This window comes from Pedobacter cryoconitis (assembly GCF_003259615.1).
GTDB classification, from domain to species: Bacteria; Bacteroidota; Bacteroidia; order Sphingobacteriales; family Sphingobacteriaceae; genus Pedobacter; species Pedobacter cryoconitis.
The window spans coordinates 1-57,671 of sequence record NZ_QLLR01000017.1; the positions used below are offsets into that span (position 1 = coordinate 1).

The following is a 57,671-nucleotide window of genomic DNA, read 5'->3' on the forward strand; positions in this document are numbered from 1 at the left end:
CCAAACCATAACTAGTTGAAGATTAATGAAATTATAATTTTCCCTTTGACTAACCCATGGACAACTGCGGACAATTGCAGACAGCTGCGGACAATTACGGACATTTTTTACGCATCAGGATAATCTTTAACGCGAATAGCCTACATTGGTGGAAAGGCATTTATTTATTATGGGAAGTTTAACGGGTAAATTTGTAAAGGGAATCCTGGGCGATTTCATTTTTAAAGCAGCAGTTTGGAGTACAGGTTGTTTCAAAAGTTCTGTAAGGGGCATAATGAAACAATCAATGGAAACCCAAAGGCATCAGAGAACTTTCGTAAAAGTAGCAAGCCTGGAAAAATCAGGATCTTTCCTCCCCCTAAGAATTCCGCTGAAGCGTTGGCCGATCTCTTATCAAAGTAATCAGGAGACTTTAATAATGATAAATTGAACTATAAAATCAGGAAGTAATCAGCTTATTAAAGAATCGTAACCATCTGCTTTGAACTAAGAAATATCAAACCCAAAACTTGAAATTTAATCCCTGATCCACAAGTTTATGATTTGATCCTTTTTTTGTTGAATTGATCGTAATTGTTTTACAACTGTTTTACACAGTTTCAATGACGATCCTAATTGTTTTTAAAACACTTAAGTATTTCACAAACAAATAAGAAGGAAAAGCAATGTTTTCATTCGCTTTAATTGTACTGAATCCTCAATAATCCCGAATTCATTTTATACTTCTTCCTGATCTCTTTTTACATGATCTGCAAGCTTAAAGCCTGTAGTCCCTTCACTCTTATCGTCCAAAAACAATAACACTACTAAAGAGATGATCGGGATAAGAAATGAAATGAAAAACCAGAACCAAAAACTTCTTCCCTGACTTTTTGCAAAAATCCCGGCAATAGTTTGTGGTAATATTAAACCCATTAATAGGAGCAGTTCGGCCATAAAGGTTGCTGAATAAACAATTATAAAGTTAGCGATATTTTAAAATCATTTGTAAACTGCTGTATAAAATTAATACTAAGCCCAATCAGAACGGCCCTATCTTTGTTTATAACATAACTAACCAAATTTAAACAGGCTCTCTTAGCAAATAGAAAAATGGAAACCCAATTGGAAAAAAACAAAACAGTAGTTAAACGCTTTAATCTCGAAGTAATTGAACAAGGTAACCTGGAAAGCTTTAAAGAATTGATGGATGACCAGTTTATTAACCATACCGCTCCTGAAGGTACTGACAACGGCCCGGGAGGAATGATTTATACATTTAACCAGGTTTTAAGACCCGCTTTTCCTGATATGAAAGTCACAGTCTATGATCAGATTGCAGAAGGAGAACTGGTGACTACCCGTAAAACGATCACAGGAACACACAACGGTACCTTTATGGGAATGCCGCCAACCGGGAAAAAAGTTGCGATTCAGGTGATAGACATCGTAAGAGTCGTGGACGGTAAATATTACGAACACTGGGGTATAAATACGCTTTCTACAGTGCTCACGCAACTCGCTACCGACTATGTGATTAAACAACCTGTTTTATCTCATCCGGAGACAGAATCGATCATCAGTAACTTATTTGATAAAAATTCCAAAATTTAGAATTTAATCCTAAATTACATACGCCAAATACGAGCTAAAACCATTTAATAATAAAAGCAGGTAGTATGAACGAATTTCAAATTAAAAAGTCAGACGTCGAATATGACGCCATAATAGTTGGATCCGGAGCAGGTGGAGGTATGTCAGGATATGTACTTGCCCATGCCGGTCAAAAAGTGCTGATGCTTGAAGCAGGTGCTTATTTTGATCCACGTCTGGACGCGCAACAACTAAAATGGCCATGGGAATCTCCAAGACGTGGTGCCGGAACTGTACGCCCGTTCGGAGATTTTGATGCTGCTTACGGAGGCTGGGAACTTGATGGAGAACCTTACACCCAAAAGAATAATTCAGAATTTGCCTGGTTCCGTTCCAGGATGCTGGGAGGAAGAACCAATCACTGGGGACGTATTTCTCTGAGAATGGGACCCGAAGATTTTAAGTGTAAAGACGGACTGACAGATAACTGGCCAATAACCTATGAGGAAATTAAGCCATTTTATGATAAAGTAGACCGGTTAATCGGAATCTATGGAACTGTTGAAGGTATAGAAAGTGAACCTGATGGTATCTTTATGGCACCGCCGAAACCCAGGTTAAATGAACTGTTTATAAAAAAAGCAGCTAAAAAGAATGGAGTAACCGTTATTCCGGGCCGCGGGTCAGTATTAACAGAAGCATTGCCAAATAATAAAGACCGTGCCCCTTGTTTCTATTGCGGTCAATGCGGCAGAAGCTGTAAAGTTTACGGTGACTTTTCTTCTTCATCCTGCCTGGTCATACCAGCGGTAAAAACAGGGAATTTAACTGTAATTACCAATGCCATGGTACGTGAGGTACTGACAGATAAAGCTGGTTTAGCTACCGGTGTATCTTATGTAGATAAAACTACGATGGAAGAGCACCAGGTAAGAGGAAAAGTAATTATTCTTGGAGCCAGTGCTTGTGAATCTGCTCGTTTGCTGCTGAACTCTAAATCTGTAGCTCATCCTAATGGTCTGGCGAATAACAGCAATGTAGTCGGTAAATACCTGCATGACTCTACAGGTGCAAGTTTAAGTGGTTTTCTGCCACAGCTCATGGATCGTAAACGCTATAATGAAGATGGAGTAGGCAGCGTTCACATCTATTCTCCATGGTGGCTTGACAATAAAAAATTAGACTTCCCACGTGGTTACCATATAGAATATGGTGGTGGCCTGCACATGCCAGGTTACGGCTTTGGCGGTGGTATAGAAAATATGAATGGTGCTGTGCCCGCAAGAGACGGTAAAATGAAAGAAGCTGGCGGATACGGTATAGGTTTGAAAGATGACTACAGACGCTTCTTTGGAACACAAGTAGGTATGGCCGGACGTGGAACAGCGATTGCCAGAGAATCAAACTACTGTGAAATAGATCCTAAAGTCGTAGACAAATACGGTATTCCTGTATTACGCTTTAACTATAAATGGGCTGTTGAAGAAGTTAAACAGGCCAAACATATGCAGGAAACTTTTCAGGAAATGATGCACACCATGGGCGCTATTGTGACTTCAAAAGTCCATGGAGCGGAAGATAACTACGGACTGGAAGCTCCGGGTAAAATTATCCATGAGGTAGGTACAGTCAGAATGGGAGACGATCCAAAGAAATCAGCTCTAAATAAATGGTGTCAGGCACACGATTGTAAAAATCTGTTTGTGGTGGATGCTGCACCTTTTGTGCAACAAGGTGATAAAAATGCAACCTGGACAATTCTGGCTTTATCGATGCGTACGGCAGAATATATCCTTGCAGAAAAGAAAAAACTAAACCTGAGCTAACCAAAATAGACATGAACAGACGTGAATCACTTAAAGCCTTAGGCTTGACGGCTATAAGTTCAGCAGTATTGCTGGAAGCTTGTAAACCAGGAGCACTTAAAACAGACAAAGCAGCAGATGAAAAAGCTGCCGCTCAACCAGGCAGAGAAGCCTTCGAAGTAGAGAGAGACAACGCTTTAAACGCAGCGAAGTTCTTCAACGCACATGAAATGGCTACCATTGCAATCCTTTCAGATATTATCATTCCCAAAGATGGGAAATCAGGAAGCGCAACGGATGCTAAAGTGCCGGAATTTATTGAGTTTATCGTTAAAGATATTCCCGACCATCAGATACCGATGCGCGGTGGATTAAAATGGCTGGACATCCAGTGCCTTAACCGTTTTCAGCAAACATTTAAAGACGCATCAGAAAAACAGCGTATTGAAATGGTAGAAGACATTGCTTATCCGAAAAAAGTTAAACCAGGAATGCAACAGGGAGCGGCTTTTTTCAGCCTGATGAGAGATCTGACGGCTTCTGGATTTTTCACCACAGAAATGGGTGTAAAAGATTTAGGGTACGTAGGGAATGTACCCAATAAATGGATGGGAGTACCAGCCGATGTATTGAAGCAGTACGGCATGGAGAATGTTTAATTCAACCACTTTATAGCTGAGGCTGTTAACTTCTCTGATGATAAATTCAGGAACGTTAACAGCCTCTTTTTTTATTGGGATTTCCTCTCCTGATACAGTTAAACTTTGTATCTTATCTGATCTAAAAAGAGCCAAATGACCCTGATTATTGTACTGCTTTGTATCCTTTTATTAATTATAATGGTGTCCGCTATGCGGATCAATGCCTTTCTTTCTTTTTTAATTGTATCAATCATTGCCGGCATCGCATTGGGTATCCCGCTGAATAAAATTGCAGGTTCTGTTGAAAAAGGAATAGGTGATGTGCTGGGCTCCTTACTTATCATTATTGCCGTGGGTGCAATGCTGGGAAAACTGGTTGCTGATAGCGGAGCAGCACAGCGGATAGCCGCAGTAATTATGAATATCTGTGGTGAAAAGTACATTCAATGGGGAGTAGTGATTACCGGATTTCTAATCGGTATCCCTCTTTTTTACGGCATAGGCTTTGTCTTAATGATCCCGCTGATCTTCTCCGTGGTTTATAAATACAAGTTACCAGCAATTTATATCGGGCTTCCCATGCTGGCCGCTCTTTCTGTGACCCATGGATTTCTTCCGCCACATCCCTCACCATCTGCTTTAGTTATACAATTTAAAGCGAATATGGGGCTTACTTTATTGTATGGTTTAATCGTTGCCATACCGGCGATTGTGATTGGCGGGCCACTTTTTGCCAGAACACTTAAAAATATTCCTTCCACTCCATTAAAAAGTTTTGTGCCTGTTGATAAACCAGAACACGAACTGCCAGGCACTTTTAACAGTTTCTTTACAGCACTTTTGCCGGTTTTATTACTTGTTATTGCCGCCATATTATCTTTCTCCGCTAACCAGGTACCCGGACTCCACAACCTGATGGGGCTGGTAGGCGAATCAAATGTGGTGATGCTGATTGCTTTAATTACCGCGACACTGACGCTGGGTATTTTCCAGGGAAAGAAAATGACTTATATCATGGATCTTTATGGAGAAGCCATTAAAGATGTAGCCCTTATTCTGTTGATTATTGGAGGCTCAGGTGCATTGAAACAAGTATTAGTAGACAGCGGAGTAAGCGCACAGATCGCGGTTATGCTGAAAGAACTGCATATGCAGCCCTTATTTCTCGGATGGCTCATTACCGCCGTTATCCGGTTTTGTGTCGGTTCAGCTACAGTTGCCGGCTTAACTACTGCAGGCATTATTTTACCGCTGATGTTTGCGACCAATACCAACCCCAATCTGATGGTGCTGGCAGTAGGGGCCGGAAGCTTGATGTTCTCTCACGTAAACGATGCCGGATTCTGGATGTTCAAAGAATATTTCAACCTCAGCCTGAAAAATACGTTTAAATCATGGGCATTGATGGAATCGATAGTTGGTACAATAGGACTGATCGGCGTACTTTTATTAAATCAAATTATCTAAAAAATATATAATGGAAAACTTAAGTGCAGAAGCGCAATTCGCGAAACTAGGATTAATTCTACCACCAGCACCAAAGCCTCTTGGTGTTTATAAACCATATTTGATTGATGGTAAATATCTTTTTCTATCTGGCCACGGCCCTGTCAATGACGATAAAAGCCTGACTATTGGGCGTATAGGTGCTGACCTTGATCAGGAAGAAGGTAAACTGGCCGCAAGACAAGTAGGGCTGACCATGTTGTCTACCATTAAAACTAATCTGGGTACACTAAACCGGGTAAAAAGAGTAATCAAAGTTTTAGGAATGGTGAACTGTACACCGGACTTTGAAAAACACCCCTTCATTATTAACGGCTGCAGTGAATTATTTGCACAAGTATGGGGAGAAGAAAACGGGGTAGGTACACGCAGTGCTGTAGGCTTTGGTTCACTGCCTGATAATATTCCGGTAGAAATTGAAGCGATGTTCGAATTACATGAGTAATATGGCAGCAGACTGGTATTTAATCGATGACGTGGAACTGCTGGATTCCCCGTCCCTGGTATTCTACCAGGAAAGGATAACTGCAAATATTGGGAAATTAAAGGGAAATATTCCTGCAACAGACAGATTGAGGCCGCATGTTAAAACCCATAAAACAGTGGAAATTACCCAGCAGCTGTTAGCGGCCGGGATTACTAAATTTAAATGTGCAACTATTGCTGAAGCAGAAATGCTGGGTCTTTGTAAAGCGCCCGATGTACTGTTAGCCTATCAGCCTGTAGGGCCAAAAATTGATCGGTTTATTCAGCTGATCAAAACCTATCCGGATACTGCATTCTCCTGTCTGATTGATAATGAGTTCTCCCTGAAAGAGATTGCCCATGCAGCAATAGCTTCAGGGGTAATTATAAGTCTTTTTCTGGACCTTAATGTTGGAATGAACAGAACTGGCATACTGCCGGATGAACAAGCATTAGCTCTTTATGAAGCTGCAACAGCTCAAAAAGGTATTAAAATACTGGGACTTCATGCCTATGACGGTCACATCCATGATGCAGATTACAGCCTCAGAGAAGAACAAGCAGCTGTTATCCTGACTGCTATTCACAAACTAGCCGAACAGATCGTCCGCAAAGGGATGTCAGAACCAGTTATCATAGCCGGAGGGACACCCACTTTTCCAATTTATGCAAAGCTGGATTATATAGAATGCAGTCCGGGCACATTCGTGCTGTGGGATAAAGGCTATCAGGATGCTTTTACAGAACAAGACTATCTGACCGCAGCGCTGGTAATCACCCGTGTAATTTCACTGACCTCTGCTACAAAAATCACAGTTGATCTCGGGCATAAATCCGTTGCAGCAGAGAACCCATTAAAAAAGAGGGTACATTTCTTAAATGCACCCACAGCAGAAGCCGTAAGCCAGAGTGAAGAACATCTGGTGCTGGAACTGGGAGCAGACCATGGCTTTCAGATAGGTGATGTTTTGTATGGTTTACCGATACATATCTGTCCTACAGTAGCACTTTACAGCAATGCCAATATCATTAATAAGCATAAACTAACAGGAGGGTGGAAGATAATTTCAAGGGAGAGGAAGATTAATATTTAATTTTTAAACTGATGTTTACTATAGATGCACACCTCGATTTAAGTATGAATGCACTGGAATGGAACCGCGATTTGCGGTTGCCAATTGCTGCAATCAATGCAAGAGAACAAGGACTGACCGATAAACCCGACCGTGCCAAAGCCGTAGTTTCTTTACCGGAGCTCAGAAAAGGTAAGATTGGTTTGGTCGTTGCCACCCAGATTGCACGTTACGTTGCTCCTGGAAATAATTTACCTGGCTGGCATTCGCCAGAGCAGGCCTGGGCACAAACACAAGGGCAACTGGCCTGGTATAAAGCCATGGAAGAAGCAGGGGAAATGGTACAGATCAATAACCTGGAAACCCTTGAAAAACATGTGCAGCTCTGGGAAAATGACCAGCAAGACGAGAAGAAACCTATCGGTTATATTTTAAGTCTGGAAGGTGCAGATTCTATGGTGACTATTCAGCATCTGGAACGTGCTCATGCCAATGGTCTTCGTGCAGTCGGACCAGCACATTATGGCCCCGGACGGTATGCACAAGGTACAGATGCCACAGGTTTTATGGGCCCAAAAGGTCATGAACTGCTCAGAGAAATGGAACGTCTGAATATCATTCTGGATGCTACACATTTGTGTGACGATAGTTTCTGGGAAGCATTAGACCATTTTAACGGGCATATCTGGGCATCGCATAATAACTGCAGAGCCCTTGTTAACCACAACCGTCAATACAGCGATGGACAAATTAAAGCACTAATTACCCGTGGCGCAGTGATCGGCTTAGCCCTTGATGCCTGGATGATGGTTCCAAACTGGGTTCGCGGACAGTCTACACCAAGAGGTATGAACTGTAACCTGGAAGTGATGGTCAACCATTTAGATCATATTTGCCAGATCGCAGGTAATACTTTACATGTGGGCATAGGATCAGATCTGGATGGGGCATTCGGAACAGAACAATGTCCTTATGATGTGGAAAACATTGCAGATTTGCAGAAGATACCCGCACTTTTAACAAAAAGAGGATATACAGCTGAAGATATTAAGAACTTGATGCAGGGAAACTGGCTGCGGTTCCTGAGAAAAGCATGGCATTAAATCAAGCAGGAGCGAAGTTATTAACGTAACCAACAAGTTATCCACATTTTATGTGGATAACTTGTTGGTGTTAAAATCTCATTATCAGACTTTGATATAGATTTTACGTCTGTCGAGTACATAGCCCACAAGCCAACACACTAACATAAAGCTGATTGCAAATAATAAGGAACCTATTGGCCCCGGCGCAATCACCTGGAAGAAATTAACATTTATCCACTTGCTAAAATGAAACTGTGGAAAAAGTAAATCAATAATAATCAGTAATAAGTCTGAAACGATATAAATAAACAAAGGGTTTTTCCCGAACACCACGAAGAATTTCGTCCATCGGGTAGACTGTCTTACCTCAATAATGTAGAGCAGTACACCAATAATCATCAGATCAAGTCCGGTAGTGACCAGTACAAATGAACTCGTCCATAACTTTTTGTTAATCGGCAGTACTGAATTCCAGCAGACCGCAATTAAGACGAATAAACTTCCCACCAGGAAAAGCTTGGCAATACTTTCATACCCTTTTCCTTTTTCCTGAATGAACTTACCCGCAAAGTATCCGATAATCACATTCACAATGGATGGAATTGTGCTTAATATTCCTTCAGGATCAAAAGCAACATGTTTACCATTCATAAAATCGCCATGATACAAATGAGAAGTTCCCATCACGAATTTATCCAGGTAATACCCTGCATTCCCGGTCATGGTTAACTCAGCACCAGGATCACCAAAAACTAATAAGCAGACCCAATAACCTACCAGGAAGAGCACACTCATCCAGATGACAGTTTTTCCTGATAGGTAATGGATCATTAGCGAAGCAATTCCAAAACACAGCGCTATTCTTTGTAAAACACCCAGAATGCGGGTATTTCTTATATCTGCAAATATGATATGCCCCTGGCTGTCATGTTTGAAAAATGGAAACCAGTAGATCAGGAATCCGATAAGGAAAATTAAAAAAGTACGTTTGAAGATTTTCAGCAGTACCTGGGAATTGTCCATTTGACTGAATCTTTTCATAGAAAAGCTCATTGCGTTCCCTACCGCAAAAAGAAACGAAGGGAAAACCAGGTCTGTAGGAGTGAACCCATGCCAGGCAGCATGTTCAAGTATGCCAAAAGGTATTGCGCCTCTTCCGGGAGAATTTACAATGATCATGAAACATAAGGTCATGCCACGGAATACATCCAGGGAAAGAAAACGCTCGGTTAGTGGTTTCATAGGCTTATTAGATTTATTCCTTTTTAAACAGGAACTCCTTTAAAGATAAGGAGTTCCTGAATGAATTCTCTGGTTAGTTATAGCCAGGGTTTTGTGTCAGTATTTTGTTGCCCCCCTGAACACTCAGGTCAATCTGACGCTGAGGTATAGGATAATACTCATTTCTTCCACTGGTGAATTTACCCCTTCTGACATCAGAAGTTATCTTGCCCTGGAAGCTGAAATAGGCATTCAATTCTTTCTCTGCAATACCCCAGCGTACCAGGTCAAAAAAGCGGTGACCTTCCATCGCCAGTTCTATCTTACGTTCATAATAAATCGCGCTTAAAGCATAAGCCTGGCCCTGGCTGGCAAAATCGCCGGCAGGATACTCACTCACCTTATAATTTGCCGCCGGCACATCAGAGAACCCTCCAAGCGGGTTACTGTCATCTATATACTTATAAACCCAGCCCTCTTTATTTGCAGCCCGCGCTCTTACCCTGTTAACATATTGTTGTGCCGTAGCCAGGCTTCCTGCCTGTGCTTCACACTCCGCAGCCTGTAACAAGACATCAGCAAAGCGGATAACCAGGTAATTGATAGCTGATCCAGGGGCCCAGGTCGTTTTGTCTGCATCCGTAGCTGCAGTTTTTTGCCAGTATATATTTTTCTTAGGTCCATAAGGCCCACCATAGCTTTGATCTCTGATCCATGCTGCGCCCGGATAATTTCCCCAGTCCAGATAAGGAATACCGCGTCTGCCAGCTGTCCAGTCAATTCTTGGATCTAATGTTCCCTGATCCGCTATGAATTCTGTACCTCCGCTAATACCCATGTCATTTTTAACCGCATAGTCATTGTAATTGGAAAGATAAGGAAGCCCCGTTGTTTCATTCGTTCTGAACCTGTTTACCAAATCAATAGAAGGCTGAAAGAATCCGCAGCACCCAAAAGGACTGCCCCCGTAAGGGAAATTCAGCATATCCCCGTTATTGCCACTGGTTGGTCCGGAAGGATCTGCATTCGCTGCCATTTGTATCGTGAATACCTCTTCCGGATTATTTTCCTTACTAGGCATGAAATTATCCTCGAAGGAAGCGTTCAGGTCATATTTTTTACCACTACTGGTTACACCCGACGGAATCACCACATCAAATATTGCTTTCGCATCTGCATATTTCTTCTGATATAAATAAGACTTAGCCAGGTAAGCACCAGCCGCCCATTTATTCACTCTGCCTATTTCACCCTGTGTTGCAGGAAGATTTTCGTAAGCAAACTTGAAATCGCTGGTAATTTTAGCCCATAGTTCAGTACTTACCGGTTGATTATAATCAGTGGTGGTTTCATCGATCCATGGCGCATTGTTCCAGAACTTTTTAATCTCAAAATAGTAATGAGCTCTTAAAAATCTGGCCTGTCCGGCGATGGTTTTTCCTTCTTCTGGTGTGATGTCCGTTGCTTTAGCTAAAAACTTTAATACGTTGTTGGTACGGGCAACACCTTCATATAGTGCTTTCCATTTCCCATTGTAATACGCATTGTTCGGATCAGAATAAAAGTTTGCAATAGGATCAATGGCAGGCTGATCAGAACCATCACTGCCTTTAGAAGCATCACCACCAGCAATTGATCCGAAGACCCAGTTGCTTGGTGAACCTTGCCAGGCTTCACCGCCACCTAAACTCTGGTTTGCTCCCTGCATTCCATATAATGCTGCATAAGCGCCAATCAGCAATGCGTTTACGCCGTTTTTATTAGCCACCAGTTCTTCAGATACTGAGCCCAGCGGAGGCTGTTGTAAAGCCTTTTTGCAGGAAGGCAATAATTGTGCTGTAAAGACCAGTACAGTCAACAAAACAAATGTAGATTTCTTCATCTTTATATTTTTTAAACCAAAGGGTGATTAAAAGGATAAATTTAAGCCGACTAAGAAAGTGCGCTGACTAGGATAAGAACCATCATCAACACCATAAGCAGTCTGCTGTCCGGTTTCACTTGATGTGCCTATTTCCGGATCAACACCAGAGTACTTGGTAATCGTAAACAAATTTGCTCCTGACAAGTAAACTCTCAATTTATTGACTCCTATTTTCTGCAGTCTTGCCGAATTAAACGAATAACCGATCTGTGCATTTTTTAACCTCAGGTAAGAACCATTTTCTACGAAATAAGAGTTCGGAACCGCGTTGGTACTGAATGAATTCGAAGTTTCCTGAATCGGTGCACTCGCATTGTGATTTTGCGGAGTCCATGAATCATATAAAGCTGTTTTGCTTTTCGCGCCTCCGAATGAAGGGTTAAAATCAGTCCACCACTTTACCTGGTTCCAGATCGAGTTACCCTGAACACCATAGAAAAATGCACTGAAGTCCCAGTTTTTATAAGTCACACCCAGGTTTAATCCATAACTATAAGATGGATTTGCATTCCCTAAAAAGGTACGGTCATCTGCAGTAATACGACCATCACCATTTACGTCTGCATATTTAAAACGGCCTACACCAATATCAGTCTGGTATACATCATTGGGATTACCGGATGCTGCCTGCGCTTTTTTGTTAGCCTCATCCACTTCCTGCTGAGAATTCCAGAAACCATCTGTTTTATAACCGAAGAACTGGCTGATCGGATGTCCTACCGCATTGCGGATAATATTACTTCCATCAAAACGGCGTGCATCTACATCGTAATAATCAGAACCACCAGAGATCTTCTGGATTTCATTGTGGTAAGTAGTAATCGTAGCCGTTGCATTCAGTTTAACGGAACTGCTTACCTGCGTGTTTCCTGAAACCGAGATATCAAAACCATTGTTTTTCATCTGCGCTATATTGACAAAAGGTACTTTTGCTGCACCGCTTGTTCCAATCATTTCAGGATTATACAACAGATCCTTGATATTCTTGCGGTAATAATCAGCAGAAATATCAATATGTCCACCGAATAAAGTCGCATCAAAACCAAAGTTTGAATTGATGTTTTTCTCCCATTTAGCTCCTGGATTACCAGTTTGATTCTGATAGAATCCGGAAACGATATTATTTCCGCCACCAATGGCATAATAAGACGTGCCGACCTTACTGCCGAAAGTCGTGAACGAGTTACCGCCACTTACATTCAGCTGATTTCCCATGATTCCATAACCACCTCTGATTTTCAGATCAGTGATCCATTTTACATTTTTAAGGAAACCTTCCTGAGAAATTCTCCAGCCCGCACTTACTGCAGGGAACCAGCCATATACATGCTGCAGGAACTTAGAAGAACCATCACGGCGTATTGTTGCACCGATCAGATATTTATCATTATAGCTATAATCTACTCTTCCAATCAGCGAGAATAAAGTATTAGCCGTTCTTTCGCTGGTTGTTTTCATTGGGCCGCCACCAGTAGAAAGATTGGTGTAATCCGGATCAAAAGAAAAATATCCCTGGTTAGAGCCTGTAGAAACATGTGTGTTTTCTCTGAAAAATTCTGTTCCTGCTACTGCTTTAATCCGGTGTTTATTAAATGTTTTGTTAAAAGAAAGCGTATTGGTCCAGCTATAATTATAACCATCCAAAGCAGATTCACTATAAGAATTGGTTGTTGAATTTTCTGAATTCTCATACTGCGGATATACAAATGCGCGGGTAGCGCCCGAATAATTTTCTCCGCCAAACTGAGATCTGATCGTTAAAAAGTCAGTCAGATCAGCTTCCGCGAAAATATTTCCGAACAACCTGTTCTGTTGCGATTTATTATCTTTAGTACGTTCCTGCATCGCTACCGGATTATAAGCATCACCCAGGTTACCACCATAAGATCCGGCAAAGTTTCCCATAATATCTCTGACAGGAATAATAGGCTGCTCTCTGAAAGCATGACCAATAGCATTATCACCACTTAAACCCGCAATCTGTGGATTATTTGTAATGGAATAAGCCAGATTCTCACCCACACGTACATGTTTACTCACATTATACTGACTGTTGGAACGGATCGTATATCTTTTCAGATAAGTATTCAATAAGGTACCCTGCTGGTTGAAGTAATTTGCAGAGAAAAGGTAACTGCCCTGATCAGATCCTCCCGTAATGGCCACATTCTGGCTCGTGATGGAAGCAGGCTTGAATATCTCGTGATACCAGTCTGTGCCCTCTTTATTCGCCTTTGAAATCCGGTAAAAACTATTGAATTCGTTGGCAGAAGTATAAAAAGGTTTTAGTTTATAGAGCGAAGGATTGGCTCTTGGATCACCTTCTTTAGCACCCGCCGGTAAAATATAATCCGGCAGTACATAAGTTGGTCCGCTGCCATATAAGGAATCTACAAAATCTGTAGCTCCCGAATTGGTCATCGCCATATGTTTAAGATCTGCCATTTCCTGAGGGTTCAGCATATTCCACACATTGCCACCTTTAGGGCGCTGCGTACCATAATAAGCATCATAAGTCACTGTTACTTTACCTTTGCCTTTTTTAGTGGTAATCACAATAACCCCGTTTGCAGCTCTGGAGCCATAAATTGAAGCCGAGCCTGCATCTTTCAAGACCTGCATAGTCTCAATATCATTTGGGTTCAGATCGGCGATACTCTGTGTAGGTACACCATCCACTACGTATAAAGGATTATTATTTCCAAAGGTGTTCACGCCTCTGATTCTTACTTGTGGTTCTTCTCCAGGCTGCCCTGAGCCTAATACCGTTACACCGGAAGCCTGACCTTGCAAGAGATTGTTAACCGATGCAGTAGGCTGTTTGATCATAGAACCTACATTGACAACCGATACCGCACTTGTCAGATCTTTCTTGCGCTGCGTACCATAACCTACCACAACTACTTCTCCTAAAGAAGTGAGTTCTTCAACAAGTTGTACATTCAGCGTTGTGCGCCCGTTTACAGGCATTTCTTTGGCCGTAAACCCAATATAAGAGAAGACTAATACTACATCGGGGCCGGTTGCAACAATCGCGTAGCTTCCATTCACATCTGTTGTGGTGCCGATTTTAGTTCCTTTTACATTGACACTTACCCCTGGTAAGGGCTCACCTTTATCAGAAGTTACCTTACCTTTTACAGTGAGCTGGTTCTGATTGCCTGGCAGACCAATTGTTAATCCCGAAAGATCTTTCTCATAAAGCAGGATCTGGTTGTCCTCCACTTTATAATAAATATTCAATGGATTCAGGGTTTCGTCCAGTAGCTGTCCTAATACCTTATTGACTGCACTGACAGTTACCTTACGCTGTGCTTTGATCACAGTAGAACTGTAAACGAAGTTTACCTTGGTCAGCAGTTGTATTTCGGTTAGTATCTGCTTGATCTGGCCCTGGTTAATATTAATTGAGATTTCCTTGTTTAATATTTCCTGCCCCGTCACATTCTTGGCGAAGGACGTGCAGGTGAATAAAATGCCAAGAAAAATTTGTGTCATGGATATCCGCATTGCTGTTTTGATTAAAGCAACAAATCGCTTTTTTTTCATACCTTTAGAAGTTTTTGTTCGTTAATGTGAAAATTTCGTACAGAGATTATTGGCTGGCAATGTTGGGGAACTTTGTCAGCCTTCTTTTTTTGAGGAATTTGGTTAGTAGATCTTCAATCGGTCCATAGGCTACTTTGATTTTTGGTTAGTTAGTTGGTTAGGTTATTTAGTTTTGATAATTATTTTGGTACCTGCTATTTCATAATGTGCTTTTATCGTATGGCACAGCAGGTCTAGTTTCTGATATAAATTCTGTTTAGAAATATCTCCCGTAAACGTATTGTTATAAAGTTCCTGGTCTTCAATAATGAATGCAATCCCATAAGTGGTCTGCAATTGATTCAGTACCTCGGTTAATGGTGCTTCTTCAAATACATAAGCTGCTTTATGCAGGTTTGGATTAACGGGGACGATGGGCAGGGGGTCAGCAACTAAAGTAGTTTCGAAATCATCATTATCCTTTTTGTAGGTTGTCTTTTGGTTTGGCGTAAGCATTACCTTTTTATCCTGATTAAAAAGATGTTTAAGGTTTAAGTGCTGATCCTTGTTCAGGCAAACCATTACTTTCCCGGTTTTTACGATTACCTGTGTTTCTTCAGCAGCCGGATCGGACTTGATAATGAAGCTGGTTCCAACTACCCTGGTAATTACGTTTTTGTTATAGACAAAGAAAGGTCTGTGTGGATTTTTGCTGATCAGAAAATAACCTTCTCCCTGTAAAGATACTTCCCGGGTCTGTGCAGAAAAATGTTCCGGATAAGACAGGGAAGAAGAAGGTTGAAGGATAACAACGCTGCCATCTTCCAAATTGATTCTGATTGGGGCAGAAGTATTGTTTTTCTTCTCCAGTATGGTGGTTAGCGCCTGGAACTTTAAATATTGCGGGTCCTGATGATTATTCAGAAACAAATAACCAGTAACCAAAGTAAGTGCAAGGAGAGCAGCTGCGGCAAACCATGCCAGCAATGGCAGGCGTTTTACCCGGTCAGGATGTGGAGTTGAAACGTGAACCTGGTTACTGCTGCCGGTTTCCAGGTTGATCCTGTCCCAAAGTTTTTGTTCAAGTGTAGGTAACTCATTGGGATAAATCTCTTCCAGGTCATCCCGGTCGAGCATGCTATACAATTTTTCAATCACGATTAACTCTTCCTGAGAACATTTGTTCTCCAGGTATTTTTCTAATAATGAATGAAGGGCTTGTCTTTTCATTTGGTGCCTTTAAAACTATATGTACGTTAAATCGGCCCTATCCCTAAAGAAAAGTAAAAGAAATTTAAAATTTATGAAACAAAAGGAAGGAGAGGAATAAAAAGAGATATTCCTTTAAATGAAACCGCATACTTTTCAGCGATTGTGTAATATGGTATTCTACTGCTTTTTCCGAAATATTCAACTGCTGGGAAATCTCTTTGGTAGACCGGTTATCGATTCTGCTTAGCTTAAATACTTCCCCTGTTTTTTTTGGTAACAGGGCAATCCCCTGGTTCAGTGCTTTAGAAAGATCATTGACTAAAGCCAGGTCATCAGTACTGCTGGTAATATGCTGCCGCTGACCAGTTACATGATCCTGATACTTTTCTTTGACCAGCTGGGATTTGTAGTGGTTAATGATACTGTATTTAAGACTTCCGAATAAATAACAATCCAGTGTATTGATGGTGATACTTTCCCTTCTTCTCCAAAGATCTGCAAAGAGATTCTGTGTCAGTTCTTCCGCCAGTTCTTTATGATAAACCTTGACATAAGCTGCTTTATAAATCCCTGCCCAATAACGGGTATAGATCTCTTTAAAAGCCAGCCCATCGCTATCTTTTAATAGATCTACCAACGAATTATCAGAGAGACTGTTGTATTTCATTTAAATTATATCTGGCAATAAAATTTAATTAAACTTTTAATTGGTTTCAAGACCTGTTAGTGTGATTGTTTAATGGTTTTTTCTAAAAATTAATCTAAATATATTAAGAAATGGCAAAAATGATTGTCTTTCTGCTTAAAGCATGTTATTTTGAGCATAAATTTAAACGGACATTCAATAAAAGCAATTAATCTTAATTAATAAGCGCTTAAGTTAGTAATTTAATCAGTAATAATGTGCTAAAGAATAACACGTTATCAACCGAAAATATTTCAAAAGAAATAGGGACTATAAATAGCAGGTCAAAATAGTTGCACAATTGGCTGGAATACAATAATCTTGTTAAGGAAAATTATTGTCAATTAGGATTAAATTTATTTTGATTTAGGGAAAATATATCCTAAGTTTCTGTGATTTTAATCAAAATTATTATTTTAGAGGTTAAAGTTCCCCTTTGGACTAAACAAGGCTATTTTGCAGGTTTTTGCAGACCAAATAAAGTTTCATCTTCCTGGAAGAAAGAAACCTGTTTTTATGTTTAAATCGTAATGAACAAGAAAGATGGAAACAAAAAGACAAATTAAACTCAATTATACTCAGGAATTTAAAATTGCCTGTAAAATAAATAACCTGAAGCCCGAAGAGCTGCTGCAATATTTTATCAGTTATGTCTCTTTTTATGCGTTTATAGGTGGTAACATGGATGCGATGTACCTTTGGGCAACGACTACCTGCATTGATTTTAAAGAAGTACATGGAGGACAGCCTCAGCCAATAAATGACCATAGAATACAAGAAATCTGTTTGAAATATATCAAGAAGCTAACTGCTATGAATATGAGCAGTGCAGCTTCAAAAATTATAGAACACCAGAAAATTGTTTCCTTAATGAGGGAATGGTCTTCAGAAATGCTGCCCATTACAGATTATGAACTGGAAATACAGACCAGTGAAGTTTATGTGCTTGAATTGACATTCGACTTTAACCTGGTCTGCCGGATGAACGGGTCAGCTATACAAGGACTGCTTCAATATTTTATCAACCAGGTTTCTTTAGCAAGAGAGCGTGCTTTAAACCTCCATCGGGTCGTTAAAACAGATCCCAGCACAGCTTTCCTGTTGCTTTTGAGCAGTAACCACGAAAGTTTTAGAAATAAGATATTACCGCAGCAGGAGATGTATAAAAAATACGCAGCTCAATTGCAAAAGCTGGATGAACAGCAAGAAGGAGAAAGTAGTCTGGAAAACAAAATAAGAAATTATAATAAATTTTATCTAGCGTGGTATAATGCACTAAATCAGCACATCAATTAATCAAACCTGGTTATTCTTGCCTGAATGGCCTGTTTCAACGGGCGGTGGGTAAAGTACATCTTTGACTGCTCCCCAATGGAACCATTGTGCAGCGCAGTAAATCAATAAATTAAAACTCTTGGGTCATAGATATGGTTATGCCTGTGAAGAAAATAAAATTAGCAATATGGGCTCAAATGGAAGAGTTAAATTAGTATCTACTGAGGATTTCAAAGTAGCCTGTACAATCAACAATTTGAAACAAGAAGAGGTTCTGCAGTACTTCGTTGACCGGGTTTCTTTTTACGCATTTAACGGGGGCGAAATGGAAGCGGTAACTTTATGGGCTACAAGTATTATCATTGATTGTAAGAAAGAAGTAAATGCAGAAATACAGGCAGTGACAGACCGGAAGGTAAAGCGGGTATCTCTGAAATATATTTTAATGCTGAGTGAACTGAATGATAACCCTTACCTGTCAACGATAGATAAGATGAAAGAAAGTTTTACGCTGATGAGAGAATGGGAGATTGATATGTCACCGCTGGTAGACTATCCCCGCGACTTTTCGCTGGATGAAAACCATTCTCTGGCCCTGACATTTGATTTTAACCTGCTTTGCCGGATGAATGGCATTGAAGCAGTACAAGTACTGCAATATTTTGTGAATAATATTTCCATGGCCAGTGAAAGAGCGATCAACCTGATTGAATTTGTGGAAACGAACTCCTGCATGTCACTTTTTGGAATGATGAGACTAAGTCTTGGTGATAAAAAGAACAGAATCCCCATTCATCAGGAAATTCATAAATGGTATGGTGAAAAATTACTTCTGCTCGATGACCGGCTGAAAAGAGAAGAAAACCTGGACAAACGTATTGATGTTTATAGAGCGTTCTATAAAGAATGGTATAACTCTTTGCGGAAAAACATCAATTGAAAGGTTTAATCTGATCTTCGGGGGATGTATTAAACCTTTCAATTGACGGACTATACTTGCTTGTCTTTTTTCTCGAGCAATGCTGCGGATGGCAGAAAATCTCTGGGCGACAGGCCAAAATGATCGGCAAATACATTGATGTGTTTCAAATTGTATTTGGCCGGATTTCCGCTGTTTTCCACGTTGCCAATGAAAGATGCTTTAACCCCGATAATGTAAGCAATGTCTTCCTGTCTTAATTTCTTATCAGCTCTTAATTTTCTGACGAAATCAACCACATGTTGTTCAATAAGATCTAGTTTTACCTTTCCTTCCATTTGCCGACTAAGTAATTTATATTCCCATTTATAATTTACACACATAAGTGTAAATATGAAGTGTTTCTATTTTATAAGTTAATTTATTGAAATTTGACAATATAATGTTGCATAATTTAATCTATTTCAAAAATTGTAAACCCTTATCATTTAGCACATAGGGAGATTAATTTTTATAAAACAATTTATGTTTTAAACAGGTGGCTGGTGATGTAGAATAATAAAAGTATAAGGTACAGAAAAAAAACTTTAACTGTATATTTGTTACAAAAAAAAGCTTACTACATTTAAATGAATAAGATTCTGGCTGGTTCCCCGCCTTTTAAAAACCTGGATAGCCTTTTTGTTGCGCTGATTGGCTTTATCCTGCTCCTGACTTATACCAGGCATACAGGAATTGGAATCTCTCCCGACTCCATTGTTTATGTGAGTGTCGCAAGGAATATTCATGATTATGGTGCATTACTGGATTACACGTTAAAGCCAGTAGTTGATTTTCCTGTATTTTATCCTTTATTTTTAAGTGCAGCTTCCTTTTTTTCCGGAGTGGACCCTGTTGCTGCGGGGCCCTGGCTGAATGCCCTTCTTTTTGCCCTGGTCATTTTCTGTACCGGTCATCTGATCGCATCATTTCAGGAAAAAAGCCGCTTTTATAAATTGGTTATACTCTTATCCATTGCCATTAGCCCGGCAATGTTTGATGTGTACGCCATGTTTTGGTCGGAAACATTATTTATACTGCTGTCACTTTTATTCCTGATCGCCTTTAGAAGCTATCTGAAGACACGTTCAATAGTTGACCTGCTCTTTTGTGCATTAATTGCTGCTATAACCTGTGTAACCAGGTATGCTGGTATTACAGTGATTGCAACAGGTTTGATGCTGATGGTTTTTGACCGCACGCTGGAATGGAGAAAAAAGATATTGCATTGTTGTCTGTTTGGCTTTTGCTCTGTCACTTTACTGGCTGCTAATCTGATCCATAACAGAATGGTTGCAGAATCACTTACGGGGCCCAGGGAATCCGGAATTACGTCTTTAGGAGATAATATTTTTTATTATGGAAAAGTAGTCTGCTGGTGGTTACCTGCGCTGGATGAACACCCCGGAGCCTATATGATCACCGCTATTTTCCTTTTCTTAATCGGCTGTGCAGTCTACTTGAAACGCGCCTGGTTTAGTATCGCTTATGCAACCGCAGAAAATTGCTTTGCCGCATTTTTCATTGTCTATACAGTATTTATTATCGGGGTTTCCACACTTTCACATTTTGAGCAGATCAACAATAGATTTATCTCCCCGGTATTTATTCCGATGCTGATTACGATAACCTGCTGGATACCGGGGTTAATTGCCAGGCTTCCGGTACTTAAGCGCCGCATTGCTTTAGTTGGTGCAGGGCTTGTACTGATAGCCTTTCAGGCACATGAACTTGTGAAACTTTATGGAATGTATCAGGAGGTCAAAGATTACGGCATCGCCGGTTATACGGATGATTCCTGGAAAAACTCTCAGCTTTCCGCATTCCTCAGAAAACATGCCGCAGTTTTAAAACCGGAGTATGAGCTATATTCCAATGCAGCAGAAGCAGTGTACTTTAACGGTGGATTAAGGGCAACCTCGCTGCCCCATTGGATCGAAGACCATGATATTCATGATTTCTTTTGTAAAGAAGGGGTTTATGTGATCTGGTTCCGTGCGGTAGAGGACCCTGACCTGCTTAACCTGGCTATCTTGCGCAAAAGAGCAGATGTGGTGAAGCAATATAGTTTCAAGGACGGAGAAATTTACCTGGTGAAACCTCATATTGCTCCATAAGTGCCGGAGATTTGAATTAATCCCTGGCGTGGAAACAAGCTCTGCACCTTGGCTCATAACTTTCTTTTTCTCCGAGCAGGATTTTAGCATCACTGGCTACCCTGCGAAAAGAATACATGGCAGGGCTTCCGCATCTTACGCAGACTGCATTTACCTTCGTGACTAATTCTGCGATGGCCATTAAAGCAGGGACAGGGCCAAAAGGTTTACCGCTGAAATCCATATCCAGTCCGGCTACGATCACCCTGATTCCTTTATTAGCAAGTTTATTACAAACTTCAGGCAGTTCATCATCAAAAAACTGTGCCTCATCAATGCCAACAACCTGGGTATCGGACTTCAATAAGAGAATTGCTGAAGAGTGTGTTACCGGGGTAGCTTCAATAGAATTATAATTATGCGATACGACTGCTGTTTCGTCGTAACGGGTATCTGTTGCAGGTTTATAGATCTCTACTTTTAATTTAGCGATCTCTGCGCGCTTTAATCTTCTGATCAGTTCTTCCGTTTTGCCTGAAAACATAGAGCCGCAAATTACTTCAATGCTGCCGCCATATTCTCCTCTGCTGTAATTTTGTTCGCTAAATAACATGCTGTATTCTGGGGGTGTAATGACCGGCGAATATCGAAATTTTGTAGTACTTTTGAGTGTTTAGTTATCAACATAAATCACCAATTCTTACGTTATACAACTATGATGAACCAGGAGGACATATTCAAAAAGATAGGGCAGATACTTAATGAGTTAAATGACCAGTATCAATATCTTGCCCAAAATCCCCGTGAACTCAATGAATTGGAACTTGAACTTTTCCTGGCCAATGCCAGTTTCTTGTCTGATCACGTCAACATTATTAAGAAAATAAATAGCGGTACTGCCCCCCGGATATTATCCGGCCCTGCCGAAGTCAAAAAAGAGGAGCCTGCAGAAGATGTTTCCTCTACGCATGAAATTCTTCCTGCCAGACCCAGACTGGATGATGATATTTTTAAACTGGATAACGAACCTTCAAATTTCGAATTCATTTTAAATGAGAAGCCATCTACAGATAAGTTCGAATTCGAAGAAAAATCTATTGATGCCATATTTGACAGACCACTGAGCAAAGAAGAGGAGGTGATTATTGCGCAAAAACAAAAGCTCAGGGAAATGGATAGCCTGGGTATACAGCTTCCTGAAGAGGATGAGCTTGGGCCAGAACCATTTTTGGTGTCAGAACCTGTTGCAGTGCCAGTTGTTCAGGAAGTGCCGTTTGTTCAGGAAGAAGAAGCTAAACATCCCGTTGCTGAAATAATACCTGAACCTGAACCGGAGGAAGAGGAAGTTATTCCCGTAACCGAGCCGGTAGAAGAAGAGATTACCCCTGTGATAGAACCTGTAAAAGAGGAACCAGTTCCGGTAATTGAGCATAGCAAAGAAGAGCGCATAGCAGAGCCTGTTCCTGTTTATAAAGAAGAACCTGTTAAAGAACCAATTTTTGCATTCGGGGCAAAGCCAGTTCAGGAAGAATTATTCACACCTGTGCAAAGTCAAGCAGACAGCGAACCCGAAAAGCCCGTAGCTAAGCCTACATTGAATGATATTCTGTCTGGCAATACCAATGTCAGGAATATCAATTCTGAGAGCAGCAGAGTACAGATTAAGGACTTGAAGCAAGCCATCAGCCTGAATGATAAGATGCGGTATATCAAAGACCTGTTTAACGGGTACAATCTTGCCTACGCAGAAGCAATAGATCTGGTGAATAAAATGCCTGATTTTAAAACTGCGGACGAATTTTTACAAAGCAGTTATGCAGCGAAGAATAACTGGGCAGACAAACAGGATACAGTGGATCAGTTTTACGATTTGTTAAACCAGCGCTTTACTGTTAAATAAAGCCCATTCTGTTTGAATCAAGTTTCAGGAAGATAAAGAGTAATACCGTGAAACTCCATAAAGAGGACCCACCATAGCTGATAAATGGCAATGGGATACCAATTACCGGGATGATACCAATGGTCATCCCTATATTTATAAATACGTGGAAGAAGATAATACTCGCCACACAATAGCCATAAACCCTGGAAAAGGTAGAACGCTGCCGTTCGGCGAGGTTAATTACCCGCAACAGTAAAAAGATATATAGTCCGATCACAACTGAACAACCCAGAAAACCCCATTCCTCTCCAATCGTAGAAAAGATAAAATCAGTACTTTGCTCAGGTACATAGCCATATTTGGTCTGTGTACCCTCCAGAAAACCTCTTCCGGTCAATTGCCCTGCCCCGATGGCGATCTTGGACTGGATCACATTATAACCTGCTCCTTTAGGATCTGTTTTAAGGCCCAGCATAATTTCAATACGTGTACGCTGGTGCGGTTCCAAAACCTTTTCATAAGCTACCTTCACCAGAAACAGATATGCAATGGCTACAATGGTAGTCAGGATCATCGAAAACATCATCTTCTGTTTTCTCCTGTTCTGGTAAATAAAGAAACCTCCAACCACTGCAATAATCGGGATCAGGATATAAGAAGGAACCAGGAAATCGGCAATAAATAATACGATCATCCCCAGGAAAATCAATAAGAAGTAACCGGATAAGCCCTCTCTGTATAAAGGAAACATAAAGGCAAGAAATACGAGCGCCGATCCCGTATCAGGCTGAAGCATAATTAAAAACAGCGGAAAACCGATAATCAGCCCGGCAAAGAAAATTGATTTAACATCTGTAAACTTGGGGTTGAAATTCCCGACATACCTGGCAATCAGCAAGGCCGTTCCGAATTTAGCCAGTTCCGAAGGCTGTAACCTGAAAGCGCCCAGAGGAATCCAGGCCTGGTTACCAGCCACTTTACGGCCAACTACCAGTACTGCCATCAGCAGCAGCATCGTAATCCCATAAACTACAGGTGAAAATACGCTGAAGAATTTGGCATCGAGCAGCAGGATGGAAAACCCAAGCATTAACCCGGTAATGATATAAACTAATTGTTTTCCATAGTTACTGCTGAAGTTAAACAGTGTTGAAGTTTCGGGATTATAAAGCGAAGCATAAATATTAACGAAGCCAATGGTACATAAGGCCGTGTAAATCAAAATGGTGATCCAATCTACATTGAAGAAAAAGCGGCTGCCTTGTTGCGTAGTCATTTGCTTAGTTAATAGTTGTTTTAGTACTTACAATTTTATTTTCCGGTGAAGCTGGCAATACAACTGGTTTAGCAGCACTATCAGTTCCTTTAGGAGCCCATTTGATTTTCGGTCTTGGTACATCAGGTAAAACGACAAGTTTCTTCATCGCCTCTGACTGCGCCAGCCTTCCGCCAGAAATCTTACCTGTTAAATATTTTTCTGTGATATAACTGGCAATAGGTGCGGCGTAAACACCACCAAAACCCGCATTTTCGACAATTACAGCAATGGCAATTTTTGGATTATCACGCGGCGCAAAACCAACAAACACAGAGTGATTCTTTCCGTGTGGATTTTGTACCGTACCAGTTTTTCCGCAGAAAAGGATATTGGGGATCGCTGAAGCCCGCGCTGTACCATAAGACGCATTAACTGCGTCCTGCATTCCATCAATAACTGGTTCGAAGTGTGCTGCATCAATATCTACAGAATTTTTAACCAGGTATTCTTTTTTTACATCTTTCTTTTCTCCGATACCTTTAACCAGGTGAGGCTTGATATAATAACCGCGGTTTGCAATGATCGCCATGATATTAGCCATTTGTAAAGGTGTTGCACTCATCTCACCCTGGCCAATTGCCAGGGAGATTACAGTGGTGTACCCCCAGTGTTTACCAAATCTTTTTGTATATTCATCAGAAGTAAATATTCGTCCCTTACGTTCAAAGGGCATATCCAGGTCCAGTTTAGAACCCAGGCCGAACTTGCGGACTTTTGCAGACCAGGAATCATAAGCTTCAATTTTATTTTTGTACTTCTTCTGCGTCATCAGCTTCTGAAACACATAACAAGCATAAGTATTACAGGATCTTGCGAGTCCCTTACGAAGAGAGATATTTCCGTCTACGTGTTCACAACTTACAAAGTGATTTCCTGCCCAATAACCGCCAGGACAGTTAAAAGTCGTATTCGGATCAATTACACCTTCCTGCAGTGCGATTAAATCATCGAGTGGTTTAAAAGAAGAACCAGGAGAGTAATAACCTGAAAGTGGCCTGACTAAAAATGGTCTGTTTGGCGAACGGAAAATATCCATATAGTTATTACCCTGCTGTCTTCCAACCATCAGGTTAGGATCGTAAGTCGGGCTGCTGACAAAAGCCAGTACTTCACCAGTACTTGGTTCAATAGCTACGATACTGCCTACCTTATTTTTCAGCAGCTGCTCTCCTAATTTCTGAATATCAATGTCCAGTGAAGACACCAATGTTTCTCCGGAAATAGCCAGCGTATCAAACTTACCATTCAGATAACTTCCCTGGGGAACATTCCTGGCATTGTAAATCGTATTCTCTACGCCACGTTCACCGCGAAGTACATCATTATACTGACGTTCTACACCTGATTTTCCGATATAATCTCCCGGGCGGTAATATCCGTCACTTTCTTCAATATCCTTGTCTGAAACCTCTTTTACATAACCAAAAAACTGTCCGGCTACACTGTCCGGATAATGCCTGACTGTTCTGTTTTGGGTTTCAAAACCAATAAACCGGGAAAGTCTTTCCTGTAAGGCAGCATAGGTTTGTACCGATAATTGTTTCTCAAATACAGAACGCTGGTATTTAGACTGGTTTCTGGCCTTGTTAAATCTTTTATGGAAACCAGCCATATCAATTCCAATGATCCTGCATAAGGCAAGGGTATCAAACGGTTTGACCAGACTGGGCGTGACCATTAAATCATAGACCGGTTCATTTTGAACCAATACTTTATTGTTCCGGTCTGTGATGACCCCACGAGCCGGGAAAGTGTATTTTTTCCGTAACACATTGCTGTTTGCGGATAAAAAATAACGGTCACTGGCCACTTGTATATAAAAAAGCTGCCCCATTAAAATAAGTGCAACTACTATAAACAGACCTTGTATAATATATTTTCGATTGAAAAGATTCTCCATTTAGCGCATTTTTCTATTATAGAAGATAAATTCTATCAATATAACAGTGAATAAAGTAAAGATACCGCTAAGCAGGCATCTTAACAAAGTATAGGAGAGTTCTGTTAATTTAAAAGCTTCTAATAAGAAAAGCACAAGATGATGCGCAAAGGTACAAAGTAAGGCATACAAACCAAACCATTTGAATCCCATATTACCTAAAGTAGGTTCGGGTTCATCAAAATTGTCACGGCTTACCGTTACAGAAATGAATAAAATCCGTACAAAAACCAGCGTTACACAGGCTGCAGTATGTACACCTAAAGTATCATAAAAAGCATCCAGTGTTAAGCCTGTACCGAAAGCAATGAGGTATAGAATAGGGTTGGGAATACTAAAGGGAAGCAGTAGTAAGAACAGAATATACGTGAAAGGAGTAGCCAGATCATAAAAACTCAGGTTCCTTAACAAAAGAATCTGTATGGAAAGCAGAATGAACCACCTTAAGATATTGATTAATATGATTTTACTGTTCATTCGGCAATTTTGATTCTAATTCTTTTTGTTCCTCTGCCAGTTTGTTTTTGATCACATACACATATTGTAAAGTGCTGAAATCATTAAAAAGGTTAATTTGGATAGTCAGGAAATTATCTCCGGTAGAGATCCCTCTGTTACTGATCGTTCCTACCTGTATACCAGGAGGGAAGGAGCCAAAACCAGAAGTGATTACTGTATCCTTTAGTTTTACTTTGAAATGGTTGGGAACATCTTTAATGAATGCGGTTCTGTAATCCGAATTCCGGTCACCCCATACCAGTGAGCCTAATGCCTTGGTTGATTTGATACTGACACTGATTTTTGCATCTTTATTCAGCAGAGATTCTATAGTAGCCAGGTGTGGTGATACATCACGGATGATTCCAACTACACCTTTGCCGGCAGAGATTACAGCCATCCCGCTTTCTATGCCATCTAAAGCTCCTTTATTAATCGTAATGACGTTATTTCTTAAAGTGATGGAGTTTTTGATTACTCTGGCTGCCAGGTAAGTATACTGAACATGGGTAGCTGTATCTTTAACCAATGTATTTTTGGCACTATCAATGTTTTTAAGCGCCAGAAGGGCGGTATGAAGTCTTGCATTTTCAAAAGCAAGGCTATCATTTACTGTGCCCAGGTTCATATATTTTTTGAATACATTGAGCCGCTCATAAGCATGTCCAACAACCTCATTGGTAGAATTAAGCGTTACACTCCTTTGGTAAGCGTTGTTTTGAACAGTAAGGATGATGCCAATGGTGAAAAAGATGACAAACAGGAAAAATGCGTTGTATCTATTTATGAAAATCCAAAGGTTACGCATATTTCTTCATTCTGTATTGAGCTACAGTCCTCATTTTATTTAATGATAAAATGTGAGTGCTTTATACAAGCGGCTCACATTTTTTATACTGTATGTAATGATTAATTTATTGCATTAAAAACTTATAGCCACCGATATTTTTCAGTGCGATACCAGTACCACGAACAACCGCACGTAATGGATCTTCTGCTACGTGTACCGGGAGTTTTGTTTTAGCTGCGACACGTTTGTCCAGTCCGCGTAATAATGCTCCGCCACCTGTCAGGTAGATACCAGTCTGGTAGATATCTGCAGAAAGTTCTGGTGGGGTGATCTCTAATGCTTTCAGAATTGCTTCTTCAATTTTAGAAATAGACTTATCCAGGCAGTGTGCAATTTCAGTATATGAAACAGTGATCTGTTTTGGTACACCTGTCATTAAATCTCTTCCCTGTACCGCGAAATCTGCTGGTGGATCTGATAATTCAGGTAAAGCAGCACCAACTTCAATTTTGATTTTCTCTGCAGTACGGTCACCAATCATAATATTGTGCTGACGACGGATATAGTTTACAATATCTGAATCGAAGTTATCTCCCGCAACGCGGATAGACTGGTCGCAAACAATACCAGAAAGTGCAATTACAGCGATTTCAGTAGTACCACCGCCTATATCGATGATCATATTACCCATCGGCTCTTCTACGTCAATTCCGATACCTACAGCTGCTGCCATTGGCTCGTGAATTAAGTAAACTTCTTTTGCGCCGGCAATTTCTGCCGAATCTCTTACTGCACGTTTTTCAACTTCAGTGATTCCTGATGGAATACAGATTACCATTCTCAAAGATGGAAACATCCAGCCTTTTCCACCGTTCAGCATACGGATCATACCCTTGATCATTGCTTCAGCAGCGTTAAAGTCGGCGATAACACCATCTTTCAGTGGCCTTACGGTGCGGATGTTATCGTGGGTTTTACCCTCCATCTGCATCGCCTGACGGCCTATTGCGATAATTTTATTTGTTTGTCTGTCAAAAGCAACTATTGAAGGCTCATCAACAACCACTTTATCATTGTGTATTATCAGGGTGTTGGCGGTGCCTAAATCGATGGCAACCTCTTGTGTGAACCAGTTAAATAAACCCATTTATAGGTGATAAGTTATTATTAAAAATTCTATATACTATTTAATGTAAAACTACGTCTTTTTATTGTATTCGCAGTTAAAAAATTAGTGCTTAAAATGTCTGATGCCAGTGGTTACCATTGCGATACCTTTTTCATTCGCCATGTTCACAGAATCAGCATCTTTAATTGAACCACCCGGTTGAAGAACAGCAGTAATACCTGCTCCGGCAGCGATTTCAACACAGTCAGGGAATGGGAAGAAAGCGTCTGAAGCCATTACCGATCCGATTAAACTGAAGTTGAAAGCATTTGCTTTTACAATTGCCTGTTTCAAAGCATCAACTCTTGAGGTCTGTCCAACTCCACTTGCCAGTAAAGTATTGTCCTTTACAAACACAATTGTGTTCGATTTAGTATGTTTTACAATTTTATTTGCGAAAAAAAGATCTTTTAGCTCTGCAGCTGAAGGTGATTTCTCTGTTACGGTAACCATTTGATCAGTTCCTTCGATGATTAAATCTTTATCCTGCTCAATAACACCGTTTAATAAAGTTTTGAATTGTTTTTTACCTAATTCAACGTGGTTACGCTGAAGAATTACCCTGTTTTTCTTTGCTTTGAACAATTCAACTGCTTCAGATGCGTAAGAAGGAGCAATCAGGACTTCGAAAAACAATTTGTTGATTTCAGTCGCTGTCGCCAGGTCAATTTCACGGTTTGCAATCAGTACCCCGCCAAATGCAGATACCGGGTCACAAGCTAAAGCATCATCCCAGGCTTGTCCTATTGTTTCTCTCGAAGCAATACCGCAAGCATTAGTATGTTTTAAGATTGCGAAAGTAGGCTCGATAAATTCATCGATCAAACTAACGGCTGCATCAACGTCAACCAGGTTATTGTAAGAAAGTTCTTTTCCGTTTAATTTGGTGAACATTTCATCCAGATCTCCGTAAAAAACACCTTGCTGATGCGGGTTTTCTCCGTAACGAAGAGTTTTTGCCGTGTTAATACTTTGTTTGAATAAAGTAAGCGGCTCTTCGGTATTGAAGTAATTGAAGATCGCTGTATCGTAGTGAGAAGAAGTGTGGAATGCTTTTTTAGCATAAGCTTTACGCTGTGCTAAAGAAGTTTCGCCGTTTTGCTCTTCTAATTGTTGTTGTAGGTTTGCGTAGTCATCTTTTGAAGCAAGGATTACCACGTCATTAAAGTTTTTCGCAGCAGCCCTGATCAGGGAGATGCCACCAATATCAATTTTTTCAATGATTTCTTCATCAGAACCACCTGCTTTCAGTGTTTCTTCAAATGGGTATAAATCAACGATAACCAGGTCGATTTCAGGAATTTCATATTCCGCAATCTGTTCTTTGTCTGCTGCCAGGTTTCTGCGGTTTAAGATACCACCGAAAACTTTCGGATGCAAAGTTTTAACCCTTCCGCCTAAAATAGAGGGATAGCCGGTCAGATCTTCAACAGCTGTAACAGGTAAATTCAAGTCTTTAATGAACTGTTCTGTTCCACCTGTAGAAAACAATTGAACACCTTGCTGTGCAAGCAAGCGAACAAGTGGTTCTAGACCGTCTTTGTAATATACTGAGATTAAAGCGTTTTTGATCTTTATTTGTTGACTCATTGGGTGTGATTTTTGAGCCGCAAAACTATGATTTTTAAGCGATAAATTTCAGAGAGAAATGATAAAAAGTACCTTATTTTTTTATCTTTTTCAAAATACTCTCCACAATACGAGGATAATGTTGGTGTTCAAGCTGTTGTCCCTTGAATTTTACCATTTCCAAATTGTCATCTTTATCAATTTTATATTTAGCCTGGTAGATATATTCTCCTTCATCATAATTTTCATTTACGTAATGAATGGTGATGCCGCCTTCAGTCTCGCCTGCTGCCAGTACTGCTTTGTGTACATGATCTCCATACATTCCTTTACCACCAAATTTAGGAAGGATAGCCGGGTGAATGTTGATAATGCGGCCAGGATATTCAGCAATCAGATTTTGAGGAATAAGCCAGAGGAAACCCGCGAGAACAATCAGGTCTATATCCAGGTTTTTTAATAAATCAATGATAGAATCGGTCTGATAGAATTCTTTTCTGTCAAAAATATGAGAGGGAATTTCAAAATTATCTGCACGTTGTAAAACGTATGCGTCAGGATTGTTGGTCAATACCAGTGCAATTTCTACTTCTGGACTGTGTTTGAACAGTTCCATAATTTTCTGGGCATTAGAACCCGAACCGGAGGCAAAAATTGCTATACGTTTTTTCATTGGTTGTTTATTGTTATTTAATTGTATTCAAGCTGGCTTCGCCGGTTTTCATTAGTATTTATTGTTTTTAATTGTATTCAAGCTGGCTTCGCCGGTTTTCATTGGTTGTTTATTGTTATTTAATGGTATTCAAGCTGGCTTCGCCGGTTTTCATCTTATTTATCTTAATGATATTCAGGCAGGATAGATAGCTGAATCTATATAAAGTGGTTTTTTGTCAAAAATAGTATTTTGAGTATTGAATGAAAGGGTTTAATGAGAATATATTCATTTTTTAACTTAAAGCCCTTATTCTCACATCAATTTCTCCAGCATTTTTAATATCCATCCTTTTTTCTCATAAGGAGGATATATCATTCCAGACATATTAACTGATGATTGAAAGACTACTGCTCTTTCATGGGAAAACGTCTTGAAGCCAAAAAAACCGTGGCAGTTTCCCATTCCGCTTCCATTTACTCCTCCAAATGGCAAATTCGGATTAGAAATATGAATCAGCACATCATTTATACAAGCTCCACCAGAACTCGTGCTTTTCAACACCTGCCTGATAGCCGGCTTACTTTCGCTAAACATATAAAGTGCCAGAGGTTTGCTTTTTTCATTGATCATCCGGATCACCGTTTCCAGCTCAGTATAAGGAATAATCGGTAAAATCGGGCCAAAGATCTCTTCCTGCATAATTTTACTGTTCAAATCTGCATTGATAAGCAGTACAGGGTTTATTGTATGTTCTAATACCACGTAATCTCCGCCCCAAACTATTTCGGCTCCTTTATTCACCGCATCCTTAATTAAGGCCGTTAAACGATCGAAGTGTTTGAGATTAATGATTTTTGCGTAGGAAGATTCATTAGCCTGTCCGTTCTCATTCAGGAACATGTGACTGGCAGCTGATTTATAAAAAGTAATAAACTCTTCAAGTTTGGTCTGATGAACAAATACATAATCAGGCGCGATGCAGGTTTGCCCGGCATTAACCAGTTTCCCCCAGGCAATTTTTGTTGCTGCATTTTTAACAGCAGCTGTTTCATCAATAATTACAGGAGACTTTCCGCCCAATTCCAGCGTAACTGAAGTCAAATGCTGTGCAGCAGCCTTCATCACTATTTTGCCGACAGCAGTACTTCCGGTGAAAAAGATATGATCAAATGGAAGTTCTAATAAAGCTTTAGCCAAAGACTCATCACCTTCAAAACATGCTATTTCTTCCTTTTTGAATGCTTTTCTGATGATTTTAGCAATTACCGCACTGGTTGCAGGGCTGAATTCTGAAGGCTTTAGAATTGCACAATTTCCGGCTGCAATTGCAGAAATTAAAGGACTCATCATCAATTGAAATGGGTAGTTCCACGGAGAAATAATCAGGCAGATCCCCCTTGGCTGATAATAAATCCTGTTTTTAGCCAGCAAACCTGTGAAACTTTTGCCTGCATACCTGGGGCTCATCCAGCCTTTAAGGTTTTTAATCGCAAAGTCTATTTCGCTATAGATGAAGATCAGTTCGGTAACTCCGGATTCAAATTTACTTTTTCTCAGATCGGTTTGTAAAGCAGCGTATATTTCTTTTTCATACCGCTGAATAGTTGACTTCAGTAAATGCAGTTTATCAATACGTTCAGTTGCAGTAGTTAGCCGAAGGGCGTACTTATTCTTTTGCTGTAAATCAAAAACACTATTGATTATATGCGTCATTACTAACAGGCTTGAGTTAACAATATGTTAAGTTATCAAATAATTTCCATAGACCGGGCCGGTTCGCGAAAAGATTGACAGTTCAGGAGCAGGGGGAGCCGCTAATTAAGGGCATAGATAAAGCCTGTTTTGATTCATGTTGACTAGTGTCTGAATCCACTGTGGAGGTGAGCTGCTGTGGGTATGGGTTCATAGAAAAGTAGAGTACAACTTAATAGCAGAACCATACTATAGGTGTGGTTCTGCTATTAAAATAATCAGGAATGGCAGGAAGAGGATGAAGTTTGTTTGGAGCAGGGAAATACCAACTGAACTATTACAATATTGTGTGTAATTGCTTTTTTTTGCAAAATATTGATTCACAATATTTAAGAATCTTATAATCGGATTATAGTATAATCAAGAATATTTAAAATATTTGTAATATCGTTTTGCATATTAAAAACATAAGTTCTATATTTGCAGTCCGAAAAAAGGATAAACAGGGTTTGTTGTAATTACCAGACCTTTACATATAAAAATATTATTATACTAGAAAATGGCAAATCATAAATCATCTTTAAAAAGAATCAGAGCAAACGCTACTAAACGTTTACGTAACAGATACCAAGCAAAAACTACTCGTACTTTTGTTAAAAGATTACGTGCATCTGTAGATAAAAAATCAGGTCAGGAGTTATTGCCTAAAGTGATTTCTATGTTAGATCGTTTAGCTAAGAAAAATGTTATTCACAAAAACAAAGCTGCAAACAACAAATCTAAGTTAACTAAATTTGTTAACGGCTTAAAATAGTAATAGCTTTACAATATTGTAAACGGGATAGGCTTTGGCTTATCCCGTTTTTTTGTTTATGGTAAAATATGAACATAAAATAGGAATTAAATCTTTAGCCCCGGCTGATCGTCCCCGTGAAAAACTAATTTTAAATGGCCGCAGGCATTTATCGGACGCAGAACTTATTGCCATCCTGATCAGCTCAGGAAATAAAAATGAAACTTCTTTAGAGGTCAGTCAGCGAATCCTGCTTAACTATGGGAATGATCTTGATTTGTTAGCCAGGGCATCCTTTCAGGAATTGATCCTGTTTAAAGGAATAGGTGAAGCCAAAGCGCTGTCTATTATTGCCGCGCTTGAACTCGGTCGCCGCAGAAAAGAAAAACCACATGAAGAGTTCCCTCAAATTCATTCTTCCAATGACGCATTCGATTTATTAAGACCTGTCCTGGCAGATCTGGACCATGAAGAGTTCTGGATGCTGATTTTAAATAAAGCCAATTTTGTAATCTGTAAACATATGATCAGCAAAGGAGGACAGGCCAGTACAACTGTTGACCCAAAAATCATCTTTGAGAAAGCAATTGCCATGAAAGCCGCTTATCTCATCCTTGCACATAATCATCCTTCGGGGAACTGCAGACCGAGTAAAGAAGACATTGATGTCACTAAAAAGCTCGTTGAAGCAGGTCTGTTATTGGATACCCCGGTACTGGATCACCTCATAATTACGAATAAAAGGTTCTACAGCATGGCAGATGAAGAAATTATTTAATGTCAATTCTTCCATGTTTATGGGCTAATCAATATACAGCAAAGCATTATTTTATATCTTTGCATTTTAGAAGAAAATATAACATGAAGATATCATACAACTGGCTTAAACAATTCATACAAACTGACCTTAATCCACAGGAGCTTTCATTGATTCTGACCAATATCGGCCTGGAGGTGGAAAGCCTTGAAAAAGTACAACCAGTGGTGGGTGGTCTGGAAGGATTAGTGATTGGCCATGTGCTTACATGCGTTCCACATTCCAATGCAGACAAGCTGAGGGTTACTACGGTAAATGTTGGTGCTGCAGAAGCGATACAGGTTGTATGTGGTGCGCCGAATGTTGCTGAAGGACAAAAAGTTGTTGTGGCTACGGTAGGGACGACTGTTTATCCGAATGAAGGTGAACCTTTTAAAATTAATAAATCAAAAATCAGGGGCGAAGTTTCTGAAGGAATGATTTGTGCAGAAGATGAAATTGGACTGGGTGGTTCTCATGCTGGTATTATGGTCCTTGCAGAAGACGCATTGATCGGCCAGTCAGCTAAAGACTATTTCAAAATGGAAGATGATTATCTTTTTGAAATTGGGTTAACGCCAAACAGAGCTGATGCAGCTTCACATTTAGGGGTAGCCAGAGATTTAGCGGCCTACCTGAGAATTGATTTGAAAATGCCGGCTATTGATTCTTTTAAAACAGCGAATGAAAATTTCACAATCGCAGTTGAAGTTGCTGATCCGGTTGCCTGCCCGAGATACACGAGTGTTTCGATCAGCGGGGTAACGGTTAAAACTTCTCCGGACTGGTTACAGGATAAGTTAAAAGTAATCGGCATCCGTCCGATTAATAATATAGTAGACGTTACCAATTATGTATTGCATGGTTTAGGTCAGCCGCTTCATGCTTTTGATGCCGATCAGCTGGCAGGAAAAAAGATCATTGTACAAAAGGTAGCTGAAGGAACTTCATTTGTTACTTTGGATGGGGTAGAGCGTAAGTTATCTGCAGAAGATCTGATGATCTGTGATGCAGAGAAACCAGTGACGATTGCAGGTGTTTACGGTGGTAAGAATTCCGGAGTGAGTGCAGAAACTAAAAATATATTTATAGAGAGTGCTTATTTCAATTCGGTATCGGTTCGTAAGACGGCGAAAAGACATACTTTAAAAACAGATGCTTCTTTCCGTTATGAGCGTGGTACGGATCCGGAAATGACAGTGACAGCTTTAAAGTATGCTGCCTTGTTGATTCAGGAAGTGGCAGGTGGTGAGATTTCTTCTGTAGTTTCAGATATATACCCTTCGCCGGTTGCTCCTTTTGATGTTAAGGTTACCTATAAAAATATTACCAGGCTGATAGGTGCAGCTATTCCGGATGAGGAAATCAAAGCGATTATTACCTCATTAGGGATTACGGTTGCTTCAGAAACAGCTGAAGGTTTATCTTTAAAAGTTCCGAGTTTTAAAGTAGATGTTACGCGTGAGTGTGATATTACGGAAGAAGTGTTAAGAATTTACGGGTATAATAATATTGAGATCCCAAGTAAAGTGAATGCTTCACTGACCTTTTCTGCCAAGCCAGACAGAGAGCAGACACAACATGTGGTTGCAGATATGTTAACGGCTAACGGATACCTGGAAATCTGGTGTAACTCTTTAACTAAAGGTACCTATTCTAAGAATACAGAAGAGGTGGTCCAGATTCTGAATCCTTTAAGTTCAGATTTAAATGTGATGCGTCAGAGTTTGCTGATGCCGGCATTGGAAAGTGTTGCTTATAACCAGAACAGGAAAAATGGTGATGTTAAGTTTTATGAGTTTGGTAAAACTTATCATTTGATCAACGAAAAATACGTAGAACGTCCAAGATTGCTATTGGTGCTTTCGGGATCGGATGCTACTGAACAGTGGAATCAAAAACCTGCTCCTGTAAGTTTTTATAACTTAAAGGCGGCAGTTGATGCGGTGATCGGAAGATTGGGGATTACGAATTACCAGACGGAAGAAATCAGTGATGAGAACTTTGCTTTCGGGTTGAAGTATTTCAGAGGCCCGCAGGCAATTGTTACTTTTGGTGCAGTAACAGCAGCAGATAAAAAGCAGACGGATGTGGATAAGGATGTTTATTATGCAGACTTTGACTGGGCTTTATTGCTGGACATTGTCAGAAAGAATAAAATAATCAGCAAAGAGATTCCTAAGTATCCTGCAGTAAGAAGAGATCTTTCTATGCTGGTAGATACGGATGTAACCTTCGAAGCTTTGAAAACAATTGCTTTCAAAACGGAGAAGAAGTTATTGAAGAATGTGCAGATATTTGATGTCTATGTTGGTGATAAATTACCTGAAAACAAGAAATCTTATGCACTGAACTTTACTTTGCAGGATGATCAGCAGACTTTGACTGACAAGCAAATTGATGCAGTTATGCAAAAGATTATCGCTAACTTAGCCCAAAGTGCGAAAGCAGAGATAAGAAAGTAATTTTATTTGTTACTTTTAGGAATAATATAAATACTATCAATTTTTAAATAAAAGATGTCTTCGGTTGCAGAACAATTAGATTCAGTATTACATAAAGCGGCCCGGCTTATCGAGCTTTGTAATGCATTACAAGAGGAAAACGAGTTGTTAAAGCAGGAAAATTCATCTGTTAAGTTAGCCTTGAATGCGGCAAAAATTAAGAACTCAGATTTGGATGAGAAGATGAGGGTGCTTAAATTGGCGAAGAGTATTGAAGGAACAAGCGAAAAGACACTTGATATTAAGCAAAAAATTAACGATTTTGTGCGTGAAATCGATAAATGTGTAGTGTTGCTTAAAAAATAGGGATTACACGAAATTGAAACAAAGCTAAGAAATGGGAGAAATCTCGATAAAAATAACTATCTCGGACCGCATTTACCCTTTAAAGGTGAATATGGAGGAGGAAGAAATTGTAAGGCGGGCAGCCAAAATTATTAATGAGCGTATAAAGGACTATCAGGAAAATTATGCGGTCAGAGATAAACAGGATTTGCTATCTATGGCAGTATTGCATTATGCAACAGCTGTGCTAAGGGTAGAAAATAAAGTGCAGGATCAAGATACTGCAGTAGCTGAAAAAGTTGAGGAATTAGATAGTTTACTGAACGATTTTTTTACCAAATAGAATCGGTCCGTAATTTCAAAAGCGTATAAAAAAGATTTAACCGTTGTTGAATTTTTTGTTTCATGTTTCGTAATCTTTAAATACAGGCGGGTGGCTGGGATCAGTTGCTGTTAATCATGGCATGTATTTAGAGTAGTAGCGCAGGAAACTTAAAATTGAACAGCGGTTTTTTTTTAAGTCAGAATTTTAGAAAGGTAATAAGAGGCTTGCATGAGCATAGGTTATGTTTATGCACGTTTATATATATAAATTAAAATGGAAATAATAGGAATAATTGGATATGTACTGGCCAGCTTAGTTGTTGGGATACTGGTTGGCAGATATTTGCTGCGCAACCTGTTGAAAAAACAGGAGATTGCTGCACAGTCAAAAGTGAAGAAGATCTTAAAAGAAGCAGAAAGTAATGCAGAGATCTTAAAGAAAGACAGATTACTGGAAGCGAAAGAGAAGTTTTTACAATTGAAGACTGAGCATGAGCAGGAAGTAAATGCTAAAAATAACCAGGTAAATCAGAGAGAGAATGCTATCAAGCAGAAAGAACAATCTGTGAACCAGCGTTTGGAAAACATGAACCGCAAGGAACAGGAGCTGGATAACAGCAAGAAAAACCTGGATAAACAAACTGATATTGCGGTTAAAAAACAAGAAGAGGTTGACTTGCTGAAAAATCAGCATGTAAAACAACTGGAAACTATCGCCGGGTTAAGTGCTGAAGAAGCCAAAAATCAGCTGGTAGAGAACATGAAACAGGAAGCCAGAACCCAGGCCATGATCCAGGTTAAGGATATTGTGGATGAAGCAAGGTTAACTGCTACTAAAGAAGCTAAAAAAGTTGTAATCCAAACGATACAGCGTACAGCTGTAGAAGCGGCGATTGAAAATACAGTTTCTATTTTTCATATAGAAAGTGATGAAATTAAAGGTAGGGTAATTGGACGTGAGGGTAGAAATATCCGTGCGCTTGAAGCAGCGACTGGTATTGAGATCATTGTAGATGATACACCTGAAGCTATTATTTTATCTGGTTTTGACCCGGTAAGAAGAGAGATTGCCCGTTTAGCCTTACACCGCCTGGTAACTGACGGACGTATTCACCCTGCACGTATTGAAGAGGTGGTAGCAAAAACGAAGAAACAAATTGAAGATGAGATTGTCGAAATCGGTGAACGTACGGTTATTGATTTAGGTATTCACGGATTGCACCCTGAGTTAATCAGGATGGTGGGACGTATGCGTTACCGTTCTTCTTATGGACAGAATTTGTTACATCACTCTCGTGAGGTGGCTAATTTCTGTGCAACAATGGCGGCAGAATTAGGCTTAAATGCTAAAATGGCTAAACGTGCAGGATTATTACATGATATAGGTAAAGTACCTGATGATAACCCTGAATTGCCACACGCTATTTTAGGAATGCAGCTTGCAGAAAAATATAAGGAACATCCTGAAATTTGTAATGCAATCGGAGCTCACCATGATGAAATCGAAATGACTTCTATGATCTCACCGATCGTACAAGCTTGTGATGCAATTTCTGGTGCACGCCCTGGTGCAAGACGTGAGGTTGTTGAAAGTTATATTAAACGTTTAAAAGAATTAGAAGAGCTGGCTCTTTCTTATCCTGGTGTAGAGAAAACTTTCGCGATTCAGGCAGGTAGAGAGTTAAGAGTTGTGGTAGAAAGTGAAAGAGTAACTGATCAGCAGGCAGAATTACTGGCAGCAGATATTTCTAACCGTATTCAAACGGAAATGACTTATCCTGGTCAGATTAAAGTTACTGTAATCAGAGAAACCCGTTCGGTTGCCTTTGCTAAATAAGCAGCTTAATAAATATTATTACTGAAGCGATAGATTATTCTATCGCTTTTTTTTATTTTTATACAATGAAGAAGCAGAAATCCCCGGTGGGAAAATTGGAGCATAAAAAGGAAGTGGATATTCTATTTGATACCTACTCAGAAAGTCATCAGAATCCCAGTAATGAATTGATTCACTGGGTTTGTGTGCCGTTGATTGTATTTAGCTTATTGGGAATGATCTGGGCTATTCCTTTTCCGCATCTGGCTTTCCTTGGAAAGTATAATGGATTTGTGAACTGGGCTTCTTTCGTTATTGCTTTTTCAGGATATTATTATTACCGCCTGTCGCCGGTACTTTCTTATCTGATGATCTTATTAATCTTTGCGGCTGCAGCTGTAATTGTACAACTGGAGAAATGGGAATTGGCTGGTGGGCCCGCACTTTGGCTGGTTTGTGCAGTAATTTTTGTGCTTTCGTGGATTGGACAATTCATCGGTCATAAAATCGAGGGTAAAAAGCCTTCATTTTTACAGGATGTTAAATTTCTGTTAATCGGTCCGATCTGGTTATTACACTTTATTTGTTTAAAGGTTGGCTTGAAATATTAGTAACCTGCGATTTAGCTAAGAGGCCATGTTCATCGCTTCAGCTCAACATCTTAAATAAGTTAAAAAAAATGAAGCCGCTGGGTAATACTCAGCGGCTTTGTTATGCGATATATGCTGATTTGTGCCGAGTTAACGTAAGCTTAATATTAGGGAAACACTATTTTAAGGCTCCCTGAGCATCCGGGGAAATAATATTAATGCCTTCTAACCTCATTTTGATAGCCTTAATAGCTCATTTTACTTGTTTTTTAGCTGTGTTTTAATTTATCTATAATTTGATATTAACTCATGAGCTCATTCATGTAAAATTAATATTAAGGTCACATTGCTACCCTAGTTTTACAAAAACAAACAGAAGCAAGAAAAATGAAAAAATTTCTATCAATTAATCTCTCCTGCGTGATGCTCACTTTCCTCCTTTTTATGGGGTTAGGAGTAAATGCTCAGGTAACGACATCAAGCGTTAACGGTAAAATTAAAGATGCAAAGGGACTGACTATTCCCGGAGCCAGTATTTTAGTTTTACATGTTCCAACCGGAACTAAATATGGTGCGGTTACCGGATCTGATGGATACTTCCGTATCAATAACTTAAATCCTGGTGGACCTTACAAAATCACTGTAACTTATGTAGGTTATAATAAACAGGAAAAAGACATTAACAGCCTTGGTTTGGGTACTGACCAGCGTTTGGACTTCACTTTAACAGATGAAGGTCAGCAGTTGAGTGAAGTAACTGTTAAAGGTAAAAGAGGTGGTGTTAAAGTTGGTGCTGGTACACAGATTGGCGAAGAGCAAATCAAGAACATGCCAACTGTAAGCAGAAGTTTAACGGATTTAACCCGTACAACTCCACAAGGCAGCAAAGACAACTCTTTCATGGGAACCAACTTCAGATACAATAACGTAACTATTGATGGTGCGATTAATAATGATGCCATTGGTTTCAGTCCTTCATTGGGCGGTCAGAGCGGAAGTTCTGGTATGCCAGGCAGCAGTACAAGAACAAACCCGGTATCGATTGATGCGATTCAGGATGTTCAGGTTTTATTAGCTCCTTACGATGTTAAGATTGGTAACTTTACTGGTGGTAGTGTGAATGCGGTAACGCGTTCTGGTACTAATGATGTATCGGGATCTGTTTATGCTTACGGTCGTAATGCGAGTTTAATTGGTAACAATAAAACTGGTGACGGATCAAAAGAGCCTTCGGCTTTCCATGATTACCAAACTGGTTTCAGATTAGGTTTCCCGATTATCAAAAATAAATTATTCTTCTTTACCAATGAGGAGATTACCCGTCGTCAGGATCCTGTGATCTTAGGTGCTGGTTCTCCTGATATGAAAGTTCTTACTTTAGATCAGGCTCAGAAAATTTCTGACCTGATGAAAAATAAATATGGTATTGATGTTGGTTCTTTTGGGAACTATAACATTTATGCCAGATCAAATAAATTCTTCAACCGTGTAGATTGGAACATCAATGATAAAAATCAATTGACTATCCGTAATAACACGATTACTTCTGAAGCGACTAACTTAGAGCGTGACCAGTCGAACTTCAGATTCGGTGGTATTGATTATAAACAAACAAATAATCAAAGCTCTACTGTTGCTGAGTTAAAAAGCAGAATCAATAATGATATGTCCAATAGCTTAGTGGTAGGTTATTCAAATATCCATGATTTCAGAACTCCAACATCTAATGCTGCAATACCTCAGATTGAAATTGGTGGTGGAAATGGTGGAACGATTTTCTTAGGAACAGATCGTGAAGCAAGTATCTTCAATATGAAACAAAAGACATTTGAATTTACTGATAACTTCACTTTAACAAAAGGAAAGCACACATTCACTTTCGGTACACACAATGAGTTATATAATATTACATATGGTTTCGTGAATGCGTGGAATGGTCGTATTTCTTATAAAGATGTAGACGGTTTCTTAGCAGGTACTCCAACACGTATTCGTACTAATTATAACTACGCTGATAATACAAGAGATAATATTATTGCTAATCCACCTGCACAGTTTAAGTTAAATATGTACAGTGTATATGGTGAAGATCAGTGGCAGGTAACAGATCGTTTCAAACTGACTTATGGTTTGAGATTTGATTTGGCTGATATGCCAAACAAACAACCATTGAGCGCAAAAACTACTGGTTCTCCTGTAGATCCTAACTATGGTACTACTTTTACTTATACACAACCAAGCCAGATTAAAAACAGTTTCTTTGGACAGGTACAGGTTTCGCCGCGTATTGGATTTAACTTCGACGTATTAGGTGATCAAAGCTTGATCATGCGTGGGGGTAGTGGTTTATTCACAGGCAGAGTTCCTTTTGCATGGTTAGGTTATGCTTATTATAACAATGGGGTAACTTATGGTGCATATGATAAAAAGAATCCGGTTGTTGCTCCAGGATCTGATCCTATTAAAGATGCTTTAACTGGAAATGGTGAAGCTGGTTATGTGGCTAAACAACCTGGTGAGAATGTTAATAATGCAAATGGTGCTACACAAGTCGATCTGATCGATAATAATTTTAAAATGCCTAAGACATGGAGAAGTAGCTTAGCTTTTGATTATAAAACTGAAGATCAGTGGAAATTTACTGTAGAGGGTATTTACACTAAAGTAATCAATGACCTGAAGTTTCAACAAGTTAATATTGTAGATAATCCTACCTATTTAGTTTACGATACACAGCATCAACAACCAATTTATAATAGCAATCTTAAGGTCAATCCATTGTATACAAATGCCTACCTGCTTTCTAATACGAGCAAAGGTTACCGTTACAGTGTAACCGGACAGATCTCTAAGTCTTTCCCTTTTGGTTTAGATGTAATGGCAGCTTATACCTATGGACAGTCTAAAGATGTGACTAATGGTATTAGAAATTCAATGGAATCTAACTGGCAATTAAATCAAGCTTTAAGCCCTAACAATCCTCAGTTAGCTACTTCGAACTTTGATATTCGTAACCGTATCGTTTCTACAGTAAATTATAAATTTGCCTGGGATAAGGCGAACAAATATGTATCTAGCTTTTCACTTTTCTATAGTGCACAATCTGGTTCTCCATATTCATATGGATTCCTGAATACTACGATCAACGGGACAGGTCAGAACGTAAGTTTGGCCTATATTCCTAAAGAAGGAGAAACTGTTAACTTCTTTAAAAATATAGCTGGCGGATTAACAGCAGCACAACAAGCAGCGCAATTCGATAGCTTTATTGATGGCGACAAATATCTAAAAACAAGAAGAGGTAATTTTACGGAAAGAAATGCTGCACGTACGCCATGGAATACTCAGTTAGACTTCCGTTTTGCTCAAGACTTCAAAATTATAGAGAATGGTACACATAAGCATACTTTAACGTTTACTTATGATATTGTTAACTTAACTAACTTATTAAACAAAAACTGGGGTGTTCAGTATTTCTCTCCTAACACTTATAACTCTATGGCAAGTGTTGGTTTAAGCCCTACAACAGGTGGAGCAGGTAGCCCGACAGCTTATCCTACTTATACTTTTGATCAGAAAAATACAAGTAATTATTCAAAAGACTTCTTTGCTTCAAGATTCCAAATGCAATTTGGTTTGAGATACAGCTTCTAATGAATGGTTAGCTTCTTATAGAAGGAGCTTTTATAAAACCCCCTTAGTTATTAATTTAGCTAAGGGGTTTTTATTTAATATGTTATTTAATATTTGATATGTATTTTTATTGATAAACAAATCGTAAGTTATATTGATCTTGAATTATAAAATTATGAACCTTAAAACTCTTGTTCTTATTGCCCTTGTTTCGTTCTTGTTTATTTTACCATCCAATGCGCAGGTGAAAATAAAAAAGTTCTGTACTTTAACTTATTACAGTCAAGATTTGCACACTCCACATATAGATTATGGACAGAGAAGGAAGTATAGTCCTTTAAAGGATTCTGCCTTTGTTCACAAGATGGAACATGTCGAGTCTTTGTCGAATTTTGTACAGGCAATGAACTACCTCACCGGGCTGGGTTGGAATTATGAAGGAAATATCCCCACTAACCAATCAGATGGTAATGAAGTTGTAATTTTGTTCAGTCGTGAATTTAATCCTGCTGAATTGACGGAGGGCCAGTAATTAGAGGAAAGAAAGACTAATTTACTGAGATAATTTCGGCAATATTATTTTCCAGATCAGGAAGTTTAGAAATTATAATATCCCAGACAATATCATAATCAATTCCAAAGTATACATGAATTAAATGATTTCTTGTAGCAGTGATTTTTCGCCACTCAATAGGAGGATATAATGTTTTGAATTCAGGATCAACCTTGGCACTTGCCCCGCCAATTATCTCCAGACTTCTTATAATTGCTCTGGAAAGGATAGGGTCATTAATTACAGTTTCTTTATTTTTTCTTTTGTTGAATTAAGGACAAAGGAAACTTCTTCAAGAATATGTTTGGGTAATTCAAGGTTAAAGGGGAACATATTCTGTTTGATTTAGAATATGAGGGGCAATATACTTACTCAGTGATTGAGGTGTTACAACTTCAACTTTTCTTCCTAATAAATCTTCAAGAAAGAAAGATAGGTTCATAAAGTTGTCATAAGTCTTTTGTTCAGGGGCGAACTCAAATAAAAGATCAACATCACTATCTGAGTGAAACTTCCCGGTAATAAAAGAGCCAAAAACACTTAATTCAGAAACGCCAAATGATCTTAATTTTTTGGCTGTTAGTCTCTAATAAAGAAAATAAGGATTGTTTATTTTGAACTTTCGTCTGCATATTCAAAGCTGATCAAAAGATTTAACTTAATAAAAATCCCATATTGAAATCCTGGGAATTAGTTAATCCCTGTAAGATTCTCTTATATTGGCCCTGAAATGATGATTTACTCATTTCATCTTAGTCATAGTTACCCATTTTATGAAGCGTATAGTTTTAAGTTTATTAGTTTTTAGTGTTGGAATTAGTGGAGCCGCTGCTCAACAGAAAGGTTTTACAATCAAAGGGGAAATCAAAGGTCTTCATGGTCCTGCAAAAGTCTATTTAGATTTTTATGAAGGTAAAATATCAGATTCAGCAGTTGTCAGGGATGGAAGCTTTCAATTTAAGGGGATTGCAAAAAAGACCGGATTGGCAGATCTCATTTTAGACAGGTATGGTGTTGGAAAAGATAGCGTCAATCTGGAGAATAATACGGATGAGCTAACCTTTTTTTTAGATAATTCTGAAATTACTGTTACTGCTCAGGATTCTTTGATACGCGGAACCGTTACAGGCTCCAGGATCAATGACGAGTATATGGCCTATAACAAATTTATAGGAGGAACAGTCACTGCTGCTTATAAAAATCACAGGAACAGGATTTCTCCGTATTTGTGGAGTTCATATCCTTTTTTTAAAGAATTTGATGAATACATGTATCAATTCAAAGCGGAGCGCTTTGAGAAGCAGTTACAGTTTATACATGAAAACCCTCAATCTTACTTTAGCCTGTTTGCCCTTAAGGATATTACCTTAATGGGGTATGGAAAGGATATGATCAGGACAGGTATTGCTTACAGATCTATTGATGCGAAATTGAGGAATAGCCCAGAAGGGCAACGTATCGGGAGACGTATCCAGACCATGAGCCAGGGTGCTGTCGGCACGCCTGCACCAGATTTTACTTTATATGATGTGAACGGCAAAGCGGTAAAGTTATCTGCTTACCGTGGCAATTATGTGGTCCTGTATTTCTGGGTTACAGGTAACGACCTGATCAAAGCGGAAAACTATAAAATGATCAAAGCGGCCGGATTATATAAGCATAAGAAATTTAAAATTATCAGTATCTCTTTAGACCCTGAAAAAAGAAAGCAGGCCTGGGCGAAAGAAGTGAAAGAAAATAAACTACCATGGGTACAGGTATGGGGAGTGAAATCCGGGCCGCTTACTACAGCAAAGCTTTATGGTACTCAGGGAACTCCGTCAAGTATTGTGATTGATCCTGATGGAATGATAGTCACCAGAGACTTAAATGGAATTGAATTGCAATATCAGCTGGCTGAATATATGAAATAACAGATATGTTATTAATGTATAGAAATGTTTAACACAGATAACCAATCCTTAATCCTGATTTAACATATCACTTCTATATTTGTGCTGTAAATATTTGGTTAGTATTTATCAAGTTTAGGTTTAGTTGATAACAAAATAGCCCGGGTGGATGTCCGGGCTATTTGTTTTTTAGAAGTTTTTACCAATTTTCTCCAGCATTTCTGGTGGGATGCTTTGCATATCGACCACAAGGAATCCATCCAGGCAATCTGAAAACTTCGGATCTATATTAAAGCAGATAATTTTTGCATTCAGGTTAAGGTATTGTCTTAACAACACAGGAATTTTGATGTGTGTATTTTCAATGTCAGATATCAGGACATCAAGATCTTTTAGTGAATCGCTGCTTTCAATCAGCAGGTCTTTATCAATCGCTGACAAATCAGCCTTGAATTTATTTCTTGGCCTTACATACTGTCCCAACTCGTAATCAAAGTGATTCTTGGTAATGAAGTCAACAATCAGTGATTTAGAGAATTTGGAAAAGTTATTACTGATACTTACCGGACCAAACATGTAACGGTATTGTGGATTATCCAACAGATACTTTAAAATACCTTTCCATAGTAAAAACAACGGCAATGCTTTTTGCTGATATTCTTTACGGATCCATGAACGTCCCAGTTCAATTCCCTGGCGCAATACAGGATAAAAAGGGTCTTTGATTTTAAAGAGTTCAGAAAGATAAAATCCTCTTTTGCCTAAAGTATTTAAAATCTCGTCTCCTTTACCAATACGATAGGCACCAACGATATTTTTCTGATCTACATCCCAGATAAATAAATGATGATAATAAATATCATAGTTATCAAGGTCTATCTTTTTATTAGAACCTTCGCCGACTTCTCTGAAAGTTATTTCTCTTAATCGGCCTATTTCCCTTAATATATTTGGAATATTAGCTGAAGGGGTAATGTAAACTTCATAATTTTTCTCCGTCCACACCCTGTATGTTTCCAGCTGTTCAATTTCCTCCACAATACTTGCTCTTGGAGTTTCTTCAATAATTGGCTCCGGAGTCTTCTTGATTTTGAAAAGATTAATTGGATTGAACAATTTCTTTTCCTGTTCTATACTTGTACCAAGGGCATAAGTACGTGCACGTAAAAAATCAAGTAATTTATTAGTGTTGTTGCGGTAAGAAATATCTTCGATATGAATGGGTTTCCCTATTCTGACTTTTATTTTCAGTCCTTGTTTATTCAGGAATTCTGAAGGTAATTTCGCCGTACGCAGGGTAGGGTGAATAAAACTCAGGATATTGAATAATACCCCATTATTGCCATGGAAATAAATTGGGACTACTGGTACTTTTGCACGGGCGATAAGCTTTCCAACTACAGGATGCCATAAGCGGTCTGTAATTTCTTGTTTGTCCAGGCTAAAGGTTGAGACTTCACCTGCAGGGAAAATTCCAATAGGTACCCCGTTCTGCAATAGATCAAATGTTGCTTTTAATCCGCTGATGCTTGAAGAGTGCTGCACATTTTCAAAAGGGTTAACGGCAACAAAAAACTCATTTAAGTTAGGAATTTTCTGAAGAATAAAATTCACCATTACTTTAGCTTCCGGACGCACTGTACATAATAATTTGACCAGTGCAAGCCCTTCTATCCCTCCATAGGGATGGTTTGCAATCGCAATGAAGCCACCTGTCTTGGGAATGTTTCTCAGGTCATCTTCATCGAAATCAATTGACACCCCTATCGTTTCCAGTATTTTATCTACAAACTCTAAACCATTGAAATGCTGATTCTGAGAGAAAACTTTATTAATATCGTTCAATTTCATGACTTCCATCAGTAAATCTGCAAGTCCCGGAACACCGAGTTTATCAATTTTAGTAGCCTTTGCAAATTCTTTGGTTGTTATGATCTTCATATTTGTTCTTAAAAGGAGAGAATTAGGAGCATATTTGAGCTAGAGATTTGAATATGTTCCTGAATCAATCTCAAAAATAAGATTTATATTTTTAGAAAAGTTTAAAATTTATCTGATCGCACGTTTAAGCTTCCTTTTTGCCGTCATAATTACTTCATCTTATCTGAAAATAAGGGAAAGAATAATTTTATTCAGAAATCTAACCAGGTTCCTGGAGAACAGGGGTACATTGAGCCAATATGCGAAAGTGGTTAAGTTCTTATTTCAATTTCTCCAAACGGGAGTACAATGGCTTGCTGGCTATGGTTGTACTGATCGCATTGATCAGGGCTATTCCTGCTGTTTATAGCTTTTTTTTTCCAGAGCTGACAAATCCGGAGACAGAAAGATTGGCTATCAATAAATTAAGCTGGATGAAGTCGGATAAGGAGGCAGCACACAGGCAGCAGAAGATGGAAGCTCCGGTACTGAAATCAACCCTGTTTAATTTTGATCCTAACCTGATTGATGCAGATGACTGGCAGCGGTTGGGTTTGTCTGCAAAACAGGCTGGTGTAATGGCCAGGTATAAAGGAAAGGGGGGAAGGTATTTTAAGAAAGAAGATTTGCAGAAAATGTATGTGATAAGTCCGGAAATGTATGAAAGATTGATACCTTATATAAGTATAGGTTTGGGAAAAGACCGGCAGCGTCAGCAATTGAATCCTGAATATACTGCTAAAAATTATCCTGCGCAGCAGAAACCTTTATCTATACCATTGAATACTGCCGATACTTTACAACTGATGGAGGTCAGAGGCATAGGGCCGGCTTTTGCCAGAAGAATCTGTAATTACCGGCAGCGTCTTGGCGGGTTCTATAAAAAAGAGCAGCTGCTGGAGATCTATGGGCTGGATAGTTTAAAGTATGCTGAAATTAAAGATCAGCTCAGTCTGGACGATCTGGTGCTGACCACAATTAACCTCAATACTGCATTGTTTGATGATTTGAAAAATCACCCCTATTTAAAGTATAAACAGATCAATGCAATCATTCAGTTTCGAAAACAACACGGAAATTATGGTAATATTGCGGACTTAAGAAAGGTGGCTATTTTATCTGCTGAAACTATAGAGAAGTTAGCCCCTTATATTTCTTTTTAATCATGACAATGGAAACTAAAATAAAACAGATTGTACGCGATGTAAACGATTTTCCAAAACCGGGTATCGTTTTTAAAGACATTACACCAATTTTAAAAGATGCAGTTTTATGCGGGGAAATTACTACAGCCCTGGCTATGCAGCTTTCAGCAGTTAAAATTGATGTGGTAGCTGGTATTGAAAGCAGAGGTTTTCTGTTTGGAATGGCTTTGGCTAATTTGCTGAATGTTCCTTTTGTGCCCATCAGAAAGGCTGGAAAACTGCCGCACAAAACTATACAGCAATCTTATGACCTGGAATATGGAAGTGCTACGCTTGAAGTGCATGAGGATGCTATTCTGCCAGGACAACATGTATTGATCCATGATGATTTACTGGCTACAGGCGGTACTGTGGTTGCGGCTTCTAAATTGATACAGAAGCTGGATGCGGTAGTTGCAGGGTATTCATTTATCATTGCCCTGGATTTTTTAAATGGAAAAGACAGACTAAAAGCGTTTTCTACGAACAATTTCGCATTGGCTTCCTATTAAACTGATAAAATAGTTGAAAAAAAATCATGCTGTTTAAGGGCTTCAGTTCTTATGCTATACTGTAAAATGAACTAAATACTGTTTCGTTCTGTTTCCGGGCAAATATTCAACTGCTTGCTTGGGCTTATATTCTCTATACTTGCCGTATTCAAATATAAAACATGCAAGAAACGTTAGCACAAAATACAGGGTTCAATTTTAGTACTTCAGAAAATCAGCTGATGATCAGAAGTATGGTTAAAGATTTCGCGGAAAAGAATATCCGTCCTCATGTAATGGAATGGGACGAAGCACAGACTTTTCCTATTGAAGTTTTTAAGAAATTGGGTGAGCTGGGAATGATGGGTGTATTAGTACCTGAAGTTTATGGCGGATCGGGATTCGGTTACCAGGAATATGTAGACGTAATTGTCGAAGTTGCCAAGGTTTGCGGATCTATAGGTTTATCCCTTGCTGCACACAATTCTTTATGTACAGGCCATATCCTTGCATTTGGAACTGAAGAACAAAAAATGAAGTGGCTGCCTAAACTGGCAACTGCCGAGTGGATTGGGGCATGGGGCTTAACTGAAGCAAATACCGGATCTGATGCACTGAGAATGATGACTACTGCCACATTGGATGGTGATCATTATGTATTGAATGGTGCGAAAAACTGGATTACCCACGGTAAGTCAGGTGACATTGCTGTAGTAATGGTAAGAACGGGTGAAAAAGGAGATTCTAAAGGTATTTCTGCGATTGTAGTGGAACGTGGAACTCCAGGCTTCTCGGCTGGTAAAAAAGAAAATAAGCTGGGGATGCGTGCATCTGAGACTACAGAAATGATATTTGATAACTGCCGTGTACCAGTAGCAAATTTACTGGGCAATGTAGGTGAGGGCTTTAAGCAGGCCATGAAAGTGCTGGATGGCGGAAGAATTTCTATTGCTGCCTTGTCATTGGGGATTGCAAAAGGTGCTTATGAGGCGGCACTTGCTTATGCTCAGGAGAGACACCAGTTCGGACAGCCAATTTCAAGTTTCCAGGCAATCAGTTTTAAACTGGCTGATATGGCTACTGAAATTGAAGCAGCTGAATTGCTGATCAGACAATCTGCCGATTTAAAGAATCGCGGTCAGAAAATGACTAAAGAGTCTGCTATGGCGAAATACTTTGCCTCAGAGGTTGCAGTAAGGGCTGCTACAGAAGCTGTACAGATCTTTGGCGGCTATGGGTATACGAAAGACTTCCCTGTAGAAAAGTTCTACCGTGATAGTAAGTTATGTACGATCGGGGAGGGGACTTCTGAGATCCAGAAAATTGTAATTGCGAGAGAAATCTTAAATAAATAATAACAGCCTAAACCTAAAATAGCTGTTAAATTCCAAATAGACATATTCTAACCAAATATATTTTACCAATCCAGTGTGCGAAAGCAGACTGGATTTTTTTTATGCTTGTTTTATAAGGTTTTATGTTCTACCTTTGCAATCCTTAAAACAACGAGAGGAGGTATTTTAACGTTATGATCATAATTAATATTAAAGACGGCGAATCACTTGATAAAGCCCTTAAACGTTTCAAAAAGAAATTTGAAAAAACTGGTGTATTGAGAGAACTACGTAGCCGTCAGGCATACGAGAAAAAATCTGTAGCTCGTCGTACATTAGTTAAGCACGCGATTTATAAAGAAAATATGCACTTAGAAGGAAAGATTTAATTCTTCCCCTTTTAATTCTAAATATTTTAAAGCGCCATTGGATTTTTCCGGTGGCGCTTTCTTTTTAGGTAGTAATTCCGTACATTGACTTTTATAGTTGCTGTTTTAGCTTAAAAACAAGCGATAAAAGGATAATAATTGTAATTAATGTCAGTAGAATCCTACCTAAACTACCTTCAGCACGAGAAGCGCTATTCTCCGCACACTGTACTAGCCTATAGAACGGACCTGGTACAGTTTAATGAATACATTGAACAAACTTATGAGCTGGAGCCTGAAGAGGCTAAATATGTACATATAAGAGACTATATCGTCCACCTGATGGAAGATAAGGTTGGGGCCAACTCCATTGGCAGAAAATTATCGAGTCTGCGGGGTTTCTATAAATATCTTTATCGCCAGAAAATTATCCTGACCAGCCCGATGTCATTAATCAAAGCTCCTAAAACACCTGAACGGTTACCAGTGTTTATAGAGGAACAGAAGCTGGATCACCTGCTGGACTCAGGAGAGTTCTTTGACGCGACTTTTTCTTCGGTTCGTGATAAAATGGTCATCGAAGTGCTTTTTGGAACAGGGATGCGCTTAGCAGAACTTTTAGGTTTAAAGGAAACAGACATTGATTTTTACCAGGAATCTGTCAAGGTTTTGGGGAAAAGAAAAAAAGAAAGAATTATTCCTGTGACCAAACAACTTATTAATCAGCTTAAAGAGTATATTGAGTTGAAATCGTTACAGAAATTTAATAACAAAACAGACGACTTGTTCGTTACTAATAAAGGAACAGCAGTTTACCCGGTCTTTATTTATAAGATTGTAAAAAGTTATTTGACATATATATCCACACAGGATAAAAAAAGTCCCCATGTATTACGGCATTCGTATGCAACAAGCCTGCTAAACAGGGGGGCAGATTTAAATGCGATTAAAGAATTACTCGGGCATGCCAGTTTAGCGGCAACCCAGGTATACACGCATAATTCTATAGAAAGATTAAAATCAATATATAAACAGGCCCATCCAAAGGCATAAAAAAAGGAGGACAACATGAAAATTACAGTTCAATCAATCCATTTCAATGCAGATCACAAACTATTAGACTTTATTCAAAAGAAAGTTGACAAGCTGGAACAGTTCCACGACCAGATCATAAGTGGGGAAGTTTATTTAAAATTAGAGAACGTAGACGATGAGGCTAACAAAATAAGTGAGATCAAACTGATGGTTCCTGGTGGAATTTTATTCGCAAAGGAGCAATGCAAGTCTTTCGAAGAAGCGACGGATTTGTCAATTGAGTCATTAAAAAAGCAAATAACAAAACATAAAGAAAAAAATAGAATAAAAGTTTCTGAGCTTAAGGCGGTATTAAATGCCGATGAAGTGTCTGATTATTAGGAATCTATTTTTGGAAATTTTAAATATAAAACCAGCAGAATACAGTCTGCTGGTTTTTTTTTCAAAATAGTTTTGCAACTATAAAATATTCTTGTAGATTTGCATTCCAATTCGGAACAGGGGTTAACCCATAAAGAATTGGTTTGTTCTGTGAATGTTTAATAAATAATAATAAGCCTCCTTAGCTCAGCTGGTAGAGCAACTGACTTGTAATCAGTAGGTCATTGGTTCGATCCCGATAGGAGGCTCTTTTAGACCCGCATTTGATATGTGGCGGTTTAGGAGAAATGGGGGGATACCAGAGTGGCCAAATGGGACAGACTGTAACTCTGTTGTCGCGAGACTTCGAAGGTTCGAATCCTTCTCCCCCCACTTTATAATAATAGTAAAAGCGAAAGTAGCTCAGTTGGTAGAGCGATAGCCTTCCAAGCTATAGGTCGCGAGTTCGAACCTCGTCTTTCGCTCTTGATTCAAGAGCAGTCGGCATAATGGTCACAGTTTAAATGCCAGACCGGTATTGAAGATTGTGAAGAGAATAAAAAGCCGACGTAGCTCAGCGGTAGAGCACTTCCTTGGTAAGGAAGAGGTCATGGGTTCAAGTCCCATCGTTGGCTCAGGAATAAAGATAAAAAAGCTTTGTTAAATCTGGCATTATGCCCAGAATGAACAAGGTTTTTTGTATTGAATTGTATCAAAACAATAATTAAAAATAAAAGTTAACCTACTAATAAGTATAAAAACATGGCAAAAGAAAAGTTTGACCGCAGCAAGCCGCACTTAAACATCGGCACTATCGGTCACGTTGACCACGGTAAAACAACCTTAACAGCAGCTATCACTAAAGTGTTATCTGATGCTGGTTTATCTGAGGCGCGTTCATTTGATTCGATTGACTCTGCTCCAGAGGAAAAAGAAAGAGGTATCACTATTAACACTGCACACGTTGAGTATTCAACTGCTAACCGTCACTATGCTCACGTTGACTGTCCAGGTCACGCGGATTACGTGAAAAACATGGTTACAGGTGCGGCGCAAATGGATGGTGCTATTATCGTTGTAGCGGCTACAGATGGTCCTATGCCACAAACTCGTGAGCACATTCTATTGGCTCGTCAGGTAGGTGTACCTTCATTGGTGGTTTTCATGAACAAAGTGGATATGGTTGATGATCCTGAATTACTAGAATTAGTAGAGATGGAAGTTCGTGAATTATTATCTTTCTATGATTTCCCAGGTGATGATATCCCAGTTATTCAAGGTTCTGCTTTAGGTGGATTGAATGGCGATGAGAAATGGGTTGGTAAAATCATGGAATTAATGGATGCTGTAGATAGCTACATTCCAATCCCTCCACGTTTAACTGAACTTCCTTTCTTAATGCCTGTTGAAGATGTATTCTCGATCACTGGTCGTGGTACTGTTGCAACTGGTCGTATTGAGCGTGGTGTAATCAACTCTGGAGATCCTGTTGAGATCTTAGGTATGGGTGCAGAAAATCTTAAATCAACTGTAACAGGTGTTGAGATGTTCCGTAAGATCCTTGATTATGGTGAAGCAGGAGATAACGTAGGTTTATTATTACGTGGTATTGAGAAAACTGATATCCGTCGTGGTATGGTTATCTGTAAACCAGGTTCTGTAACTCCTCACACTGATTTCAAAGCTGAGATCTATGTATTATCAAAAGCTGAAGGTGGACGTCACACTCCATTCTTTAACAAATACCGTCCACAATTCTATTTCCGTACCACAGACGTTACTGGAGAGATCACTCTTCAAGAAGGAACTGAAATGGTTATGCCAGGTGATAACGTTACAATCAATGTTAAATTGATCAACGCAATCGCAATGGAAAAAGGACTTCGTTTCGCTATCCGTGAAGGTGGTAGAACAGTAGGTGCTGGTCAGGTAACTGAAATTGTAAAATAATTACTTAACCGTCCTTAGGGTCGCTAAGCAATTAAATAATAATACAAAGTGCCCGGACGTTATAGTCTGGGTACTTTGTTCTAAAAATGTTTGATTAACCCCTAAAAGGTTAATTCTTATACACGGGAATAGTTCAACGGTAGAATAGAGGTCTCCAAAACCTTTGATCAGGGTTCGAATCCTTGTTCCCGTGCAAAAACTTAGATATGGCTAGCATAGTTCAATTTATTAAAGAATCGTATGAGGAAATGACCCAGAAGGTTACCTGGCCTACATGGGGAGAATTGCAAAATTCTGCAGTGCTGGTTTTGGTAGCTTCGTTTATTATTGCAGTTGTTATTTTTGCAATGGATAAGGGATCTACTTTTGTGCTAGATACTTTTTATAAATCACTTTCTAATTAATAGAACTAAATGAACGATCAGCTAAAATGGTATGTAGTTAGGGCGGTAAGCGGAAAAGAGAAGAAGGTAAAACAATACATCGATTCAGAGATCAGTCGTTTAGGTTTTTCTCATCTTGTTCCGCAGGTATTAATCCCTATGGAAAAATACTACCAGATGAAAGAAGGAAAGAAGATTGCAAAAGAGCGCAACTTTTATCCTGGTTATGTTTTGATTGAAGCAACTTTGGACGGTGAGTTAGAACACATTATCAAAAATGTGAACAGCGTAATCGGTTTCTTAGGGGATAAAGGTGGAAACCCGGTTCCAATGCGTCAGGCAGAAGTTAACCGTATCCTGGGTAAAGTAGATGAAATGAGTCAGCAGGGTGAGACTATGAATGTAGCTTATTATGTTGGTGAGAACGTCAAAGTAATGGACGGTCCTTTCAATGGCTTTACTGGTGTGATTGAAGAGGTTAACGAAGAAAAGAAAAAACTAAAAGTAATGGTTAAGATTTTCGGCAGAAAAACTCCGCTGGAACTTAATTATATGCAAGTAGAAAAAGAGTAGAATAAAGATCTTAAATGTTACATGCTTCCAACATTTTAACATTGAGTATTACAATTAACAAATCAGAAAATGGCAAAAGAAGTCAGTGCGCTTGTTAAATTACAAATCAAAGGAGGAGCTGCAAATCCATCACCACCAGTAGGGCCTGCATTAGGTGCTAAAGGTGTTAATATCATGGAATTTTGCAAGCAATTTAATGCTCGTACCCAAGATAAGCCTGGTAAAGTATTACCTGTTGTAATTACTGTTTATGCTGACAAGTCTTTCGAATTTATCATCAAAACCCCGCCGGTTGCTATCCAGTTAAAGGATGCTACTAAATTAGCGAGTGGTTCTGCTGAGCCCAACCGTAAGAAAGTTGGTTCGGTGACTTGGGATCAGGTTAAGTCAATTGCTGAAGATAAAATGACTGATTTAAATGCATTCACTATCGAGTCGGCAATGAGTATGGTTGCCGGTACAGCACGCAGTATGGGAATCACCGTTAGCGGCGATGCACCCTGGACAAATTAATTAACAAAAAACAGTTTACAACAGTGGCTAAATTAACAAAAAATCAAAAAAAGGCACATGCTAAACTAGAATCTGGTAAAACGTATTCTTTACAGGATGCGGCTGCTTTGGTAAAAGAAATCACGACTACTAAATTTGATGCTTCGGTTGATATCGACATCGCTTTAGGTGTTGATCCGCGTAAAGCGAATCAAATGGTACGTGGTATCGCTACTTTACCACACGGTACAGGTAAAACTGTACGTGTATTAGTTCTTTGTAATCCTGATAAGGAAGACGAAGCTAAAGCGGCAGGTGCAGATTTCGTAGGTTTAGACGAATATGTTGCCAAGATTGAAGGTGGATGGACTGATGTTGACATTATTATCACTACTCCTGCTTGTATGGCTAAAGTAGGTAAACTGGGCCGCGTTTTAGGTCCACGTAACCTTATGCCAAACCCAAAATCAGGTACTGTAACTAACGAAGTTGGTAAAGCAGTAACTGACGTAAAAGGCGGTAAGATTGATTTTAAAGTTGACAAAAGTGGTATCATTCATGCTTCGGTAGGAAAAGTATCATTCCCAGCAGAAAAAATATATGAAAATGCATTAGAAGTTCTTCAAGTAATTTCTAAGCTTAAACCATCTGCTGCTAAAGGAACTTATTTTAAGAGCATTCATGTTTCTTCTACAATGAGTCCTGGAATCGCAATCGAAACAAAATCAGTAGCAGGGATCTAATTATGAACAGAGAAGAAAAACACGAAGTAGTTTCGGCTCTTCAAGAGAAGATGCAGGACTTTGGCAATTTTTATATTGCTGATACATCAAGCTTATCTGTTGAGAAAATTAACAACATCCGTCGCAAATGTTTCGAAAGCGGTATTGAAATGCAGGTTGCTAAAAATACTTTGATCAGAAAAGCGATCGAAGGACTAGAAGGCGACAATTCAAGTATTTTTGAAGCATTAAAAGGCCAGTCAGCAATATTATTCTCAAGAACAGGTAATGGTCCGGCTAAGCTGATCAAAGCCTTGAGAAAAGGATCTGACAAACCACAGTTGAAAGCTGCGTTTATTGACACAGCAATCTATGTTGGAGATAATCATTTAGATGCATTAGTAAGCTTGAAATCAAGAGAAGAGCTTATTGGAGACATCATTGGCTTGCTACAATCGCCAGCTAAAAATGTTATTTCAGCACTTAAATCTAGTGGTGGTAAAATCGCAGGAATTGTTAAAACTCTTCAGGAAAGAGAAGGTTAAGGAACACCTTATAAGTTTCATATTATTATAAATTATTTTTCACGTCAAATTTTAAAAACTCTATAAAATGGCAGATTTAAAAGCGTTTGCTGAGCAATTAGTAAACTTAACAGTAAAAGAAGTTAACGAATTAGCTCAAATCCTTAAAGACGAGTATGGTATCGAACCAGCTGCTGCTGCAGTTGCTGTTGCAGGTCCTGCTGGTGATGCTGCTCCTGCAGCTGAAGAAAAATCTACTTTCGATGTTATCTTGAAAGAAGCTGGTGGTGCTAAATTAGCAGTTGTTAAGTTGGTTAAAGACTTAACTGGATTAGGTTTGAAAGAAGCTAAAGACTTAGTTGACGGTGCACCAAAAGAATTAAAAACTGGTGTTTCTAAAGACGAAGCTGAAGCTTTGAAAAAACAATTAGAAGAAGCTGGAGCTGTAGTTGAGATTAAGTAATCACTTAATTTTAATATAACTTTAAACATAGACTCCGACTGTACAGTCGGAGTCTATACCTGTTTATATACATTTCATCTAAGTTTGGTTGGTGGGATGTTCACGGCAAACCAAACAAATAGTTTATTC

Annotated in this window: 53 protein-coding genes and 5 tRNA genes; 39 read left to right on the forward strand and 19 right to left on the reverse strand. The window is 39.2% G+C overall.

The genetic code is table 11. From position 1 onward, the window contains the following. Positions 1 to 717: 717 nt before the first annotated feature. Positions 718 to 936, reverse strand: coding sequence for a hypothetical protein (locus LY11_RS15785; protein ID WP_111634633.1), 219 nt, complete (start codon positions 934 to 936; stop codon positions 718 to 720). Between the two features lie 156 nt (positions 937 to 1,092). Between LY11_RS15785 and LY11_RS15790 the strand changes: the two genes are divergently transcribed. From LY11_RS15790 to LY11_RS15820, 7 genes are all read left to right on the forward strand, one after another. Further along, complete coding sequence (locus LY11_RS15790) at positions 1,093 to 1,593, forward strand: ester cyclase (protein ID WP_111634634.1); 501 nt, start codon at positions 1,093 to 1,095, stop codon at positions 1,591 to 1,593. Between the two features lie 65 nt (positions 1,594 to 1,658). Beyond that, positions 1,659 to 3,398 (forward strand): GMC family oxidoreductase, encoded by a 1,740-nt coding sequence (locus LY11_RS15795; RefSeq protein WP_111634635.1) that lies wholly within the window; start codon positions 1,659 to 1,661, stop codon positions 3,396 to 3,398. An 11-nt stretch (positions 3,399 to 3,409) separates the two neighbouring features. Further along, complete coding sequence (locus tag LY11_RS15800) at positions 3,410 to 4,036, forward strand: gluconate 2-dehydrogenase subunit 3 family protein (protein WP_111634636.1); 627 nt, start codon at positions 3,410 to 3,412, stop codon at positions 4,034 to 4,036. Between the two features lie 135 nt (positions 4,037 to 4,171). After that, positions 4,172 to 5,485 (forward strand): gluconate:H+ symporter, encoded by a 1,314-nt coding sequence (locus tag LY11_RS15805; protein WP_111634637.1) that lies wholly within the window; start codon positions 4,172 to 4,174, stop codon positions 5,483 to 5,485. Between the two features lie 10 nt (positions 5,486 to 5,495). Then, positions 5,496 to 5,969, forward strand: a complete 474-nt coding sequence (locus LY11_RS15810; RefSeq protein ID WP_111634638.1) for a RidA family protein — start codon at positions 5,496 to 5,498, stop codon at positions 5,967 to 5,969. Beyond that, entirely contained in the window at positions 5,962 to 7,083 is a 1,122-nt protein-coding gene (locus LY11_RS15815) for a D-TA family PLP-dependent enzyme (RefSeq protein WP_211321571.1), read from the forward strand. Before LY11_RS15810 ends, LY11_RS15815 begins: the two co-directional genes overlap by 8 nt. A gap of 11 nt (positions 7,084 to 7,094) precedes the next feature. Continuing rightward, positions 7,095 to 8,165, forward strand: a complete 1,071-nt coding sequence (locus tag LY11_RS15820) for a dipeptidase (RefSeq protein ID WP_111634639.1) — start codon at positions 7,095 to 7,097, stop codon at positions 8,163 to 8,165. Between the two features lie 84 nt (positions 8,166 to 8,249). Here the strand turns inward: LY11_RS15820 and LY11_RS15825 are convergent, their stop codons facing one another. From LY11_RS15825 to LY11_RS15845, 5 genes are all read right to left on the reverse strand, one after another. Next, entirely contained in the window at positions 8,250 to 9,389 is a 1,140-nt protein-coding gene (locus LY11_RS15825; RefSeq protein ID WP_111634640.1) for an acyltransferase family protein, read from the reverse strand. A 73-nt stretch (positions 9,390 to 9,462) separates the two neighbouring features. Beyond that, the gene (locus LY11_RS15830) at positions 9,463 to 11,250 is read right to left on the reverse strand and encodes a RagB/SusD family nutrient uptake outer membrane protein (RefSeq protein WP_111634641.1); all 1,788 of its coding nucleotides are present in this window, start codon (positions 11,248 to 11,250) and stop codon (positions 9,463 to 9,465) included. 27 nt (positions 11,251 to 11,277) lie between these two features. Continuing rightward, complete coding sequence (locus LY11_RS15835; RefSeq protein ID WP_111634642.1) at positions 11,278 to 14,841, reverse strand: TonB-dependent receptor; 3,564 nt, start codon at positions 14,839 to 14,841, stop codon at positions 11,278 to 11,280. 162 nt (positions 14,842 to 15,003) lie between these two features. Next, on the reverse strand, positions 15,004 to 16,050 hold the full coding sequence (locus LY11_RS15840; RefSeq protein ID WP_111634643.1) for a FecR family protein: 1,047 nt from the start codon (positions 16,048 to 16,050) through the stop codon (positions 15,004 to 15,006). Positions 16,051 to 16,114: 64 nt separating this feature from the next. Next, a complete protein-coding gene (locus tag LY11_RS15845) occupies positions 16,115 to 16,699 on the reverse strand; it encodes a sigma-70 family RNA polymerase sigma factor (RefSeq protein WP_111634644.1) in 585 nt (194 codons plus the stop codon). A 561-nt stretch (positions 16,700 to 17,260) separates the two neighbouring features. Here LY11_RS15845 and LY11_RS15850 point away from each other — a divergent pair. After that, positions 17,261 to 18,013: a hypothetical protein gene (locus LY11_RS15850; protein WP_111634645.1), complete on the forward strand. Its 753-nt coding sequence runs from the start codon at positions 17,261 to 17,263 to the stop codon at positions 18,011 to 18,013. Positions 18,014 to 18,131: 118 nt separating this feature from the next. Continuing rightward, positions 18,132 to 18,932 carry a hypothetical protein gene (locus LY11_RS15855; RefSeq protein WP_170132704.1) on the forward strand — a complete coding sequence of 267 codons (801 nt, stop codon included), beginning with the start codon at positions 18,132 to 18,134 and terminating at the stop codon, positions 18,930 to 18,932. A 50-nt stretch (positions 18,933 to 18,982) separates the two neighbouring features. On the opposite strand, the gene LY11_RS15860 is transcribed toward LY11_RS15855, so the two are convergent. Then, positions 18,983 to 19,249 (reverse strand): helix-turn-helix domain-containing protein, encoded by a 267-nt coding sequence (locus LY11_RS15860; RefSeq protein ID WP_111634647.1) that lies wholly within the window; start codon positions 19,247 to 19,249, stop codon positions 18,983 to 18,985. Positions 19,250 to 19,540: 291 nt separating this feature from the next. Here LY11_RS15860 and LY11_RS15865 point away from each other — a divergent pair, with 291 nt between their 5' ends. Next, on the forward strand, positions 19,541 to 21,067 hold the full coding sequence (locus LY11_RS15865) for a hypothetical protein (protein ID WP_111634648.1): 1,527 nt from the start codon (positions 19,541 to 19,543) through the stop codon (positions 21,065 to 21,067). Between the two features lie 16 nt (positions 21,068 to 21,083). Here the strand turns inward: LY11_RS15865 and LY11_RS15870 are convergent, their stop codons facing one another. After that, on the reverse strand, positions 21,084 to 21,659 hold the full coding sequence (locus tag LY11_RS15870; RefSeq protein ID WP_111634649.1) for a thymidine kinase: 576 nt from the start codon (positions 21,657 to 21,659) through the stop codon (positions 21,084 to 21,086). Positions 21,660 to 21,761: 102 nt separating this feature from the next. Here LY11_RS15870 and LY11_RS15875 point away from each other — a divergent pair, with 102 nt between their 5' ends. Further along, positions 21,762 to 22,946 carry a hypothetical protein gene (locus LY11_RS15875; RefSeq protein ID WP_111634650.1) on the forward strand — a complete coding sequence of 395 codons (1,185 nt, stop codon included), beginning with the start codon at positions 21,762 to 21,764 and terminating at the stop codon, positions 22,944 to 22,946. Here LY11_RS15875 and rodA read toward each other — a convergent pair. The 8 genes from rodA to LY11_RS15915 form a co-directional block, all read right to left on the reverse strand. Next, the gene (gene rodA / locus LY11_RS15880) at positions 22,939 to 24,204 is read right to left on the reverse strand and encodes a rod shape-determining protein RodA (protein WP_111634651.1); all 1,266 of its coding nucleotides are present in this window, start codon (positions 24,202 to 24,204) and stop codon (positions 22,939 to 22,941) included. The genes LY11_RS15875 and rodA overlap by 8 nt on opposite strands. Positions 24,205 to 24,208: 4 nt before the next feature. Further along, entirely contained in the window at positions 24,209 to 26,146 is a 1,938-nt protein-coding gene (mrdA, locus tag LY11_RS15885) for a penicillin-binding protein 2 (protein ID WP_111634652.1), read from the reverse strand. Next, a complete protein-coding gene (locus LY11_RS15890; protein WP_111634653.1) occupies positions 26,147 to 26,662 on the reverse strand; it encodes a rod shape-determining protein MreD in 516 nt (171 codons plus the stop codon). Next, positions 26,652 to 27,491 carry a rod shape-determining protein MreC gene (mreC, locus tag LY11_RS15895; protein ID WP_111634654.1) on the reverse strand — a complete coding sequence of 280 codons (840 nt, stop codon included), beginning with the start codon at positions 27,489 to 27,491 and terminating at the stop codon, positions 26,652 to 26,654. Before mreC ends, LY11_RS15890 begins: the two co-directional genes overlap by 11 nt. Before the next feature lie 106 nt (positions 27,492 to 27,597). Further along, complete coding sequence (locus LY11_RS15900; RefSeq protein WP_037440490.1) at positions 27,598 to 28,620, reverse strand: rod shape-determining protein; 1,023 nt, start codon at positions 28,618 to 28,620, stop codon at positions 27,598 to 27,600. Positions 28,621 to 28,704: 84 nt separating this feature from the next. Continuing rightward, positions 28,705 to 30,231: a bifunctional phosphoribosylaminoimidazolecarboxamide formyltransferase/IMP cyclohydrolase gene (gene purH, locus LY11_RS15905; RefSeq protein ID WP_111634655.1), complete on the reverse strand. Its 1,527-nt coding sequence runs from the start codon at positions 30,229 to 30,231 to the stop codon at positions 28,705 to 28,707. A gap of 73 nt (positions 30,232 to 30,304) precedes the next feature. Further along, positions 30,305 to 30,883: a phosphoribosylglycinamide formyltransferase gene (gene purN, locus LY11_RS15910; protein WP_111634656.1), complete on the reverse strand. Its 579-nt coding sequence runs from the start codon at positions 30,881 to 30,883 to the stop codon at positions 30,305 to 30,307. A 294-nt stretch (positions 30,884 to 31,177) separates the two neighbouring features. Then, positions 31,178 to 32,578: an aldehyde dehydrogenase family protein gene (locus LY11_RS15915; protein ID WP_245952799.1), complete on the reverse strand. Its 1,401-nt coding sequence runs from the start codon at positions 32,576 to 32,578 to the stop codon at positions 31,178 to 31,180. Positions 32,579 to 33,116: 538 nt separating this feature from the next. Between LY11_RS15915 and rpsT the strand changes: the two genes are divergently transcribed. The 9 genes from rpsT to LY11_RS15960 all read left to right on the forward strand — a co-directional run bounded on the left by rpsT (position 33,117) and on the right by LY11_RS15960 (position 43,830). Next, positions 33,117 to 33,371: a 30S ribosomal protein S20 gene (gene rpsT / locus LY11_RS15920; RefSeq protein WP_041878275.1), complete on the forward strand. Its 255-nt coding sequence runs from the start codon at positions 33,117 to 33,119 to the stop codon at positions 33,369 to 33,371. Between the two features lie 58 nt (positions 33,372 to 33,429). After that, positions 33,430 to 34,128 (forward strand): RadC family protein, encoded by a 699-nt coding sequence (gene radC / locus LY11_RS15925; RefSeq protein ID WP_111634657.1) that lies wholly within the window; start codon positions 33,430 to 33,432, stop codon positions 34,126 to 34,128. A gap of 83 nt (positions 34,129 to 34,211) precedes the next feature. Continuing rightward, positions 34,212 to 36,611, forward strand: a complete 2,400-nt coding sequence (gene pheT, locus LY11_RS15930; protein ID WP_111634658.1) for a phenylalanine--tRNA ligase subunit beta — start codon at positions 34,212 to 34,214, stop codon at positions 36,609 to 36,611. Between the two features lie 54 nt (positions 36,612 to 36,665). Continuing rightward, entirely contained in the window at positions 36,666 to 36,956 is a 291-nt protein-coding gene (locus tag LY11_RS15935; RefSeq protein WP_068403216.1) for a hypothetical protein, read from the forward strand. Positions 36,957 to 36,987: 31 nt separating this feature from the next. Beyond that, complete coding sequence (locus tag LY11_RS15940; protein ID WP_041878266.1) at positions 36,988 to 37,278, forward strand: cell division protein ZapA; 291 nt, start codon at positions 36,988 to 36,990, stop codon at positions 37,276 to 37,278. Between the two features lie 255 nt (positions 37,279 to 37,533). After that, positions 37,534 to 39,096, forward strand: coding sequence for a ribonuclease Y (gene rny, locus LY11_RS15945; RefSeq protein WP_211321572.1), 1,563 nt, complete (start codon positions 37,534 to 37,536; stop codon positions 39,094 to 39,096). Between the two features lie 65 nt (positions 39,097 to 39,161). Further along, a complete protein-coding gene (locus LY11_RS15950; RefSeq protein WP_111634659.1) occupies positions 39,162 to 39,686 on the forward strand; it encodes an Mpo1 family 2-hydroxy fatty acid dioxygenase in 525 nt (174 codons plus the stop codon). A 366-nt stretch (positions 39,687 to 40,052) separates the two neighbouring features. Then, positions 40,053 to 43,319: a TonB-dependent receptor gene (locus LY11_RS15955; protein WP_111634660.1), complete on the forward strand. Its 3,267-nt coding sequence runs from the start codon at positions 40,053 to 40,055 to the stop codon at positions 43,317 to 43,319. 154 nt (positions 43,320 to 43,473) lie between these two features. Continuing rightward, a complete protein-coding gene (locus LY11_RS15960) occupies positions 43,474 to 43,830 on the forward strand; it encodes a hypothetical protein (RefSeq protein WP_111634661.1) in 357 nt (118 codons plus the stop codon). Between the two features lie 16 nt (positions 43,831 to 43,846). On the opposite strand, the gene LY11_RS15965 is transcribed toward LY11_RS15960, so the two are convergent. After that, positions 43,847 to 44,092 (reverse strand): HepT-like ribonuclease domain-containing protein, encoded by a 246-nt coding sequence (locus LY11_RS15965; RefSeq protein WP_211321580.1) that lies wholly within the window; start codon positions 44,090 to 44,092, stop codon positions 43,847 to 43,849. Positions 44,093 to 44,170: 78 nt separating this feature from the next. After that, positions 44,171 to 44,374 carry a nucleotidyltransferase family protein gene (locus LY11_RS27305; RefSeq protein WP_211321579.1) on the reverse strand — a complete coding sequence of 68 codons (204 nt, stop codon included), beginning with the start codon at positions 44,372 to 44,374 and terminating at the stop codon, positions 44,171 to 44,173. A gap of 250 nt (positions 44,375 to 44,624) precedes the next feature. Here LY11_RS27305 and LY11_RS15975 point away from each other — a divergent pair, with 250 nt between their 5' ends. Continuing rightward, a complete protein-coding gene (locus LY11_RS15975) occupies positions 44,625 to 45,764 on the forward strand; it encodes a redoxin domain-containing protein (protein ID WP_111634662.1) in 1,140 nt (379 codons plus the stop codon). A gap of 168 nt (positions 45,765 to 45,932) precedes the next feature. Here LY11_RS15975 and LY11_RS15980 read toward each other — a convergent pair whose 3' ends face one another. Beyond that, positions 45,933 to 47,684 (reverse strand): lysophospholipid acyltransferase family protein, encoded by a 1,752-nt coding sequence (locus LY11_RS15980; protein ID WP_111634663.1) that lies wholly within the window; start codon positions 47,682 to 47,684, stop codon positions 45,933 to 45,935. A 239-nt stretch (positions 47,685 to 47,923) separates the two neighbouring features. On the opposite strand from LY11_RS15980, the gene LY11_RS15985 reads away from it, so the two are divergent. The 18 genes from LY11_RS15985 (at position 47,924) to rplL (ending at position 57,542) form a co-directional block, all read left to right on the forward strand. Beyond that, positions 47,924 to 48,826: a ComEA family DNA-binding protein gene (locus LY11_RS15985; protein ID WP_111634664.1), complete on the forward strand. Its 903-nt coding sequence runs from the start codon at positions 47,924 to 47,926 to the stop codon at positions 48,824 to 48,826. 2 nt (positions 48,827 to 48,828) lie between these two features. Beyond that, positions 48,829 to 49,359, forward strand: coding sequence for an adenine phosphoribosyltransferase (locus tag LY11_RS15990; protein ID WP_111634665.1), 531 nt, complete (start codon positions 48,829 to 48,831; stop codon positions 49,357 to 49,359). A 161-nt stretch (positions 49,360 to 49,520) separates the two neighbouring features. Next, on the forward strand, positions 49,521 to 50,693 hold the full coding sequence (locus LY11_RS15995; RefSeq protein WP_211321573.1) for an acyl-CoA dehydrogenase family protein: 1,173 nt from the start codon (positions 49,521 to 49,523) through the stop codon (positions 50,691 to 50,693). Positions 50,694 to 50,866: 173 nt separating this feature from the next. Beyond that, positions 50,867 to 51,061: a 30S ribosomal protein S21 gene (gene rpsU / locus LY11_RS16000; RefSeq protein WP_041878250.1), complete on the forward strand. Its 195-nt coding sequence runs from the start codon at positions 50,867 to 50,869 to the stop codon at positions 51,059 to 51,061. Positions 51,062 to 51,208: 147 nt separating this feature from the next. Next, positions 51,209 to 52,093, forward strand: a complete 885-nt coding sequence (locus LY11_RS16005) for a tyrosine-type recombinase/integrase (protein WP_111634666.1) — start codon at positions 51,209 to 51,211, stop codon at positions 52,091 to 52,093. A gap of 15 nt (positions 52,094 to 52,108) precedes the next feature. Continuing rightward, positions 52,109 to 52,456 carry a ribosome hibernation-promoting factor, HPF/YfiA family gene (hpf, locus tag LY11_RS16010; protein WP_041878247.1) on the forward strand — a complete coding sequence of 116 codons (348 nt, stop codon included), beginning with the start codon at positions 52,109 to 52,111 and terminating at the stop codon, positions 52,454 to 52,456. Between the two features lie 175 nt (positions 52,457 to 52,631). Next, positions 52,632 to 52,704 (forward strand) — tRNA-Thr (locus LY11_RS16015). A 41-nt stretch (positions 52,705 to 52,745) separates the two neighbouring features. Then, a tRNA-Tyr gene (locus LY11_RS16020) sits at positions 52,746 to 52,828 on the forward strand. A gap of 19 nt (positions 52,829 to 52,847) precedes the next feature. Beyond that, positions 52,848 to 52,920, forward strand: a tRNA-Gly gene (locus tag LY11_RS16025). Positions 52,921 to 52,998: 78 nt separating this feature from the next. Further along, positions 52,999 to 53,070 (forward strand) — tRNA-Thr (locus LY11_RS16030). 127 nt (positions 53,071 to 53,197) lie between these two features. Then, entirely contained in the window at positions 53,198 to 54,385 is a 1,188-nt protein-coding gene (gene tuf, locus LY11_RS16035; RefSeq protein WP_068403186.1) for an elongation factor Tu, read from the forward strand. Positions 54,386 to 54,507: 122 nt separating this feature from the next. Continuing rightward, a tRNA-Trp gene (locus tag LY11_RS16040) sits at positions 54,508 to 54,578 on the forward strand. A 13-nt stretch (positions 54,579 to 54,591) separates the two neighbouring features. Then, positions 54,592 to 54,789, forward strand: a complete 198-nt coding sequence (secE, locus tag LY11_RS16045) for a preprotein translocase subunit SecE (RefSeq protein WP_068403184.1) — start codon at positions 54,592 to 54,594, stop codon at positions 54,787 to 54,789. A 9-nt stretch (positions 54,790 to 54,798) separates the two neighbouring features. Next, entirely contained in the window at positions 54,799 to 55,341 is a 543-nt protein-coding gene (nusG, locus tag LY11_RS16050) for a transcription termination/antitermination protein NusG (RefSeq protein WP_041878241.1), read from the forward strand. A 69-nt stretch (positions 55,342 to 55,410) separates the two neighbouring features. After that, positions 55,411 to 55,854, forward strand: coding sequence for a 50S ribosomal protein L11 (gene rplK, locus LY11_RS16055; protein WP_037443979.1), 444 nt, complete (start codon positions 55,411 to 55,413; stop codon positions 55,852 to 55,854). Positions 55,855 to 55,877: 23 nt separating this feature from the next. Continuing rightward, positions 55,878 to 56,576: a 50S ribosomal protein L1 gene (rplA, locus tag LY11_RS16060; RefSeq protein WP_068403182.1), complete on the forward strand. Its 699-nt coding sequence runs from the start codon at positions 55,878 to 55,880 to the stop codon at positions 56,574 to 56,576. Positions 56,577 to 56,578: 2 nt separating this feature from the next. Then, the gene (gene rplJ, locus LY11_RS16065; protein ID WP_068403180.1) at positions 56,579 to 57,100 is read left to right on the forward strand and encodes a 50S ribosomal protein L10; all 522 of its coding nucleotides are present in this window, start codon (positions 56,579 to 56,581) and stop codon (positions 57,098 to 57,100) included. A 67-nt stretch (positions 57,101 to 57,167) separates the two neighbouring features. Beyond that, on the forward strand, positions 57,168 to 57,542 hold the full coding sequence (gene rplL / locus LY11_RS16070) for a 50S ribosomal protein L7/L12 (protein ID WP_068403178.1): 375 nt from the start codon (positions 57,168 to 57,170) through the stop codon (positions 57,540 to 57,542). Positions 57,543 to 57,671: the final 129 nt, after the last annotated feature.

Excerpts from the sequence above, each read along its gene's own strand:
- LY11_RS15950 (WP_111634659.1), top strand. The coding sequence starts at position 39,162 with ATGAAGAAGCAGAAATCCCCGGTGGGAAAATTGGAGCATAAAAAGGAA.
- LY11_RS15840 (WP_111634643.1), bottom strand. The coding sequence starts at position 16,050 with ATGAAAAGACAAGCCCTTCATTCATTATTAGAAAAATACCTGGAGAAC.
- LY11_RS15875 (WP_111634650.1), top strand. The coding sequence starts at position 21,762 with ATGATGAACCAGGAGGACATATTCAAAAAGATAGGGCAGATACTTAAT.
- radC (WP_111634657.1), top strand. The coding sequence starts at position 33,430 with ATGGTAAAATATGAACATAAAATAGGAATTAAATCTTTAGCCCCGGCT.
- LY11_RS15785 (WP_111634633.1), bottom strand. The coding sequence starts at position 936 with ATGGCCGAACTGCTCCTATTAATGGGTTTAATATTACCACAAACTATT.
- rplJ (WP_068403180.1), top strand. The coding sequence starts at position 56,579 with ATGAACAGAGAAGAAAAACACGAAGTAGTTTCGGCTCTTCAAGAGAAG.
- LY11_RS15975 (WP_111634662.1), top strand. The coding sequence starts at position 44,625 with ATGAAGCGTATAGTTTTAAGTTTATTAGTTTTTAGTGTTGGAATTAGT.
- LY11_RS15850 (WP_111634645.1), top strand. The coding sequence starts at position 17,261 with ATGGAAACAAAAAGACAAATTAAACTCAATTATACTCAGGAATTTAAA.
- mrdA (WP_111634652.1), bottom strand. The coding sequence starts at position 26,146 with ATGGAGAATCTTTTCAATCGAAAATATATTATACAAGGTCTGTTTATA.
- rplK (WP_037443979.1), top strand. The coding sequence starts at position 55,411 with ATGGCAAAAGAAGTCAGTGCGCTTGTTAAATTACAAATCAAAGGAGGA.
- LY11_RS15900 (WP_037440490.1), bottom strand. The coding sequence starts at position 28,620 with ATGGGTTTATTTAACTGGTTCACACAAGAGGTTGCCATCGATTTAGGC.
- purN (WP_111634656.1), bottom strand. The coding sequence starts at position 30,883 with ATGAAAAAACGTATAGCAATTTTTGCCTCCGGTTCGGGTTCTAATGCC.
- LY11_RS15940 (WP_041878266.1), top strand. The coding sequence starts at position 36,988 with ATGGGAGAAATCTCGATAAAAATAACTATCTCGGACCGCATTTACCCT.
- LY11_RS15845 (WP_111634644.1), bottom strand. The coding sequence starts at position 16,699 with ATGAAATACAACAGTCTCTCTGATAATTCGTTGGTAGATCTATTAAAA.
- mreC (WP_111634654.1), bottom strand. The coding sequence starts at position 27,491 with ATGCGTAACCTTTGGATTTTCATAAATAGATACAACGCATTTTTCCTG.
- LY11_RS15830 (WP_111634641.1), bottom strand. The coding sequence starts at position 11,250 with ATGAAGAAATCTACATTTGTTTTGTTGACTGTACTGGTCTTTACAGCA.
- rplL (WP_068403178.1), top strand. The coding sequence starts at position 57,168 with ATGGCAGATTTAAAAGCGTTTGCTGAGCAATTAGTAAACTTAACAGTA.
- LY11_RS15815 (WP_211321571.1), top strand. The coding sequence starts at position 5,962 with ATGAGTAATATGGCAGCAGACTGGTATTTAATCGATGACGTGGAACTG.
- rpsT (WP_041878275.1), top strand. The coding sequence starts at position 33,117 with ATGGCAAATCATAAATCATCTTTAAAAAGAATCAGAGCAAACGCTACT.
- LY11_RS15955 (WP_111634660.1), top strand. The coding sequence starts at position 40,053 with ATGAAAAAATTTCTATCAATTAATCTCTCCTGCGTGATGCTCACTTTC.
- LY11_RS15960 (WP_111634661.1), top strand. The coding sequence starts at position 43,474 with ATGAACCTTAAAACTCTTGTTCTTATTGCCCTTGTTTCGTTCTTGTTT.
- LY11_RS15870 (WP_111634649.1), bottom strand. The coding sequence starts at position 21,659 with ATGTTATTTAGCGAACAAAATTACAGCAGAGGAGAATATGGCGGCAGC.
- LY11_RS15985 (WP_111634664.1), top strand. The coding sequence starts at position 47,924 with ATGCGAAAGTGGTTAAGTTCTTATTTCAATTTCTCCAAACGGGAGTAC.
- rny (WP_211321572.1), top strand. The coding sequence starts at position 37,534 with ATGGAAATAATAGGAATAATTGGATATGTACTGGCCAGCTTAGTTGTT.
- secE (WP_068403184.1), top strand. The coding sequence starts at position 54,592 with ATGGCTAGCATAGTTCAATTTATTAAAGAATCGTATGAGGAAATGACC.
- hpf (WP_041878247.1), top strand. The coding sequence starts at position 52,109 with ATGAAAATTACAGTTCAATCAATCCATTTCAATGCAGATCACAAACTA.
- LY11_RS15810 (WP_111634638.1), top strand. The coding sequence starts at position 5,496 with ATGGAAAACTTAAGTGCAGAAGCGCAATTCGCGAAACTAGGATTAATT.
- tuf (WP_068403186.1), top strand. The coding sequence starts at position 53,198 with ATGGCAAAAGAAAAGTTTGACCGCAGCAAGCCGCACTTAAACATCGGC.
- LY11_RS15935 (WP_068403216.1), top strand. The coding sequence starts at position 36,666 with ATGTCTTCGGTTGCAGAACAATTAGATTCAGTATTACATAAAGCGGCC.
- rpsU (WP_041878250.1), top strand. The coding sequence starts at position 50,867 with ATGATCATAATTAATATTAAAGACGGCGAATCACTTGATAAAGCCCTT.
- LY11_RS15835 (WP_111634642.1), bottom strand. The coding sequence starts at position 14,841 with ATGAAAAAAAAGCGATTTGTTGCTTTAATCAAAACAGCAATGCGGATA.
- LY11_RS15825 (WP_111634640.1), bottom strand. The coding sequence starts at position 9,389 with ATGAAACCACTAACCGAGCGTTTTCTTTCCCTGGATGTATTCCGTGGC.
- LY11_RS15915 (WP_245952799.1), bottom strand. The coding sequence starts at position 32,578 with ATGACGCATATAATCAATAGTGTTTTTGATTTACAGCAAAAGAATAAG.
- pheT (WP_111634658.1), top strand. The coding sequence starts at position 34,212 with ATGAAGATATCATACAACTGGCTTAAACAATTCATACAAACTGACCTT.
- purH (WP_111634655.1), bottom strand. The coding sequence starts at position 30,231 with ATGAGTCAACAAATAAAGATCAAAAACGCTTTAATCTCAGTATATTAC.
- LY11_RS15890 (WP_111634653.1), bottom strand. The coding sequence starts at position 26,662 with ATGAACAGTAAAATCATATTAATCAATATCTTAAGGTGGTTCATTCTG.
- LY11_RS15790 (WP_111634634.1), top strand. The coding sequence starts at position 1,093 with ATGGAAACCCAATTGGAAAAAAACAAAACAGTAGTTAAACGCTTTAAT.
- LY11_RS15805 (WP_111634637.1), top strand. The coding sequence starts at position 4,172 with ATGACCCTGATTATTGTACTGCTTTGTATCCTTTTATTAATTATAATG.
- LY11_RS15865 (WP_111634648.1), top strand. The coding sequence starts at position 19,541 with ATGAATAAGATTCTGGCTGGTTCCCCGCCTTTTAAAAACCTGGATAGC.
- rodA (WP_111634651.1), bottom strand. The coding sequence starts at position 24,204 with ATGACTACGCAACAAGGCAGCCGCTTTTTCTTCAATGTAGATTGGATC.
- LY11_RS15990 (WP_111634665.1), top strand. The coding sequence starts at position 48,829 with ATGACAATGGAAACTAAAATAAAACAGATTGTACGCGATGTAAACGAT.
- LY11_RS15800 (WP_111634636.1), top strand. The coding sequence starts at position 3,410 with ATGAACAGACGTGAATCACTTAAAGCCTTAGGCTTGACGGCTATAAGT.
- LY11_RS15995 (WP_211321573.1), top strand. The coding sequence starts at position 49,521 with ATGCAAGAAACGTTAGCACAAAATACAGGGTTCAATTTTAGTACTTCA.
- LY11_RS15860 (WP_111634647.1), bottom strand. The coding sequence starts at position 19,249 with ATGGAAGGAAAGGTAAAACTAGATCTTATTGAACAACATGTGGTTGAT.
- LY11_RS16005 (WP_111634666.1), top strand. The coding sequence starts at position 51,209 with ATGTCAGTAGAATCCTACCTAAACTACCTTCAGCACGAGAAGCGCTAT.
- nusG (WP_041878241.1), top strand. The coding sequence starts at position 54,799 with ATGAACGATCAGCTAAAATGGTATGTAGTTAGGGCGGTAAGCGGAAAA.
- LY11_RS15795 (WP_111634635.1), top strand. The coding sequence starts at position 1,659 with ATGAACGAATTTCAAATTAAAAAGTCAGACGTCGAATATGACGCCATA.
- LY11_RS15820 (WP_111634639.1), top strand. The coding sequence starts at position 7,095 with ATGTTTACTATAGATGCACACCTCGATTTAAGTATGAATGCACTGGAA.
- LY11_RS15980 (WP_111634663.1), bottom strand. The coding sequence starts at position 47,684 with ATGAAGATCATAACAACCAAAGAATTTGCAAAGGCTACTAAAATTGAT.